Origin of the sequence: Streptomyces shenzhenensis, from assembly GCF_021462265.1 — a bacterium.
GTDB lineage: Bacteria > Actinomycetota > Actinomycetes > Streptomycetales > Streptomycetaceae > Streptomyces > Streptomyces shenzhenensis.
Genome location: NZ_JAJONF010000018.1, coordinates 112,513 through 170,183, shown reverse-complemented (window position 1 = coordinate 170,183; position 57,671 = coordinate 112,513). Strand labels below are relative to the sequence as shown.

At 70.4% G+C, this 57,671-nt stretch carries 50 protein-coding genes, 2 tRNA genes and 1 pseudogene (2 of these 53 only partly in view); 44 read left to right on the top strand and 9 right to left on the bottom strand.

All coding sequences use genetic code 11. The annotated features are described in order from the left end of the window. From LQ326_RS23715 to LQ326_RS23700, 4 genes are all read left to right on the top strand, one after another. Positions 1–386, top strand: the 3' portion of a protein-coding gene (locus LQ326_RS23715) for a TIGR03936 family radical SAM-associated protein (RefSeq protein ID WP_234539504.1). Its footprint begins 379 nt before the window's first position; 386 of the gene's 765 nt are visible here — the last part of the coding sequence; its start codon lies off the left edge, out of view; the stop codon is at positions 384–386. A 276-nt stretch (positions 387–662) separates the two neighbouring features. After that, positions 663–4,763 carry an Rne/Rng family ribonuclease gene (locus tag LQ326_RS23710; protein WP_234539503.1) on the top strand — a complete coding sequence of 1,367 codons (4,101 nt, stop codon included), beginning with the start codon at positions 663–665 and terminating at the stop codon, positions 4,761–4,763. A 373-nt stretch (positions 4,764–5,136) separates the two neighbouring features. Continuing rightward, the gene (locus LQ326_RS23705; RefSeq protein ID WP_234539502.1) at positions 5,137–6,582 is read left to right on the top strand and encodes a hypothetical protein; all 1,446 of its coding nucleotides are present in this window, start codon (positions 5,137–5,139) and stop codon (positions 6,580–6,582) included. Positions 6,583–6,842: 260 nt separating this feature from the next. Beyond that, positions 6,843–7,637 carry a class I SAM-dependent methyltransferase gene (locus LQ326_RS23700; RefSeq protein WP_234539501.1) on the top strand — a complete coding sequence of 265 codons (795 nt, stop codon included), beginning with the start codon at positions 6,843–6,845 and terminating at the stop codon, positions 7,635–7,637. Positions 7,638–7,703: 66 nt separating this feature from the next. Here the strand turns inward: LQ326_RS23700 and rfbC are convergent, their stop codons facing one another. Both rfbC and LQ326_RS23690 read right to left on the bottom strand, forming a co-directional pair. Then, positions 7,704–8,297, bottom strand: coding sequence for a dTDP-4-dehydrorhamnose 3,5-epimerase (rfbC, locus tag LQ326_RS23695; RefSeq protein ID WP_234539499.1), 594 nt, complete (start codon positions 8,295–8,297; stop codon positions 7,704–7,706). A gap of 48 nt (positions 8,298–8,345) precedes the next feature. Further along, positions 8,346–10,379 carry a glycosyltransferase family 2 protein gene (locus tag LQ326_RS23690; RefSeq protein ID WP_234539497.1) on the bottom strand — a complete coding sequence of 678 codons (2,034 nt, stop codon included), beginning with the start codon at positions 10,377–10,379 and terminating at the stop codon, positions 8,346–8,348. A 345-nt stretch (positions 10,380–10,724) separates the two neighbouring features. Between LQ326_RS23690 and rplU the strand changes: the two genes are divergently transcribed. From rplU to LQ326_RS23655, 7 genes are all read left to right on the top strand, one after another. Then, entirely contained in the window at positions 10,725–11,045 is a 321-nt protein-coding gene (rplU, locus tag LQ326_RS23685; RefSeq protein ID WP_004931419.1) for a 50S ribosomal protein L21, read from the top strand. 14 nt (positions 11,046–11,059) lie between these two features. Then, on the top strand, positions 11,060–11,314 hold the full coding sequence (gene rpmA, locus LQ326_RS23680; RefSeq protein WP_010041940.1) for a 50S ribosomal protein L27: 255 nt from the start codon (positions 11,060–11,062) through the stop codon (positions 11,312–11,314). A gap of 137 nt (positions 11,315–11,451) precedes the next feature. Next, on the top strand, positions 11,452–12,891 hold the full coding sequence (gene obgE, locus LQ326_RS23675; RefSeq protein ID WP_234539495.1) for a GTPase ObgE: 1,440 nt from the start codon (positions 11,452–11,454) through the stop codon (positions 12,889–12,891). Between the two features lie 412 nt (positions 12,892–13,303). After that, positions 13,304–14,542, top strand: a complete 1,239-nt coding sequence (locus LQ326_RS23670) for a hypothetical protein (RefSeq protein ID WP_234539493.1) — start codon at positions 13,304–13,306, stop codon at positions 14,540–14,542. A gap of 299 nt (positions 14,543–14,841) precedes the next feature. After that, positions 14,842–16,341, top strand: a complete 1,500-nt coding sequence (locus LQ326_RS23665; protein WP_234539491.1) for a bifunctional cytidylyltransferase/SDR family oxidoreductase — start codon at positions 14,842–14,844, stop codon at positions 16,339–16,341. A gap of 152 nt (positions 16,342–16,493) precedes the next feature. Beyond that, entirely contained in the window at positions 16,494–18,608 is a 2,115-nt protein-coding gene (locus LQ326_RS23660; RefSeq protein ID WP_234539490.1) for a CDP-glycerol glycerophosphotransferase family protein, read from the top strand. A gap of 392 nt (positions 18,609–19,000) precedes the next feature. Then, positions 19,001–20,161, top strand: coding sequence for a glycosyltransferase family 2 protein (locus tag LQ326_RS23655; RefSeq protein WP_234539541.1), 1,161 nt, complete (start codon positions 19,001–19,003; stop codon positions 20,159–20,161). A gap of 13 nt (positions 20,162–20,174) precedes the next feature. On the opposite strand, the gene LQ326_RS23650 is transcribed toward LQ326_RS23655, so the two are convergent. Next, positions 20,175–21,572, bottom strand: coding sequence for a polysaccharide pyruvyl transferase family protein (locus tag LQ326_RS23650; RefSeq protein WP_372496933.1), 1,398 nt, complete (start codon positions 21,570–21,572; stop codon positions 20,175–20,177). A gap of 245 nt (positions 21,573–21,817) precedes the next feature. On the opposite strand from LQ326_RS23650, the gene proB reads away from it, so the two are divergent. The 5 genes from proB to LQ326_RS23625 all read left to right on the top strand — a co-directional run bounded on the left by proB (position 21,818) and on the right by LQ326_RS23625 (position 26,819). Further along, on the top strand, positions 21,818–22,945 hold the full coding sequence (gene proB / locus LQ326_RS23645; protein ID WP_234539489.1) for a glutamate 5-kinase: 1,128 nt from the start codon (positions 21,818–21,820) through the stop codon (positions 22,943–22,945). 123 nt (positions 22,946–23,068) lie between these two features. After that, the gene (locus LQ326_RS23640) at positions 23,069–23,497 is read left to right on the top strand and encodes a DUF8830 family protein (RefSeq protein ID WP_234539487.1); all 429 of its coding nucleotides are present in this window, start codon (positions 23,069–23,071) and stop codon (positions 23,495–23,497) included. Between the two features lie 99 nt (positions 23,498–23,596). After that, positions 23,597–24,883 carry a glutamate-5-semialdehyde dehydrogenase gene (locus LQ326_RS23635; RefSeq protein ID WP_234539486.1) on the top strand — a complete coding sequence of 429 codons (1,287 nt, stop codon included), beginning with the start codon at positions 23,597–23,599 and terminating at the stop codon, positions 24,881–24,883. Between the two features lie 180 nt (positions 24,884–25,063). Then, positions 25,064–25,648, top strand: a complete 585-nt coding sequence (locus tag LQ326_RS23630) for an SCO2584 family spore wall biosynthesis protein (protein ID WP_234539485.1) — start codon at positions 25,064–25,066, stop codon at positions 25,646–25,648. A 100-nt stretch (positions 25,649–25,748) separates the two neighbouring features. Then, positions 25,749–26,819: an SCO2583 family membrane protein gene (locus tag LQ326_RS23625; protein WP_234539484.1), complete on the top strand. Its 1,071-nt coding sequence runs from the start codon at positions 25,749–25,751 to the stop codon at positions 26,817–26,819. 14 nt (positions 26,820–26,833) lie between these two features. Here LQ326_RS23625 and LQ326_RS23620 read toward each other — a convergent pair whose 3' ends face one another. Further along, on the bottom strand, positions 26,834–27,949 hold the full coding sequence (locus LQ326_RS23620; protein WP_234539482.1) for a M48 family metallopeptidase: 1,116 nt from the start codon (positions 27,947–27,949) through the stop codon (positions 26,834–26,836). 99 nt (positions 27,950–28,048) lie between these two features. Here LQ326_RS23620 and LQ326_RS23615 point away from each other — a divergent pair, with 99 nt between their 5' ends. The 7 genes from LQ326_RS23615 to LQ326_RS23585 all read left to right on the top strand — a co-directional run bounded on the left by LQ326_RS23615 (position 28,049) and on the right by LQ326_RS23585 (position 32,386). Then, positions 28,049–28,210, top strand: a complete 162-nt coding sequence (locus tag LQ326_RS23615; RefSeq protein ID WP_234539480.1) for a hypothetical protein — start codon at positions 28,049–28,051, stop codon at positions 28,208–28,210. A 120-nt stretch (positions 28,211–28,330) separates the two neighbouring features. Next, the gene (locus LQ326_RS23610; RefSeq protein ID WP_234539545.1) at positions 28,331–28,486 is read left to right on the top strand and encodes a hypothetical protein; all 156 of its coding nucleotides are present in this window, start codon (positions 28,331–28,333) and stop codon (positions 28,484–28,486) included. A 69-nt stretch (positions 28,487–28,555) separates the two neighbouring features. Continuing rightward, positions 28,556–29,248 (top strand): nicotinate-nucleotide adenylyltransferase, encoded by a 693-nt coding sequence (nadD, locus tag LQ326_RS23605; RefSeq protein ID WP_234539478.1) that lies wholly within the window; start codon positions 28,556–28,558, stop codon positions 29,246–29,248. A gap of 16 nt (positions 29,249–29,264) precedes the next feature. Then, the gene (locus LQ326_RS23600; protein WP_234539476.1) at positions 29,265–30,986 is read left to right on the top strand and encodes an LCP family protein; all 1,722 of its coding nucleotides are present in this window, start codon (positions 29,265–29,267) and stop codon (positions 30,984–30,986) included. 103 nt (positions 30,987–31,089) lie between these two features. Then, a complete protein-coding gene (gene rsfS, locus LQ326_RS23595; RefSeq protein ID WP_234539474.1) occupies positions 31,090–31,533 on the top strand; it encodes a ribosome silencing factor in 444 nt (147 codons plus the stop codon). Further along, a complete protein-coding gene (locus LQ326_RS23590) occupies positions 31,533–32,201 on the top strand; it encodes a histidine phosphatase family protein (RefSeq protein ID WP_234539472.1) in 669 nt (222 codons plus the stop codon). Before rsfS ends, LQ326_RS23590 begins: the two co-directional genes overlap by 1 nt. Before the next feature lie 112 nt (positions 32,202–32,313). After that, positions 32,314–32,386, top strand: a tRNA-Ala gene (locus LQ326_RS23585). A gap of 62 nt (positions 32,387–32,448) precedes the next feature. Here LQ326_RS23585 and LQ326_RS23580 read toward each other — a convergent pair. Beyond that, positions 32,449–33,390: a helix-turn-helix transcriptional regulator gene (locus LQ326_RS23580; RefSeq protein ID WP_234539471.1), complete on the bottom strand. Its 942-nt coding sequence runs from the start codon at positions 33,388–33,390 to the stop codon at positions 32,449–32,451. A 94-nt stretch (positions 33,391–33,484) separates the two neighbouring features. Between LQ326_RS23580 and LQ326_RS23575 the strand changes: the two genes are divergently transcribed. From LQ326_RS23575 to LQ326_RS23565, 3 genes are all read left to right on the top strand, one after another. Then, the gene (locus tag LQ326_RS23575) at positions 33,485–34,954 is read left to right on the top strand and encodes an MFS transporter (protein WP_268207432.1); all 1,470 of its coding nucleotides are present in this window, start codon (positions 33,485–33,487) and stop codon (positions 34,952–34,954) included. A 68-nt stretch (positions 34,955–35,022) separates the two neighbouring features. Continuing rightward, positions 35,023–35,196 (top strand): hypothetical protein, encoded by a 174-nt coding sequence (locus tag LQ326_RS23570; protein WP_107483215.1) that lies wholly within the window; start codon positions 35,023–35,025, stop codon positions 35,194–35,196. Positions 35,197–35,199: 3 nt separating this feature from the next. Next, on the top strand, positions 35,200–35,433 hold the full coding sequence (locus LQ326_RS23565; RefSeq protein WP_006136074.1) for a hypothetical protein: 234 nt from the start codon (positions 35,200–35,202) through the stop codon (positions 35,431–35,433). Here LQ326_RS23565 and LQ326_RS23560 read toward each other — a convergent pair. Then, positions 35,412–36,623: a glycosyltransferase 87 family protein gene (locus LQ326_RS23560; protein WP_372496932.1), complete on the bottom strand. Its 1,212-nt coding sequence runs from the start codon at positions 36,621–36,623 to the stop codon at positions 35,412–35,414. The genes LQ326_RS23565 and LQ326_RS23560 overlap by 22 nt on opposite strands. 113 nt (positions 36,624–36,736) lie before the next feature. On the opposite strand from LQ326_RS23560, the gene LQ326_RS23555 reads away from it, so the two are divergent. Beyond that, positions 36,737–36,809 (top strand) — tRNA-Ala (locus tag LQ326_RS23555). Positions 36,810–36,964: 155 nt separating this feature from the next. Here LQ326_RS23555 and LQ326_RS23550 read toward each other — a convergent pair. After that, the gene (locus tag LQ326_RS23550) at positions 36,965–38,578 is read right to left on the bottom strand and encodes an NADH-quinone oxidoreductase subunit NuoF family protein (protein WP_234539468.1); all 1,614 of its coding nucleotides are present in this window, start codon (positions 38,576–38,578) and stop codon (positions 36,965–36,967) included. Next, positions 38,575–39,855, bottom strand: a complete 1,281-nt coding sequence (locus LQ326_RS23545; protein ID WP_234539466.1) for a ferric reductase-like transmembrane domain-containing protein — start codon at positions 39,853–39,855, stop codon at positions 38,575–38,577. The genes LQ326_RS23550 and LQ326_RS23545 overlap by 4 nt, the downstream gene beginning before the upstream one ends. Positions 39,856–40,281: 426 nt before the next feature. Between LQ326_RS23545 and leuS the strand changes: the two genes are divergently transcribed. The 5 genes from leuS (at position 40,282) to LQ326_RS23520 (ending at position 47,770) form a co-directional block, all read left to right on the top strand. Next, on the top strand, positions 40,282–43,161 hold the full coding sequence (gene leuS / locus LQ326_RS23540; RefSeq protein WP_234539464.1) for a leucine--tRNA ligase: 2,880 nt from the start codon (positions 40,282–40,284) through the stop codon (positions 43,159–43,161). Between the two features lie 153 nt (positions 43,162–43,314). After that, positions 43,315–44,043, top strand: a complete 729-nt coding sequence (locus LQ326_RS23535; RefSeq protein ID WP_234539462.1) for a hypothetical protein — start codon at positions 43,315–43,317, stop codon at positions 44,041–44,043. Positions 44,044–44,115: 72 nt separating this feature from the next. Beyond that, positions 44,116–44,961: a DegV family protein gene (locus LQ326_RS23530; RefSeq protein ID WP_234539461.1), complete on the top strand. Its 846-nt coding sequence runs from the start codon at positions 44,116–44,118 to the stop codon at positions 44,959–44,961. Between the two features lie 130 nt (positions 44,962–45,091). Next, on the top strand, positions 45,092–46,228 hold the full coding sequence (locus tag LQ326_RS23525; protein ID WP_234539459.1) for a ComEA family DNA-binding protein: 1,137 nt from the start codon (positions 45,092–45,094) through the stop codon (positions 46,226–46,228). 9 nt (positions 46,229–46,237) lie between these two features. Next, positions 46,238–47,770 carry a recombinase family protein gene (locus LQ326_RS23520; RefSeq protein WP_234539458.1) on the top strand — a complete coding sequence of 511 codons (1,533 nt, stop codon included), beginning with the start codon at positions 46,238–46,240 and terminating at the stop codon, positions 47,768–47,770. Between the two features lie 60 nt (positions 47,771–47,830). Here the strand turns inward: LQ326_RS23520 and LQ326_RS23515 are convergent, their stop codons facing one another. After that, the gene (locus LQ326_RS23515) at positions 47,831–48,406 is read right to left on the bottom strand and encodes a helix-turn-helix domain-containing protein (protein ID WP_234539457.1); all 576 of its coding nucleotides are present in this window, start codon (positions 48,404–48,406) and stop codon (positions 47,831–47,833) included. A gap of 100 nt (positions 48,407–48,506) precedes the next feature. Between LQ326_RS23515 and LQ326_RS23510 the strand changes: the two genes are divergently transcribed. The 12 genes and pseudogenes from LQ326_RS23510 to LQ326_RS48755 form a co-directional block, all read left to right on the top strand. Then, a complete protein-coding gene (locus LQ326_RS23510; RefSeq protein ID WP_234539455.1) occupies positions 48,507–48,779 on the top strand; it encodes a helix-turn-helix transcriptional regulator in 273 nt (90 codons plus the stop codon). Between the two features lie 285 nt (positions 48,780–49,064). Continuing rightward, positions 49,065–49,532 (top strand): hypothetical protein, encoded by a 468-nt coding sequence (locus LQ326_RS23505; RefSeq protein WP_234539454.1) that lies wholly within the window; start codon positions 49,065–49,067, stop codon positions 49,530–49,532. 139 nt (positions 49,533–49,671) lie between these two features. Beyond that, positions 49,672–52,719, top strand: a complete 3,048-nt coding sequence (locus tag LQ326_RS48360) for a DUF927 domain-containing protein (RefSeq protein ID WP_234539452.1) — start codon at positions 49,672–49,674, stop codon at positions 52,717–52,719. Positions 52,720–53,013: 294 nt separating this feature from the next. Continuing rightward, on the top strand, positions 53,014–54,609 hold the full coding sequence (locus LQ326_RS23495; RefSeq protein ID WP_234539451.1) for a DEAD/DEAH box helicase: 1,596 nt from the start codon (positions 53,014–53,016) through the stop codon (positions 54,607–54,609). An 87-nt stretch (positions 54,610–54,696) separates the two neighbouring features. Beyond that, positions 54,697–54,807, top strand: a pseudogene (locus LQ326_RS48760) (HGGxSTG domain-containing protein); the annotation flags it as partial. Positions 54,808–54,840: 33 nt separating this feature from the next. Then, a complete protein-coding gene (locus LQ326_RS23490) occupies positions 54,841–55,242 on the top strand; it encodes a hypothetical protein (RefSeq protein WP_234539449.1) in 402 nt (133 codons plus the stop codon). A 217-nt stretch (positions 55,243–55,459) separates the two neighbouring features. Next, the gene (locus tag LQ326_RS23485; RefSeq protein ID WP_234539448.1) at positions 55,460–55,624 is read left to right on the top strand and encodes a hypothetical protein; all 165 of its coding nucleotides are present in this window, start codon (positions 55,460–55,462) and stop codon (positions 55,622–55,624) included. Then, positions 55,621–55,887 (top strand): hypothetical protein, encoded by a 267-nt coding sequence (locus tag LQ326_RS23480; protein WP_234539446.1) that lies wholly within the window; start codon positions 55,621–55,623, stop codon positions 55,885–55,887. The genes LQ326_RS23485 and LQ326_RS23480 overlap by 4 nt, the downstream gene beginning before the upstream one ends. Further along, positions 55,881–56,060, top strand: a complete 180-nt coding sequence (locus LQ326_RS49230) for a DUF2742 domain-containing protein (protein WP_308402002.1) — start codon at positions 55,881–55,883, stop codon at positions 56,058–56,060. The genes LQ326_RS23480 and LQ326_RS49230 overlap by 7 nt, the downstream gene beginning before the upstream one ends. Positions 56,061–56,432: 372 nt before the next feature. Then, entirely contained in the window at positions 56,433–57,077 is a 645-nt protein-coding gene (locus tag LQ326_RS23470; protein WP_234539443.1) for a hypothetical protein, read from the top strand. 78 nt (positions 57,078–57,155) lie between these two features. Then, the gene (locus LQ326_RS23465) at positions 57,156–57,365 is read left to right on the top strand and encodes a site-specific integrase (protein ID WP_234539442.1); all 210 of its coding nucleotides are present in this window, start codon (positions 57,156–57,158) and stop codon (positions 57,363–57,365) included. 176 nt (positions 57,366–57,541) lie between these two features. After that, a protein-coding gene (locus tag LQ326_RS48755) for a helix-turn-helix domain-containing protein (RefSeq protein ID WP_372496930.1) crosses the window boundary here: on the top strand, positions 57,542–57,671 show its beginning. The gene runs 158 nt beyond the window's last position; the window shows 130 of its 288 coding nt (coding positions 1–130); the start codon lies at positions 57,542–57,544; its stop codon lies off the right edge, out of view.

The following is a 57,671-nucleotide window of genomic DNA, read 5'->3' as shown; positions in this document are numbered from 1 at the left end:
AGGCCGTCGCGGTGTTCAACGCCGCCGGGTCCGTCGAGGTCCAGCGCACCACCAAGAACGGCGTCCGCACCTTCGACGCCCGCCCCGCCGTCGTACGACTTGAAACACAGAGTGAAACGGCTGATAGGCCGAGCGACCAGCCCTGTGCGATACTGCGGCTGGTTGTTCGGCACGTGACGCCTGCCGTACGACCCGACGACGTCCTGTCCGGTCTCCGCGCCGTGGCCGACCTGGCGCCGCCGGTCCCCGCAGCGGTGACCAGGCTGGCGCAGGGGCTGCTCGATGAAGAGACCGGCACGGTGACCGACCCGCTCGCGCCCGACCGCGAGGCAGCGGAGGCCCTCTCGAAGGCCGAACCGACTGCCGCCGCGACGGCGCCGGCGTAGGGAAGGTCCCGCGAAGGACGTACGCCGTAGCGCAGCCCTCGTACTCGGGAGCCACCTGGGTCGGGCAGCGCATTGACCAGAAGACTTTCGCCAGGCCGTCCGCGACAATGCGTACGGAACCGGCGAGACAGGACACAGAGAGCTCCTGTGCGGCGCCCGCGCCCCACACGGCGGCACCGCGCACCGCGCGAGCCGCGGACGTCACCGGCGGTCGCTCGAACCGATCGACGCCGGACCAGGCGCGGCGCCCGGGAGCCTGACGGGAGAAACGCCCGCATGCTCGAACCGACCGAGCCCATCGAGGGCTCCGAACCGACCACCCCCAGCGACACCCTGCCGCCGCGCAGGCGTCGCCGTGCCGCGTCCCGGCCCGCGGGACCGCCCGCCGGAACCGAGGCCGTGGCCGAGACCACCGCGTCGGCCATACCGGCCGCCGAGACCTTCGATTCCGCCGCCGAAGCGACGGACGAGGCCACCGAGACCCCTGAGACGGCCGAGACCGTCGAAGCGGTCGAGGAGGCCGCGCCCGCTCCGCGTACGCGTCGCCGTGCCACCCGTCGGGCGTCCGCGCCCGCCGGTGCCCCGGCGGCCACCGGGGCCGAGGCCGCCACGACGGCGGTGCCCGCCGCCGACGTCGCCGCACTCGCCGAGACCCCGGCCGCGGCCGAGACCGCCGTCGAGAGCGGCGAGGAGGCCGCCCCGACCCGTACGCGTCGCCGTGCCACGCGCCGCGCCTCCGCGCCCGCCGGTGCCCCGGCCGCCGTGGCCGAGCCGGGCGAGGACGAGACCCGGAAGACCGCCGAGGCCACCGAGGCCCCGGAGGCCGCCGAGGTTTCCGGGACCCCTGAGACGGTCGAGGCCGTCGAGGAGGCCGCGCCCGCGTCCCGTACGCGTCGCCGTGCCACCCGCCGCGTGGCCGCGCCCGCCGGTGTCCCGGCACCGGCCGAGGCCGTCGAGGAGGCCGCGGCCGCCGCGTCCGTGGAGACGACGCCCGAAACGGTCGAGTCCGCCGAGACGGTCGAGGCCGTCGAGGAGGCCGCGCCCGCTTCGCGTACGCGTCGCCGTACCACCCGCCGGGTGTCCGTGCCCGCCGGCACGCCCGATACCGTTGCCGCCGAGACGGCCGTGGCCGAGGCCCCCGCCGCAGAGGAGCCGCAGGCCCAGGCCGTGCAGACCCCGGTCGCCGAAACCGCCGAGGCTCCCGAGGCGCCGCGCCGTAGGCGTCGTGCCGCGCGGCAGGCCGCCATCGGGTTCTCCGAGCCCGCCGCCCCGGCCGTCGCCGCCGAGGAGGAGTCGCAGCGTCGCCCGGCCCGGCCCGCCGTCGCCGTCTTCCAGGCGCCCGTGTTCACCGAGCCGAAGTTCCAGACCCCGCAGCGCGCCGCCGCAGAGGCGGCCGCCGAGGCCGCGGGCGCCGAGGAGCCGGAAGAGTCCGCGGCCGGCACGGCTGCCTCCGCGTCCTCCGCCGCCACGGCGTTCGCCGCGGAACCGGCCGAGCAGGCCGACGCCGGTTCGCGCCGTCGGCGCCGCCGCCGGGGTGCCGTCGAGGAGGCCCCGGTCGCCGAGGCACCCGCCGAGGACGAGGCCGAGGAGCCGGAGGAGTCCGTCGAGGACGCCGCCGACGGCGACGACGAGGCCGAGGAGGCCGGCTCCCGCCGTCGCCGCCGCCGTGGTGGCCGTCGCCGCCGTCGCGGTGACGCCGCTGACGGCGAGGGCGCCGACGACGGCACCGACGAACTCGCCGCCGAGCAGGCCGAGCAGGATGCCGAGGACACCGCAGAGCAGGAGGAAGAGGACGACGAGGAGGCCCACGACGAGGCCGGCCTGTCCTCCTCCAGCAGCCGCCGTCGCCGCCGCCGTCGCAGGCGTGCCGGGGACACCCCCGACACCGAGCCCGGCGAGGGCGACCCGGAGCGCACGGTCGTCAAGGTCCGCGAGCCCCGCAAGCCCTCCGAGCCGTCCGACGAGGTCCAGTCCATCAAGGGCTCGACCCGTCTGGAGGCGAAGAAGCAGCGCCGCCGTGAGGGCCGTGAGCAGGGCCGCCGACGCGTCCCGATCATCACCGAGGCCGAGTTCCTCGCCCGCCGCGAGGCAGTCGAGCGCGTGATGGTCGTACGCCAGCACGGCGACCGCACCCAGATCGGCGTCCTGGAGGACGGCGTGCTCGTCGAGCACTACGTCAACAAGGAGCAGTCGACCTCGTACGTCGGCAACGTCTACCTGGGCAAGGTCCAGAACGTGCTGCCGTCGATGGAGGCCGCCTTCATCGACATCGGCAAGGGCCGCAACGCCGTGCTCTACGCCGGTGAGGTCAACTTCGAGGCGCTGGGCATGGCCAACGGCCCGCGCCGTATCGAGTCCGCCCTGAAGTCCGGCCAGTCCGTCCTCGTCCAGGTGACCAAGGACCCGATCGGCCACAAGGGCGCCCGTCTGACCAGCCAGGTCTCCCTCCCGGGCCGCTACCTCGTGTACGTCCCCGAGGGCTCGATGACCGGCATCAGCCGCAAGCTGCCCGACACCGAGCGCGCGCGTCTGAAGACCATCCTCAAGAAGATCGTCCCCGAGGACGCGGGCGTCATCGTGCGCACCGCCGCCGAGGGCGCGAGCGAGGACGAACTGCGCCGCGACGTCGAGCGGCTCCAGGCGCAGTGGGAGGACATCCAGAAGAAGTCGAAGAACGGCAACGCCCCGACGCTGCTGTACGGCGAGCCGGACATGACCGTCCGGGTCGTCCGCGACATCTTCAACGAGGACTTCTCCAAGGTCACCGTCAGCGGTGACGAGGCCTGGGAGACCGTCCACGGATACGTCTCGCACGTCGCCCCCGACCTCGCCGGCCGGCTGTCGAAGTGGACCTCCGAGGTCGACATCTTCGCCACCTACCGGATCGACGAGCAGCTCGCCAAGGCCCTGGACCGCAAGGTCTGGCTGCCCAGCGGCGGTTCGCTGGTCATCGACCGGACCGAGGCGATGGTCGTCATCGACGTCAACACCGGCAAGTTCACCGGCCAGGGCGGCAACCTCGAAGAAACCGTCACCAGGAACAACCTGGAGGCGGCCGAGGAGATCGTCCGCCAGCTGCGGCTGCGCGACCTCGGCGGCATCATCGTCATCGACTTCATCGACATGGTCCTGGAGTCCAACCGGGACCTGGTGCTGCGGCGCCTGCTCGAATGCCTCGGGCGGGACCGTACGAAGCACCAGGTGGCCGAGGTGACCTCGCTGGGGCTCGTCCAGATGACCCGCAAGCGCGTCGGGCAGGGCCTGCTGGAGTCCTTCTCCGAGACCTGCGTGCACTGCAACGGCCGTGGCGTCATCGTCCACATGGAGCAGCCCAGCTTCGGCGGCGGTGGCGGCGGCAAGCGGAAGAAGCGCGGGCGCGGCGGCGACGGGCACGAGCACGACCACGAGACGCACGAGACCCACGAGGTCCTCCCCGACGGGGCCCTGGAGCACGCCGAGGCCGTCCACGCGGTCGAGACGGCGGCGGAGGTCGCGGCCGAGGCCGCCGAGCCCGTGGCGCTGCCCGCGCCCGACTTCGCGCCGGACGAGGAGCTGTACAGCAGCGTCGCCGAGGCGGAGGCCGCGGCCGGCCGCGGCCGTACCCGCCGCCGGGCGAGCCGCCGGGCCTCGGCTCCGGCCGGCGCGCCCAAGGAGCGTCGCGGGGCACGGCGGGAGGCCGAGGCGGAGGTGGCGGAAGTGCCCGCCGCCGAGGCGCACGCCGAGCCCGTCGCCGCCGAGAACCCGGTGGTCGAGGCTCCGCAGGCCGAGGCTGCCCCGGCTGCCGAAGAGGCCGTGTCCACGGGCCGTACGCGTCGGCGTGCCACCCGTAAGGTGTCGGCACCCGCCGGCTCCCCGGCCGGGGCCGAGGCGACCGTGGTGACGGTCGTCGCCGAGAGCGCCCCGACGGCGGAGACGGCTGCGGAACCGGTGCCGGAGACGGTGGCCGAGACCGCGCCGGAACCGGTCGCGGAGCCCGAGGCGGCCGCGCCCGCCGAGAGCGCCGCTCCGGCCCGCACGCGCCGCCGCGCGGTGCGCAAGGCCACCGCGCCGACCGCGTCCGAGGAAGCGGCCGTCGTGGTCGTCCCGTCGGCGGAGACGCCGGCGGCTGCCGAGGAGGCACCGGCCGAGGCATCCGCCGAAACCGGGCAGGCTGCCGAGGACACCGTCGAGGAGGCCGCCCCGGCCAAGAAGACGGCCCGCAAGACGGCGGCCAAGAAGACCGCTGCCAAGAAGACGGCTGCCAAGAAGACCGCGGCGAAGAAGACTGCCGCGAAGACGACGACGGCCAAGAAGGCGGCCAAGACCGCCAAGACGGCCGCCGCCAAGTCGCCGGCGAAGAAGATCACCACGGTCCCCACCGCCTCCGACGAGGGCTGACGCCCCTCAGCCTGCGCACATATGCGATCGGCTCCCGGTCCCACGACCGGGAGCCGATCGCATGTGCGCAGGTGCGCCGGGACGGGCGAGAGACGTGGGACCTGACCGGACGGACAGAAACACCCCCGGTCGGCGGGCAGGACCCGTGCGCCGGGCGATGCCGGGGCCGCCCATCCGCGAAGAACGGCCCGAGCGCATCCCGCCCCCGCCCCCCGACACGACATACGCGGCGAGCGAACGGGTGTCCGCAACCCTGTGATCGCGGGGTGCGTCTTCCCTTCCGCATGGTGACGGAGAGCGCAATTCTCCGTCTACATGGGCTAGTTGTGCGTCAACCGCCCCGACGGAAGAGGTCGTACCGGAAGTGAGAAGCATGTCCAGACACACCGGCAGGCCCGGGCGCCGACTCGGACGGCACAGGGCGATCGGCATCGCCGTCCTGGCGCTCGCCGCCGCCGCGCTCGTCCCCACGGCCGGCTCCGCGCAGGCCGTCACGGCAGCCGATTCCGCCACGGACCCCGGCAAGGTCACCCGCGCCTCCGCGGCCGCCGCGGACAAGCTGCAGCTGACGGTGCACCGCGTGCCGGACTCCTCGCAGCAGACCATGGACGACATTTTCGCCAACTCCAGCGTCCACAACATCGTCAACACGGTCAACCACCACCTGCACCGCAGTGACGGCGCCTCCTGCACGGCCGACGAACGTGACACCCGCCCCAGCACTCCCGCCGTCCCCACCACGGACGCGTACTGCTGGGACGAGGGAGACGCCACGACCCAGCACTGGTCGCCCCAGGGCCTGACCTCCTCCGGCGACTCCGACGGCGACGGCAAATGGGGCGACGACCGCGTCCTCATATCCGGCTGGGGAAGCGCCAACACGAGCACCAGCATGGGCCGCCTGGCGGTGATCAACGCCAACGCCGACTCGGCCGACTACCTGGGCTACCGCTGGGTCCTGCCCGTCATACCGATCAACGGCGGCACGGACTTCAGGGTGCTGCACTCCCACATGGGCGGCATGGTCTGGTGGGGGGACAAACTCCTCGTCACGGCCTCGCTCGGCAGCAGCGCCGAGGCCGTTCACCACAACGCCGTCTACGTGTTCTCCACCAAGCACATCTACCGGGCCAACACCAGCGCCTCCTGGACGGGCAAGCGCGGCGACCAGGTCTCGGCCGACGGCTACCAGTACTTCTGGCCCGCCATCGGCTCCTACAGCGTCTCCGACACCTGCCAGAACAGCAGTGCCGACACCCGCACACCCTGTTTCGACGGGCTGTCCATGGACCGCTCCAGCGACCCGTACACCCTTGTGGCCAACGAATTCGTCAGCACCAGTGCGGCGAACTACCGCAGCGCCCGCGTCTGGCGTTACAAGCTCGCCCCCACCAGCCGGCTGATGCCCATCGCCGTCGACAGCGCGGGTCATGCCGACCCCGTCGACGTGTACAACACCGGAACCATCGGCATGCAGGGCACCTTCAGCCGTACCGAGAACGGCGAACGCGTCCTCTACACCGCCGAGTCCCTCTGGGGCCCGAAGGTCCGGGGAATCCCCTGGCGGCTGCCCCTTCCCGCCACGGGGCAGAGCACCGCCGCGCACGATCCCACATCGGCGGGCGGCTCCACCACCGGCACCCGCACCTGGGCCCAGCACTCCGAAGGCATGACCTACATGTCCGACCAGCGATGGCTGTGGAACCAGACCGAATGGGCGGCCGACGCAGAGGGCAGCTGGCCCACCAGCGATCCCGTACGCGAACGCATCCTGTTCCACGTGTCCCTGGACACCCTCCAGAACGCGCTCACCCCCTGACGCCGGCGCCGGGACACGAGAGGAGGGGCCGCCGCGGACCGACGGGAACAGCCCTCGCCTCGGCGCGCCTCGCCCCATGGCGGCAGCACAGCGTGACTGAACGGACGAGAGCGGTGGCCGAGACGCCGTCGAGGAAGCACCGCCCACCGACGGCTCACAGGGAACACGTGAGAAATCCACGGGAAAGGTTTCGCGCACGCTTGTCAACGAGTAACTTCGCCGGGAACCCGAACAGCGGAATAACGACGAAAGGCCGTTCAGTGAACCGGCATGAACTGCTGCGTGGACTGCACCGTGTCTACCACCCGCGCAACTATCTGGAGATCGGCGTCAATGACGGTCGCAGTCTGGCGCTTTCGCGTGTGGCGTCCGTGGCGATCGACCCGGCCTTCAAGGTGGTGACGTCGATCAGCTGCGATGTTCACCTGGTCCAGTCGACCAGTGACGACTTCTTCGCCCGCAAGGACCCGCTGGTGCACCTGCGGCGAGGCCGCAACCCCTTCCGCGCCCTCGCCCGCCGCGACCCGCTCGGGGTGCTCGGAGGCGACCCCACGCTGGAACTGTCCTTCATCGACGGCATGCACCTCTTCGAGTACGCGCTGCGCGACTTCATGAACGTCGAACGCCACTCACGGTGGTCGAGCGTGATCGTCCTCGACGACATGCTGCCCCGCGACGTGGACGAGGCGGCGCGCGACCGGCACACCAAATACTGGACGGGCGACGTCTACAAGCTGGTGACCGTCCTGCGGAAGTACCGCCCCGACCTGGTGGTCGTCGAGGTCGACACCGAGCCGACCGGCGTCGCCGTGGTCTTCGGGGCCGATCCGCAGAACACGGTGCTCCAGGAGGCGTACGACGACATCCTCAAGGAGTACGTCACCCCGGATCCGCAGGCGGTTCCCGACGAGGTGCTGGTGCGCAAGCACGCCGCACGGCCGGAGGCGCTGCTGGCGGCAGACTTCTGGCCTGCCCTGATCCGGGCCCGGAACCTGCGCCGTCCGCGCGGGGGCTTCGAGCGGTTGCGGGGGCAGATCGCGGCGCTGGGCGGCTGAGCGGCAGGAGAACCAGGACGAGGGGCCTCGCGGAAGATCCGCGAGGCCCCTCGTCTCATACCGGTCTCAGGCGCGCAGCTGCGCCGTGTAGGCCTGGCACGCGGCGTAGGACGGCAGCAGGCCCGCGGCCTCGGCCTCGGCCAGGGACGGCGCCGCGGCGTCCTTCTCGGACAGCACGGGGGCCAGGCCCGACGGCCACTCGATGCCCAGGTCGGGGTCGAGCGGGTGGATGCCGTGCTCGCGCTGCGGGGCGTACCCCTCAGAGCACAGGTACACCACGGTGGCGTCGTCGGTCAGCGCCATGAAGGCGTGCCCGAGCCCCTCGGAAAGATAGACCGAGTGGTGGTCCACGTCGTCCAGCCGTACGGCTTCCCACTGCTTGTACGTGGGTGAGCCCGTACGGATGTCGACGATCACGTCCAGCACGGCGCCACGCACGCACTTGACGTACTTGGCCTGGCTGGGCGGTACGTCGGCGAAGTGGATGCCGCGCAGGGTGCCGCGGCTGGAGACCGAACAGTTGGCCTGTGCCAGATTCAGGTGATGGCCCGTGGCCTCGGCGAAGTCCGATCCCTTGAACCACTCGTGGAAGCTCCCGCGGGCGTCCGGAAAGACCTTCGGTTCGTGGATCCAGGCGCCGGCGATGCCGAGCTCCCGCATGTCGATCACATCCTTGTCGTCGTGCGTGTCCGTGGTGGGCCTGGCGGATCAGCCGGTCAGCATCGCCGCCAGGCCGCGCAGCTTCTTGCGGGCCGGCGCGGGCAGCCTGCGCACCACCGGACCGCCGACGGCGCGCAGCCGGCGCCGCAGGGTCGCCTTGCGGCGGTTGGACAGTGTCGCGCGCACGAGCTCGGGATCCACCACGGGAAGGCCGTCGTCGAGCCGCAGCCGCCCGTTGCTCCTGACGGTCACGCCGCACAGCGGCAGGGCCGGATCCTTCTCGCCGTCCAGCCGGGCCGCGAGGCTCCAGCTGCCGGCGGGAACCGAGGTCGCGCGCGCGGGAACGGCGATGTGGGCGCGGCCGGCCACGTTGCGGATCTCAGCGGGCAGCACGTGCGTACGGCCGCCGTCCTGCGAGCTGAGCACCAGCTCCGTCCTGCTGGGCGCGGTCTTCGGGCGGGTGAACACGTCCAGGCGCAGCTCCGGACGGTTGCCCGGCATCCGCTGCACGGGGCGGTTCTCCAGGTAGGGCGCCAGCTTCTTGCTGCGGCGGGCGACGTCCAGGGTGAGGTTGCCGTGCGGGTCGGTGAAGTACGGGATGACCGGGCGGGCGGGCGAGCCGAGCAGCGCGGGGCGCAGCTCCTTCTCCACGCCGGCCACGCGGTCGGCGCCGAGCCGGGTCTTGCGGACCAGACCGAGGCCCCGGACGCTGATCCAGACGTCCCAGAAGCCCTTGGAGACCGGGCCGCGGCCCTTCACGCCCTGGGGGCTGACCACGCCGCTGCCGCGCAGGACGACCTCGCAGACACCGTCGCCGAGGTCCTCCACATGCGAGGTGAACTCGGCCGCGCACGGCCACTCGACGGCCGTCTCGCGGTTGCGCAGCGACATCTCGGCCTTGAACTGGTCCATCTCGTCCGTGACGTCGACCAGTTCGCCGGCCCCCAGCACGTCCTCGGTCAGCTCGGGGTGCAGGTAGACGCGGCCGTCGCGGCGCAGCAGGCGGACCGGTTCGGCGTCGTCGCCGTGCACCAGCCGGCCACTGAGGGTGACGGCGAGCTTGCCGTCGGACTGCCACTCGGCCTTCTCCAGCCGGGTCGCCCCCTTGATGGAGCGCCCGAAGCGGGCGAACCGCAGCAGGCCCTCGCCGTCGTCGCGGCGCAGCAGCGTCGAGCGGACGCGGGTGAGGGCGCCGAGCCCCTCGTGCACGCCCTCGCCCATGAACTCCTCGGCCAGCGGCCGCACGGCCGCGAGCATCTCGCCGAGGTAGGCCTCGTCGTAGTTGAGGACGTTGGGCTCGCTGAGCCGTCCGAGCATCTCCACCCGGTAGAAACGGCGTAGCAGGAGGTCGCGGAACTCCCCGGGCTCGGTGTTGGCGACGACGACGTCGAGCACCTCACGGAGATTTCCGTAGTACCCCGCCGGGATGATCCTCGCGGAACCCGCGTTCTTCCCGTCGTCACGCTTCGAGTAGTAATAGCAGGTGTAGCTGCCGAGAATGGAGACGACCTTGGCGGGGAAATACGCCTCCATCATGTACAGCTGGTCCTCCAGGCGCCGCTTGCCCTCGGGATAGGCGATCTTGTTCTCCCGCAGGAACTCCGCGCGGAACATCTTGTGCGGGGTGAGGCTGTCGTACAGCGGCGCGTCATGGATGGTGCACTTCTCGCGGTCCGTCTTGAAGACGCCGTGCGGTACGCCCCGGAAGTTGCTGGCCACCTTGCCGATGACGATGTCCGAACCGTTGCGGTGCCCCATCTCGTACAGCCGGCGCAGGGCGTCGGAGGCGAGGTAGTCGTCCTGGTCGACGAACTGGACGTACTCGCCCTTCGCCTCGCCCACGCCGATGTTCCTCGGCTTCCCGGGCCAGCCTGAGTTCGGTATGTGGATCACCCGGAAATGCGGGTGCTTCTCGGCGAGGGCATCCAGTTCGGCAGGACTCTCGTCGGTCGATCCGTCGTCGACGAACAGGACCTCGAATTCGCTCGACGGAAGTGTCTGCCTCAACAGGGAGTCGATGCAGGGCTGGATGTACTTTCCCGGGTTGTAGACCGGGATGATGACGCTCACCTTGATCGACATCTCTGGTACCTGGCTCCAGGTTTCGGAAGCTGACTGGGACATGAATGATCCGTGTACAGTCGGTGACCAGCTGGCGCGACTGGGCTCACAGAGTAACCGCAGGCGCTTTACAGGGTCGACCGGGCCCGCGGGAGGGTTTGTCGCGGAGATCGGCGCGGGCCCGGTTTGACCCCCTCGGCCACCGACCTGTAACCTTGACCGTCGGCGTGTCCATGGATATGAGGACGCGCCACATCCCCGTAAACCTCTTCCTCCGGAGCACAGGGTGTTCCGGAGAGGCGGCCCGCGTTCGCCGGGCGGCTGGACTGCGGGGGTGCCGTTCCCGAGCGAGAGAGTGAGATCCGCGTGTACGCCATCGTGCGCAGCGGTGGTCGCCAGCACAAGGTTGCTGTCGGCGACATCGTTGAGGTTGACAAGATTTCCACCGCCAAGGTTGGCGACACGGTCGAGCTCTCGACCCTGCTCGTCGTCGACGGCGACGCTGTGACCAGCGACCCGTGGGTGCTGGCCGGCATCAAGGTCCAGGCCGAGGTCGTGGACCACCACAAGGGCCAGAAGATCGACATTCTGCGCTACAAGAACAAGACCGGCTACCGCCGTCGTCAGGGCCACCGCCAGCAGTACACGGCGATCAAGGTCACTGAGATCCCCGCGGCTGCGAAGTAAGGGACTGAGGAGAGATGGCACACAAGAAGGGCGCATCGTCCACCCGTAACGGTCGTGACTCCAACGCTCAGCGCCTCGGCGTGAAGCGCTTCGGCGGTCAGGTCGTCAACGCGGGCGAGATCCTGGTCCGTCAGCGCGGCACCCACTTCCACCCGGGTGCGGGCGTCGGCCGCGGCGGCGACGACACGCTGTTCGCGCTGCAGGCCGGCTCGGTGCAGTTCGGCACCCACCGTGGCCGCAAGGTCGTGAACATCGTTCCGGTCGCCTGAGCTTCGTCCAGGCCTTGATCCTGGGCTTCAGACCGAACGTTTCGCGAGGCGGACCTCACTTCCCGATCGGGAAGGCGGGTCCGCCTTTCGCGTGTTGACATTGGTATTACCCCGTAAGCAAATGGAGGCACTGCACCATGACCACCTTCGTGGACCGCGTCGAGCTGCACATCGCCGCGGGTAACGGAGGCCACGGCTGCGCCTCCGTGCACCGGGAGAAGTTCAAGCCGCTCGGCGGCCCCGACGGCGGCAACGGCGGCCGCGGCGGCGACGTCATCCTGACCGTCGACCAGTCGGTGACGACTCTCCTCGAGTACCACCACTCCCCGCACCGCAAGGCCACCAACGGCAAGCCCGGCGAGGGCGGCAACCGGGCCGGCAAGGACGGCCAGGACCTCGTCCTGCCGGTGCCCGACGGCACGGTGGTGCTGGACAAGGCCGGCAACGTCCTCGCCGACCTCGTCGGCCACGGCACCTCCTACGTCGCCGCCCAGGGCGGCCGCGGCGGACTCGGCAACGCGGCCCTCGCCAGCGCCCGCCGCAAGGCCCCCGGCTTCGCGCTGCTCGGCGAGCCCGGCGACCTCCAGGACATCGTCCTGGAGCTGAAGACCGTCGCCGACGTGGCCCTCGTCGGCTACCCGAGCGCCGGCAAGTCCTCGCTGATCTCCGTGCTGTCCGCCGCCAAGCCGAAGATCGCCGACTACCCGTTCACCACCCTGGTCCCCAACCTCGGCGTGGTGACCGCCGGTTCCACCGTCTACACCATCGCCGACGTGCCCGGGCTGATCCCCGGCGCCAGCCAGGGCAGGGGCCTCGGCCTGGAGTTCCTGCGCCACGTCGAGCGGTGCAGCGTCCTCGTGCACGTCCTGGACACCGCGACCCTGGAGTCCGAGCGCGACCCCGTCTCCGACCTCGACGTCATCGAGGAGGAGCTCAAGCAGTACGGCGGCCTCGGCGACCGGCCCCGGATCGTCGTCCTCAACAAGATCGACGTCCCCGACGGCAAGGACCTCGCCGGGATGGTCCGCCCCGACCTGGAGGCTCGCGGCTACCGCGTCTTCGAGGTGTCCGCGGTCGCCCACCTGGGCCTGCGCGAACTGTCGTTCGCGCTCGGCGAGCTGGTCGGCCAGGCCCGCGCGGCCAAGCCCAAGGAAGAGGCGACCCGGATCGTCATCCGGCCCAAGGCCGTGGACGACGCCGGCTTCACCGTCACCCAGGAGGACGCCGGCCTCTTCCGGGTGCGCGGCGAGAAGCCCGAACGCTGGGTACGCCAGACCGACTTCAACAACGACGAGGCCGTCGGCTACCTCGCCGACCGCCTCAACCGCCTCGGCGTGGAGGAGCAGTTGATGAAGGCGGGCGCCCGGGCCGGCGACGGCGTCGCCATCGGTCCCGAGGACAACGCCGTCGTCTTCGACTGGGAACCGTCCATGATGTCCGGCGCCGAGATGCTCGGCCGCCGCGGCGAGGACCACCGCTTCGAGGAGCAGCGGCCCGCCGTGCAGCGCCGCCGCGACCGGGAGGCGGAACGGGACGAGTCCCTGGGGAAGCACGGCGACTTCGACCCGTTCGAGTAAGGCCGTAAGGCCGTCGGCTTCCCCGGTCCAGGGTCCCCGGGGTTCGCCGATCTGCCGTCACAACGCGTCAGGCCCGTCAGGCCCGTCAGGCCCGTTGCGGCCGGGACTCGCTCCCGGCCGCAACGGGCCTTCTGCTGCCTGGCTGGTTGTCCGCGCACGCATTGCGTTCTGCGGACGGACCGTGCGGCCGTTGGAGCTTCCGGAGTTCCGCAGCGCCCAGGTCACCAGCCAGGCGGCCGGGAGCACCCTCGCCACCCTGCGCGCCGGGACGGATGAACCGGGTGTACAGGTCGTGTGACGTACGAACCGGGCGCGCCGAAGGTCAAGTCTGTGGAACGGGAGCCTGGCACTCATCTGTGCCCCAGGCTCCTCTCAGGTGAACTTAAGGTAAACGTCTTACCTTACGTTAACCATGGAGACGGACTGCACGAGAGGCGAAGCACCGGTGAACCACGACGCCACAGGCCCCACGAGCCCCACCGGTCCGCTTGCCGCCCTACCCGCCCTGCCCGTCGGTACCCGCCTGCTGCACATCGGCCCGCACAAGACGGGCACCACGGCCATCCAGGGTGCCCTGTTCGCCGCCAGGGACAAGCTGCCCGAACATGGCGTGGAGTTCCCGGCGACCACCCGGCACCCTATGGAAGCCGCCCTCGCGGCCTGCGCCCGGCCTGCGATGATGGGCGACACCGCGCCCACCGAGAAGCACTGGACGAACCTGCTCAAGCGGGTCGAGGCAACCGGCCCGCGCACCTCGGTGATCAGCAGCGAGTTCTTCGCCGACGCCCCCGACGACGAGACCGTCGCCCGCATCGTCGAACAGCTCGGCGGCGACCGCGTCCACGTCCTCGTCACCCTCCGCCCGCTCGCCAGGATCATGCCCTCGCAATGGCAGCAGTACGTGCAGAACGGACTGCGCATGGGCTACGAGGACTGGCTGGAGCACATGCTCCGCAAGGCCCCCTACGAGAAGCCCAACCCCAGCTTCTGGCACCGGCACCGGCATGACCGCCTCGTCGAACGCTGGGTCCGCGCGGCCGGCGCCGACCGGGTCACCGTCGTCGTGGTCGACGACCGGGACCGCGACGGCCTCATGCGCACTTTCGAAGCCCTCCTCGGACTCCCCGGAAATCTCCTCCGGCCCGTCCCGGACACGGCGAACCGCTCCCTCACCCTCGCCGAGACCGAAATGCTGCGAAAACTCAACGTCGAATTCCGCGGCAATGGGCTCCCCGACGAGCTGTATTCCAAGCTCGTCCGCAACGGCGCCGTCATGCATATGAAGAACTCGTGCAGCCCCACCACCGCCGACGTGCGGATCTCCACACCCGCCTGGGCCGTCGAGGCCGCGGGTCGGATCGGCGCCGAGATGGCGGAACACATCGGCGCCCTGGGCGTCCGTGTCATCGGGGACCCCGCCCTGCTCCACGCCCTGCCCGCCATCCCCGCGCAGCCGGGACCGCCCGCCGCCGAAGCCCGCATCGCCCCGGAGGTCGCCGCCCAGGCGCTCTACGGCGCGCTCGCCGCGGCGGCCGCGGTACCGGTACGCCACACCGCCGAGGCGAAGGCGCGCACCGTGCACCAGACGTCGTCGAAGGAGCTCGTACGGGTCCTGGGGCGCCGATGTCTGAAGAAGCTGCGCCGGCGGTGAGGTGCCGGGAGGCCGGGCATGGGCGGACGGCTTAGCTCACCTAAGCCGTCCCTGTAGCACGGCGTAGCGCTGCTGAGACGTGTGCTTCGTCACGCACAGCAATCAAAATGTACTGTGCAGTTACTCACAGCAAATTCACGGAACTCTTGCCGTGGCCCGACGGGCGACGCCCATCACCAGCGATGCAAGGTGAATGAAAGGTTGCGGGCACATATGCAGCGGACGGCGCTCACCTTGCACAGCGGTAACCGGAAGTGGGACCATTTCCTGGTTCCCTGATGCCCCAAGGTAGGTCACCTGTGTCCCAGCACATAGCCAAGCCCCGAACCACCGCAGTGATCCTGGCCGGTGGCACCGGCCAGCGGGTGGGTCTGTCGATACCGAAGCAGCTGCTGAAGATCGCAGGCAAGGCCGTCATCGAGCACACCCTGGCCACCTTCGAGAAGGCCGGCTCGATCGACGACATCATCGTGCTGATGGCGCCGGGCTACGTCGCGGACGTCGAGAAGATCGTCGCCAAGGCCGGGCTCACCAAGGTCACGAAGATCATCGAGGGCGGCAACACGCGGAACGAGACCACCGAGCGCGCCATCCGGGCGCTCGGCGAGGGCCTTGCCGAGGGCGAGGACCGCAACGTCCTCTTCCACGACGCCGTACGCCCCCTGCTCTCACAACGCGTCATCGACGACTGCGTGACCGCACTGGAGCGCTACCAGGCCGTCGACGTCGCCATCCCCTCCGCCGACACCATCATCGTCACCCGCACCCACGGCGAGGACGGCGAGTTCATCACCGAGATCCCGGACCGCTCCCGGCTGCGCCGCGGCCAGACCCCCCAGGCGTTCAAGCTGTCCACGATCAGGCGGGCCTACGAGGTCGCCGCCGGCGACCCCAACTTCCAGGCCACCGACGACTGCTCCGTCGTCCTCAAGTACCTGCCCGACGTGCCGATCCATGTCGTCGCCGGCGACGAGTACAACATGAAGGTCACCCAGCCCGTCGACGTCTTCATCGCCGACAAGCTCTTCCAGCTGGCCTCCGCCGCCGCCCCCGAGCAGAACGGCGAGGACGACTACCGCGCACTCCTCACCGGCAAGACCATGGTGATCTTCGGCGGCTCGTACGGCATCGGCAAGGACATCGCCGAACTCGCCGAGTCCTACGGCGCGAACGTCTACGCCCTCGGCCGCTCCACCACCGGCACCCACGTGGAGAACCCGGAGGAGGTCGACGACGCGCTCTCCAAGGCGTACGCCGAGACCGGCCGCATCGACTACGTCGTCAACACCGCGGGCGTGCTGCGCATCGGCAAGCTCGCCGAGACCGACAACGCCACCATCGAGGAGGCGCTGAAGGTCAACTACCTGGCCCCGGTGCAGATCGCCCGCTCCAGCTACAAGTACCTCGCCGAGACCGAGGGCCAGCTGCTGCTCTACACTTCCAGCAGCTACACCCGCGGCCGCGCCGAGTACAGCCTCTACTCCTCCACCAAGGCCGCCATGGTGAACCTCACCCAGGCCCTGTCCGACGAGTGGGCCGGCGACGCCGTCCGCGTCAACTGCATCAACCCCGAGCGGACCGCCACCCCGATGCGCACCAAGGCGTTCGGCCAGGAGCCGGCGGGCTCCCTGCTCTCCTCCGAGGCCGTCGCCCGTACCTCTCTCGACGTACTGCTCTCCGAACTCACCGGCCATGTCATCGACGTCCGCCAGCAGGACCCGACGGCGGCCGCCGGCCAGGCCTCCGGCTTCGAGCAGGCCCTGGCCAGTGTCCTGGACCGACAGGACGGCGTGGCATAATCAACAGTCATTAGACATCTGTAATTCAGGCCTCTGTGGTTGCGCGTTCGCGGATCATTCACAGGGGCCTGAAGCCGTAAAAACCCAGATCGACCACCGCCAGATCGTCCGCAAGGTCAAATTCCGGCCTTTTTGTCAGCAAAAGGTTCTCCGTGATATCCACCGCTATTCGCGTCGCCCGGGTGGGCAGCGCGGCCGAGCTGGCCGCGGCGGCACTCATGATGCTGGGCTTCCCGGTCCTCATGGTCGCCGCACTCGTACCGAGCGTGTACGCCTTCGCGGCCGCGGCCGCCGTCACATACCTCGCGGACCACTACCTGCACCGCAAAGGCAGCTACCTCGTCAACCGCCTGAGCAAGGTCCGGGCCGGTCTGTCGATCCGCTTCCTGATCCGGCAGCTGCTGCTGATCCTGCTGCTGGCCCGGATGGACCTCTCGAACCGCTTGATCTTCTACGGCGCGATCGCCTGCTTCATCGCCTTCTACGGCCTGCAGGCCCCGCACGGCGCACTGGTCACCCTGATCCGCAACCGCCGCCGGATGCCGGTGGCCACCCGCAACGTCGACCTGAAGTCCCGCATCCACATCCCCGACGCCCCGCCGCTCGGTCTGCTCGACCGCTCCGCCGAGAAGATGCTCCACCTCGACCTCGCGGCCGTCGTCGGCCTGCTGGTCTCCGCGATCACCAACAGCGCGGTCGCCGGGTTCGTCGGCGTCGGCATCACCCTCGCCCTGGGCTCCCTGTACGTCCTGGTGCTGATGCCGTACGTGCGCGGCCGCAAGACCCCGCCGGACGCCGACACCGTGCTGGCCGCCGTCGACGACTGGCTGGCCGAGTACCAGCCCGGGACCGTGCTGTACTTCTCCGGTTCCAAGGACTCCGCCTACCAGGTCAACATGTGGCTGGAGACCATGGAACAGCTGGAGTCCCGCCCGCTGATCCTGCTGCGCGAGCGGGTCATCCTGCAGAACCTCGCCCCGACCACCGCCCCCGTCATCTGCGTGCCCGGCGGCGTGCACCTGATGAACATGGATCTCTCCACGGTCCGCGTCGCCCTTTACGCTGCCAACGTCGGCAAGAACATCCACCTGCTGCGCGTCCCCACGATGAAGCACGTCTTCATCGGCCACGGCGACAGCGACAAGCTGGCCAGCGTCAACCCCTTCAGCAAGGCGTACGACGAGGTGTGGACCGCGGGCCGCGCGGGCCGCGACCGCTATGCCATCGCTGACGTCGGCGTCCGCGACGACGACATCGTCGAGGTCGGCCGTCCCCAGCTCGCCCCCATCCAGAGGTGGCAGGGCGTCCCCGACGGCCGTATCCCCACCGTGCTCTACGCGCCCACCTGGGAGGGCTGGGACGGCGACCCCGGCAACACCTCCCTCGTACTCGCCGGCGAGAACATCGTGAAGAAGCTGGTCAAGGCCGACCCGCCGGTCCGTGTCCTGTACAAGCCGCACCCCTTCACCGGCACCGTCAGCGCCGAGGCCGGCGCCGCCCACCGGCGCGTCACCGCCCTCGTGGAGAAGGCCGCCACCGCCCGGGCCGCCGATGCCCGCTTCACGGCCGACACGGCCGCCCAGACGGCGGCGAAGGCCGAGCTGGCCCGTATCGAGGCCCGCCTGACCGAACTGGCAGGCACCGCCGACGACAAGCGCGACGAGGCCGAGGCCAGCCGGGACGACGTCGCCGACCTAAAGAAGTACGAGGAGATCGCCCGGCTGCGCGCCGACTGGAACGACTTCTACTGGCAGGCCCTGCCGTCGTACCAGCACGCCGTCATCACCGGCGCAGAACCCCGGCTGTACGACTGCTTCAACGTCTCCGACGCGATGGTCTCCGACATCTCCAGCGTGGTCTCCGACTTCATCGCGAGCGGCAAGCCGTACGCCGTCACCGACTCCGCCGGCGTCGGCGCGGAGGAGTTCAAGCGGGCGAACACCGCCGTGCGCGCCGCCGTGATCCTCTCCAACAGCGCCAAGGAACTCGGCGGCCTGCTGGACGCCGTACGCGACCCGTCGGCCGATCCGCTGGCGGCGGACCGGGAGGAGCTCAAGCACTACCTGCTCGGGCCGGACGAGCCGACCTCCATCGACCAGTTCAACGGCGCCGTGGCGGCTCTCGCCCGCAAGGCCGAGGCGCGCAACCTCGGCCAGGAGGCCCGGATCGCGGCCGGTGACCCCGAGGCGGCCGAACTCGCCGAGGCGCTGCCCGGCGGAAAGCCCCGGACGACCGCTGGCGAGGCGGAGGGCGCGGCCGCCGGCTGACACCCGCGCCGGACGCTCGCCAAGACCGCGAACGGGCCCGGTCCAGGGGGTTTCCCACCTGGACCGGGCCCGTTCCGGCTTTACGGGGCCTTCTTCTTACCTCTGCTTAGCAATGCGTGGCCTTCTTCTTACCTATGCTTCGCCGTCCGGGTTGAGCGTCTCTTACCGCGCGCCCGTACTGTCCGGTGTAACCCGCTGTACACCACCCGGCTGTCCGTTCGTCATGTGAGCTGGGCCACTGAGTGCGTACTCGAAGGCAACCAGTCGCGTCGATCAGTCATCTAAGACGTTGCGATCGAGGTGACGCAGGGGGAACGCACCATTGACTAGGGGGAAACGTGACCGTCGTTGCGCAGCCTGATGTGACCGTGATCATCGGGGCGTACGAAGCGATGCCGTACCTGGTCGAGTGCCTGGCCTCCGTGGAGCGCCAGACCCTCGACCCGGCACGCGTGGAGGTCATCGCTGTCGACGACGGCTCCACCGACGGCACGGGGGAGTGCCTGGAGGAGTTCGCGGCCCGCGCCGCCATGACGGTGATCGTCATCCGCCAGGCGAACTCCGGCGGCCCCAGCGGCCCGCGCAACGTCGGCCTTGCCAAGGCGGCCGGCCGCTACGTGTTCTTCCTGGACGCCGACGACCGTCTCGGCGACGAGGCCCTGGAACGCATGGTCGCCATGGCCGACACGAACGGCACCGACGTGGTCCTCGGGAAGGTCGAGGGGATCAACCGCAAAGGACCGCAGTCGATGTGGGGCAAGACCCTCGGCCGCACCGACGTCTTCTCCTCCAACATCAAGTTCGCGCTCAGCGCGCAGAAACTCTTCCGCCGCACCCTGCTGGAACGGCACGGCATGCGGTTCGACGAGTCCCTGTGGACCGGCGAGGACGCGCTGTTCACCATGGAGGCCTACCTGCGCGCCGACGGCGTCTCCGTGGTCGCCGACTACCCCTGCTACTACCTCGTCGGCCGCGAGGACGGCAAACACGTCACCAAGAGCGGCAGCTACACCCTCCGCTTCGACTCCGCGCGCGCTCTGATGAACCTGATCGCCGAAATGGTCCCGCCCGGGCCGCGGCGCGACAGCCTCATGGTCCGGCCGTTCAAGGTCACGCTGCTTCCGCAGTTCGGCCCCAAGTTCCTCAAGGACACCGACGAGGTGCGGCAGCACAAACTGGAACTCGCCAGGCCTCTGATGGACGCTTACTGGAACCCCGAGGTGGCCCGCCGCCTCAGGGTCCACGAGCGGCTCCAGCTGCACCTGGTCGCCGTCCGGCGCACCGAACTCCTCCCGGACGTCATCGAGTTCGTACAGGCCAAGAAGGAGCCCACCCCGGTCCTGGAGAAGCGCGGCACCTGCGTCTACCTCGGCTACCCGCACTTCCGTTCCAAGGCGGCCGGCCTCCCCGACTGGGTCTACCTCGCCGAACCCCGCGAGGCCCGCGCTGTCCAGGGCTACCGCGAGGAGGCCGCCAACACCTTCCTGCGGCGCGCGCTGCGCAAACTGCGCCGGTCGCTGCCGACCCGGGACGTGAAGGCAGCGGCCGCCTGAACCGGTCGGGCGGCTATCCGCCCGACCCCAGTGCCCGGCGGATCGGCCTGCCCACGGCTCGCCGGGCCCGCCGGTAGACCGAGGCCGGCGGCGCGGCGGCCGCCTTGCCGGCGCGGGCCCCGGCACGCCCGAGCTCCTTCTCCAGTCGGGCGTTGTCCAGGGACAGTTCGTCGATACGGTTGTGCAGCCAGCCGAACCGCGAGGTGAGCGAGGCGACGTCCGCGTCGTTCCAGGGGCGGATTCCCGGCGGGAACGCCAGTGTCCGCATCCGCTCCTCGAAGGCCGCGCCGCCGTCGCCGTGCGTGAAGGTGTTCTCCAGCCCGTTCTTGTCGAGGAACCCGGTGAACCGTTCGAAACGCTCCCGGTGGCCGCCGACCAGTCCGCCGAAGTCGGCCTCCGCGTACAGCTTCGCCGGATCCGCCGACTCGGGGTGCTTCACCGCCTGGTCCAGCCGCCGGTGCGGGATCTCGAAGTAACGGCACAGTTCCAGCGTCCGCGAGTCACCGCACAGCACGGTGGCCGGCGTGCCGGCCAGCAGCGCCGCGATGTTGCCGTGGATGCGCGAACCGAAGGAGAAGTCGAAGGAGCGCAGATCGTTGATCCAGGTGAACGGGTCGACGTAGACCCGCACCTTGTCCTCGCGGAACATCGGATGGTCCGGGTGCGTCGGCATCCCGGTCACCGCGGAGTTCGGATCCGACAGGTCCCGCCAGTGCAACTGCCGTGCGTCACTGAGGTTCTGGCCGACGAAACGCAGATGCGGATAGCGCTCGTGGGTGCGCGTGATGATCCGGCCCAGGCCCTGCGCGCGTACGGCGCTGTGCGAGCCGTTGATCGCGATCCGCGACTGCGGTGTCAGCTCCAGCGCCTTCTTGTCCACCGTGAGCCGCTCCCCGTACATGAACAGCGAAGGGCAGCCGATGACCTCGACGTCCTTGAAGCCCATGTCCCGCAGGTACTGCTCGGTGAACTCGCCCCGCACGCCGATCGACGCACTGCGCTCCAGCACGGCCGCGCAGAACTCCCGCACGGTCGGCTCCATCCGCTTGAGCCGTTCCGGGTTGTAGCTCACCCCGGTCTGCGCGCCGACGCCCAGCACGACCACCGGGATCCTCAGCTTCGAGATCAGCCGGGTCATCCGTTTCAACGCGCTCTCGAAGGAGGGCCGGAAGGCGTTGGCGAGCGGAACGACGAAGGCGTCGTACTCCTCGTTGATGCGTGCGGCGGCGGAGACGTCGGAGGGTATGCCGTTCGAGACGACCTCGGCGCCCGGCGCCTCAAGGATCTTGTGGGCGGCATCGCTGAAGATCAGGTTGCCCGAGTTGGTGGCGATGACGTCCCGGTGCAGGGCCTCCTCGATGGCGACGACGTCGTAGGGACTCTTTCCCGACCGGAGGAGGATGCGCTTCATGCGGCGATCTTTAGATGACACAAACTTCAAATTAACTTTGAGTTCGTTTCGTTTTCCATAGACAGTCAACACAACCTTTTTGCCAAGTGCGGTAAGTGTGCGAACCGTCACGCACTGTTCTGTCGATCGCCTGCCGATCGCCGGTCCTGCACTGGGCCGGGGCCTGTCCGGAGGCTGGACGGCCGGGCTGCCATCGGTCCCCTTCGCGTAGATTGCTGCCACGCGCAAGGAAGTGGGGACAGGACGTGGCAAGGGCTAGGCAGGCCGTCGGCGAGGCCCGCAGGATCGTCGTCAAGGTGGGCTCCTCCTCACTGACCACCGCCTCCGGGGGCCTGGACGCCGACCGGGTCGACGCGCTCGTCGACGTCCTGGCCAAGAGCCGCGGCGAGGGAGCGAGGGAGATCGTCCTCGTCTCCTCCGGTGCCATCGCCGCCGGACTCGCCCCGCTCGGCCTGCGCCGCCGCCCCCGGGACCTGGCCCGCCAGCAGGCCGCCGCCAGCGTCGGCCAGGGCCTGCTCGTCGCCCGCTACACCGCCTCCTTCGCCCGCTACGCCGTCCGCGTCGGACAGGTCCTGCTCACCTCCGACGACATGAGCCGCCGCGCCCACCACCGCAACGCCTCCCGCACCCTCGACAAACTGCTCGCGATGGGCGCGCTGCCGGTCGTCAACGAGAACGACACCGTCGCCACCGACGAGATCCGCTTCGGCGACAACGACCGACTCGCCGCCCTCGTCGCCCATCTCGTCCACGCCGACCTGCTGGTCCTGCTCTCCGACGTCGACGGCGTCTACGACGGCGACCCCAGCAGGCCCGGCACCTCGCGGATAGCGGAGGTGAAGCGTCCCGAGGACCTTGCGGGCGTCGAGATCGGCAGCGCCGGGAAGGCGGGTGTCGGCACCGGCGGGATGGTCACCAAGGTCGAGGCCGCCAGGATCGCCGCCGCCGCGGGCATCCCGGTGGTCCTCACGAGCGCCGTGCACGCCGCCGACGCGCTCTCCGGTGCTGACACCGGCACCTACTTCCACCCCACCGGCAAACGGTCCGCAGACCGCCTCCTGTGGCTTCAGCACGCCTCCACCCCGCAGGGCTCGCTCACCCTCGACGACGGCGCCGTCCGCGCGATCGTCGAGGGCCGCAAGTCGCTGCTGCCGGCCGGGATCGCCGCCGTGGAGGGCGAGTTCGCCGCCGGTGACCCGGTCGAACTCCGTGACACCGGCGGACACGCGGTGGCCCGCGGGCTCGTCAGTTTCGACGCCAAGGAGATCCCCCAGCTGATCGGGCGCTCGACCAGGGAGCTGGCACGGGAACTGGGCCCCGCGTACGAACGCGAGGTCGTACACAGGGACGACCTGGTGATCCTGCACCCGTAAAACAGGACGTTACGACGGACCCCGGTGGGGGACGTTCCGTAAAACCGCCACACGAACCCTTGCGGCCTGCTCAACTTTGTCTCAGGACCACGTTCCGCACGAGCACAGCTGAAGGAGACCGTCGTGAGACGAGTGCGCCCTGGGGCTGCGGCCTCCCGCGGTGCTCTGACGAGCGTCGCGGCCGGGGACACCTACGAGGAGCCGAAGGACCTGCCACGCCTGTGGCACGTCACCCTCAGCGTGTGCGGTGCCGATGTCCCCCTGCCGGAACTGCGCCGCGGACTCGAACAACTGGCCCACGACCACCCGTTCCTCCTCACCAGCCGCTACGCCTGCGACCACGCCGAGATCCGCTACTGGGAAGAGGCCCGCGACCTCCACGACGCCGCCGCCGTCGCCCTGCGCCTGTGGGGCGAGCACCGCCAGACCGCCGGTCTGCCGGCTTGGGAGATCGTCGGTCTCGAGGTCATCGACCGCGCCACCTACCATCAGCGGATCGCCGAGGGCCACGGCCCGCCGCCCGCCACACCGGTCGGCATCCACCCCTTCTGACACCGCCCCGGCACCGGCCGGTATTCACCCGTTTTGCGCCACGTCTCGCGGTGTGGGATGACGCGTGAACGGCCGGCCGGGGCGCACTACCCTTCCCTCATGACCACGCTCTCGCCGTACGACGCCATGTCCCCGGTCACCCAGGCCGCCTACCGTGCCAAGGCCGCCGCCGCCGACCTCGCGCCGCTGCCGCGTGCCGTGAAGGACGACGCGCTGCTCGCCGTCGCGGACGCCCTGGAGGTCCGTACGAGCGAGATCGTCGAGGCCAACGCCAAGGACATCGCCAAGGCCCGCGAGAACGGCACCAGTGAGGCGATCATCGACCGCCTCACCCTCACGCCCGAGCGGGTCCGCGCCATCGCCTCCGACGTCCGCGACGTGGCGAAGCTGCCCGACCCGGTCGGCGAGGTCGTCCGCGGTTCCACCCTCCCCAACGGCATCGACCTGCGCCAGGTCCGCGTCCCGCTCGGCGTCGTCGGCATCATCTACGAGGCCCGCCCGAACGTCACCGTCGATGCCGCCGCCCTCTGCCTGAAGTCCGGCAACGCGGTCCTGCTGCGCGGCTCCGCCTCCGCCTACGAGTCGAACACGGCGCTGGTGAGGGTCCTGCGCGACGCCGTCGGCGGCGCCGGGCTGCCCGCCGACGCGATCCAGCTGGTGCCCGGCGAGGGCCGCGAGTCCGTCCACGAGCTGATGCGCGCCCGCGGCCTCGTCGACGTCCTCATCCCGCGCGGCGGCGCCTCCCTCATTCAGACCGTCGTCATGGAGTCGAAGGTCCCGGTCATCGAGACCGGCACCGGCAACTGCCACGTCTACGTCGACGCCCACGCCGACATCGACATGGCCGTCGACATCCTCATCAACTCCAAGGCGCAGCGGGTCAGCGTCTGCAACGCCGCCGAGACCCTCCTCGTCCACCAGGACATCGCCCCCGAGTTCCTGCCGCGCGCCCTGGACGCCCTGGCCGAGGCCGGTGTCACCGTGCACGCCGACGAACGCGTCCTCGCCTACGCCAAGGACTCCAAGGCGACCGTCGTCGAGGCGGTCCCGGAGGACTGGGAGACCGAGTACCTGTCGTACGACATCGCCGCCGCCGTCGTCGACTCCCTCGACAAGGCCGTCGAGCACATCCGGCTGTGGACCTCCGGGCACACCGAGGCCATCGTCACCACCTCACAGCAGGCCGCCCGCCGCTTCACCCAACTGGTCGACTCCACCACCGTCGCCGTGAACGCCTCCACCCGGTTCACCGACGGCGGCCAGTTCGGCTTCGGCGCCGAGATCGGCATCTCCACGCAGAAGCTGCACGCCCGCGGCCCCATGGGCCTGCCGGAGCTGACCAGCACCAAGTACATCGTCACCGGCGACGGTCACATCCGCCGCTGACGCCCGTGCACCCGGACGGCGGCGCCCCGTCGCGGCAGGGGGCGCGGAAGGCCGTACGCACGCCGTAGGCGCGCGCGGAAGGGCGTACGGGCCGCGGGACCGGCGTGAGAGGCGTCTCACCCGGCCTATGAATTTCCATACCGTCTGCCCAAATTGACCCCCCAGGTCTACTCTGGACCCGTGCCGGAGGACGTGGGGGGCACGCCGTTTTCCGACGGCTGGGACCCCGACGACGACCATGACCACGGGATGTCGGACGAAGAATTCGACACCGTGGTCTTCGACGAGGCCTTCGTGAAGGCGGCCGTGGTCCACGAGCCGACCGCCGTCGAACGCCTCCTTGCCGCCGCCCAGGCCAGAGCCGAGGCCTCCGAGGCCGAGGCCCGCCGTGCCCACGCCAGAGGCGAGCGCTACGACGACAGCTACGGCTCCGACGGCCCCGAGTTCGGGCACGCCGGCGAACTCGACGACCTGGACGACGCCGACGGACTCGACGACGGATACGGCGCCGCCGGGACGTACGGCAAACACGTCCGCTGGCACCGTCCCGTCGCCTGGATGCTCGCCGTCGTCATGGGTGTCGGCATGGTCGCCCTCGCCTTCGCCGCGGTCTACCGCGGCGCCTCCTCGGGCGGCAGCCGCGACCAGGTGCCCAGGCCCCCCTCCACCGGCCAGGAACAGGGCACCGCGGCGGTGCCCTCGGTGTCCGCCGACTACTCCCAGCCCGCCAAGCCGGCGGCCTCCGCGCTCCCGCGCACCCCCTGACCGGCCGCGACCGCCCTGGTGGCAGTCGTGGTGAGAACCTGTCAGAAGTTGTCGTGTAGCAGGGCGTTTACCTGAGGCTCCCGAGACCTACTCTGAAAGTATGGGCGGGCCAGGAGACCCACCTGAGGGGACACCCGAGGGCGGCCCCGTGGGTGGTGAGGACGAGTACCGATCCGTCGTCTTCGACGAATCGTTCGTCCGGGCTGCCCGCCTCCAGGAGTCCTCCGCGCGCGAACGCATGACCGACCACGCCCCCGCCGTACGCCGTCGCCCGCCCCTGCGCCGGGGCCTCACCCGGCAGGCCCTGATCCTCGTCGTGCTGATCCTGGTCGCCTTCGGCACCGCGATCTACATGGGCGTACGCCACCCCTACGGCACCGACGAAGCCCAGCAGCCCGTCGAACCGCTGCGGATGACCGTCATCCCGCTCTCCCCGCAGGGCACGGTGCCCGGCGCCGCCGACGCCGAGACCCTGTTCGCGCACAGCCCCGCCGCGCAGTACGAGGTCGGCGCCGAGGGGATACCGCTGCCGGCCGCGCGGAGCACCGCGCACTTCTCCGACAGCCAGGTGGTCACCGCACTGACCACGGCCAAGGACTACCTCGTCCGCTCCTCGCTCTACCCCGAGGTCCTCGACAGCAGCGAGGTGCGGCCCACGCGGGCGCTGCTCGACCCCGGTCAGCTCGACCAGTTCGACCAGAGCGTCGACCACCCCACGGCGGACGGCCGGCACGCCCTCACCGGATGGCTGGTCCGCTTCGACCCCACCCGCGCCGAACTCGCCGACCCGAAGATCCGTGTCCAGGGCAACCTGACGGCCGCCGAGACCGACCCGGCCACCCTGGAGGTCACCGCCGACCACACCTTCGTCTACGCGCTGCGGCCCACCGGAGCCCCGGCCGGCGCCCAGGTCTCGCTGTTCACCGTCCGCCGTGAGCTGACCTTCCGCTTCGACCGCGACGACCTGCGCCTGCACCAGACCCAGCTGGTCGTCTCCTACGTCCAGGCGGGCCCGCTGTCCTGCGCGGAGGACGCCGCCGACCACCTGCACCCCCTGCTGGCCGGCCAGACGGCCAAGGCGGGCGGCCCGGCGGGCACGGACCCGTTCGCCACGGACAGCGCCACCGCCCTGTGCGGGACGCTGGCCGCGGCGGCCGAGCCGAAGGTCTGACAGCTCCTCGTCGTCTACTCCTCGTCGCCCCGCGGGGGAGTGTCCTGCGGCGGCGTGTCCTTCGGTGACGCGTCCTTCGGTGACGGCGCGCTCGTGAACCCCTCGAAGCCGCGCCTGACCCGGCCGCCCAGTCCGCCCGCCCCGCCCGCGATGTCCGTGACCAGCTTCATCAGCGGGTCCTTGGAGCTCTTCACGTCGTCGGCGTAGCTCGCCGCGGACTCCTTGAACGAGTCGCCGACCGAGGTGTCCTTGTCCTCGGTGCGCCGCGGGTAGTGACCGTCCATGATCCGCTGGTGGTCACGGGACTCGGCCCACTTCTTCAGCTCGGCCGCGCGGACCGTGGTGAAGGGGTGCGAGCGCGGCAGTACGTTGAGGATCTTCAGCACCGAGTCGCGCAGGTCACCGCCCGCCTCGTACTCCTCGGCCTGCTGCAGGAACGCGTCCACGTTCATCTCGTGCAGGTGGTTGCCGCCCGCGATCTTCATCAGTCCGCGCATCGAGGCCCGCACGTCCTGGCCCACCAGCAGACCGGCCCGGTCCGCGGACAGCTCCGACTTGCGGAACCACTCCCGCAGGGCTGTCACGATCGCCAGGATCGCCAGATTCCCCAGCGGTATCCAGGCGACCTTGAGGGCGAGACTGGTCAGGAACAGCAGGATCGTCCGGTACACCGAGTGCCCGGACAGGGCGTGCCCCACCTCGTGGCCGACGACCGCGCGCATCTCCTCCTCGTCGAGCAGTTCCACCAGTCCCGTGGTCACCACGATGAGCGGCTCGTCCAGGCCGATGCACATCGCGTTCGGCTGCGGGTCCTGCGTCACGTACATCGGCGGGACCTTCTCCAGGTCCAGGATGTAACAGGCGTCCCGCAGCATGTCGTTCAGGTGTGCGAACTGCTGGTCGGACACCCGGACCGAGTCGGACAGGAACAGCAGCCTGAGACTCCGCTCCGGAAGGAGCCCGCTGAGCGCCTTGAACACCGCGTCGAAGCCGCTGAGCTTGCGCAGCGCCACCAGCGCCGAACGGTCCGCCGGATGCTCGTACGCACGCGAGGAGATCCCCGGGAACCGCCTGCGCTGCCTGCTCGGCACGCGCTCGTGCCCGTTCTGCTCGTGGCCGTCGTCGGACATGTCATCCCCCAGGTGCGTGAGTGTCCACTGTGTGCCCCCGAAGCAGGGCCCAGCCTAGGCGGCGATACCGTGGACGGGCAGTACAGCCGAAGGAGTCTCATGGAGCACCACCCCCCGGCCGCCTGGCTCGACCAGGCCGCGAGCGCCGCCCAGCACCAGGGCTCGGGCGATCTGCTCCGGGTCGTCATCGTCGTCATGTTCGTCGGCTGCGCACTGACCGCCTGGTTCCTGCTGCGCGGGTACAAACAGAAGGACGACTGAGCCGCCGGGATCGTTCCGGACGTCGGTCCAACGGAGGAGTCGGGGTGATCGCCGCCGGGCCGCCCGCATACGATGGGCCGACATCTTTATCCCGTCCACACGCGATAGGTCCTGCCGCAGATGATGAATCTTCACAGCGCCGCTGCCCAGATGGTCACCCTCGCCGCCGAGGGCGGCAACCACAACAGCCTCAACCCGGCCGTCACCGGCGGCAGCGCCCTCGTCATCCTGCTGCTCCTGCTGTGGATCACCACCCGCTTCAACCGCGACCGCTGAGCCGGACGCCGAGCCCGGCACCGGTCCTCCGGGCGGGGCCCGCGGGCCGGGCCGGTAGGGTCTGCACGCATGGGAGAGCAGGACATGCCTACCGGTCCGGTGCATGATGAAGCCGACTACGCCGGCCACACGGTGACGACCCCCCGGTACACGCCGGCGGGCCCCGCGCACACCGGCAAACGCCGCCTCGGCGTCATGGGCGGAACGTTCGACCCGATCCACCACGGTCACCTCGTGGCGGCCAGCGAGGTCGCCGCACAGTTCCACCTCGACGAGGTGGTGTTCGTGCCCACCGGGCAGCCGTGGCAGAAGACCGCCCGCGCCGTCTCGCCGGCCGAGGACCGCTACCTGATGACGGTCATCGCGACCGCGGAGAACCCGCAGTTCTCCGTCAGCCGTATCGACATCGACCGCGGCGGCCCCACCTACACCGTCGACACCCTGCGCGATCTGCGGGCGCTCAACCCCGACACCGACCTGTACTTCATCACCGGCGCCGACGCGCTCGGCCAGATCCTCACCTGGCGGGACTCGGAGGAACTCTTCTCCCTGGCCCACTTCATCGGCTGCACCCGGCCCGGTCACCATCTGACCGACCGCGGTCTCCCCGAGGGCGGCGTGTCGCTGGTGGAGGTTCCCGCGCTCGCCATCTCCTCCACAGACTGCCGTGCGAGAGTCGCCAAAGGCGACCCCATCTGGTACATGGTGCCCGACGGAGTCGTGCGCTACATCGACAAGCGCGAGCTGTACCGCGGCGAGTGAGCCGAGAGGGGCACCGGTGAACGACCGATACGACGCGGGCTACGGAAACGACCAGTACGTACTCGTCGGCTACGACGAGTACGGACAGCCGGTGTACCGCCAGATCCCGGCTCAACAGCAGCAGACCTACGACCCCTACGCGGGCCAGCAGCGCCAAGGTCAGGGCCAGGGGCAAGGCCAGGGGCAGGGCTACGGTTACGACCCGTACGCCGGCGCCGCCCAGCAGGCCGCGCCGTCCTACGACACGGGACAGCAGCCCCCCGTCTACGACACCGGGCAGCAGCCGGCCACGCCCGCGTACGACCCGTACGGCACCGGCGGCCACGCCGCCTACGACCCCTACGGGCAGGCGGCCACCAGCGGCCGGCAGCCCCGGGTCGCCGAACAGACCGCGCACATCCCGCAGCAGGCCGGACCCGCCGACCAGTTTGCCGCTCCCCGGCCGGACGACGACGAACGGGACTACCACACCGGCCAGTTCGCGTTCGTCGAACAGCCCGACGGTGACTCCGAGGACGTCATCGACTGGCTGAACTTCACCGAGAACCGCACCGAGCGCCGCGAGGAGGCCAAGCGCCGCGCCCGCAGCCGCGTGATCGCCATGGTCGTCGTCCTCGCCCTGGTGGCCGTCGGCGGTGTCGGCTACCTGTGGTACGCCGGAAAACTCCCCGGTCTGCACTCCTCCGGCACCAAGGCCGGCACGACGACCTCCGCGGCCGCCCAGAAACGCGACGTGATCGTCGTCCACCTGCACAACACCGGCGGTGGCGGCACCTCGACCGTGCTCCTCGTGGACAACACCACCACCAAGCAGGGCAGCACCGTCCTGCTGCCCAACTCCCTCGCCCTCACCGACGACGACGGCACCACCACGACCCTCGCCAAGTCCGTCGACGACGACGGCTCCTCCGGCACCCGCGACCAGCTCGACACCGTCCTCGGCACCAGCATCGAGGGCACCTGGCGACTCGACACCCCCTACCTGCAGAACCTCGTCGAACTCGTCGGCAACATCGACATCGACACCAACGCCGACGTCCCCGACCCGGACGCCAAGAAGAAGGGCGAGGAGCTTCTCGTCCACCAGGGCAAGGACCAGACCCTCGGAGGCAAGGCCGCCGTCGCCTACGCCACCTACCGCGCCCCCGGCGAGGCCCAGAACGCCCAGCTGGAGCGGTTCGGGCAGGTCATGCAGGGCGTGCTGCGTAAGATGTCCTCCGACGCCTCCGCCGCGACGACCACCGTGCAGACCCTCGCCCAGATCCTCGACCCGTCCCTGACCGACAGCGACCTCGGCACGTTCCTCGCCAAGCTCGCCGACCTCGCCAAGGACGGCGACTACAAGACCGCCCTGCTGCCCGTGCAGAGCGACGGCACGCTCAGCGCCGAGACCAGCTCCAGCGTCGTCAAGGACATCCTCGGCGGCACCGCCAAGAGCCCCTCGGCGGGCTCCGCGGTCCGCGTCTCCGTCCAGAACGCCACCGGCGTCAAGGACGACACCGAGAAGGCCCGTGTGGTCCTCGTCAACGGCGGCTACACCTTCCTGGAAGGCGGCACGGCCTCCGGCACCCAGGCCCGCTCCAAGGTGCTGTACTCCGACGCCGCCGACAAGCAGAACGCCACCGAGGTCGCCAAGACCCTCGGCCTCGGCACCGGCGCCGTCCAGAAGGGCACGGTCGGCTCGGGCGCCGACGTCTCGGTCGTCCTCGGCCAGGACTACAAGCCGTCCTCCTCCTGAGCGGCAGGCCGTCGCACCCCACGTGACGCGGTAATCGCGTGGGGTGCGCCCGGCGGTCCGTGAGACCCTTGAGGGCAAACGACCGCCGAGGGAAAGCCACGCAGTGACCGCAACCGACCGTTCCATCGAGCTCATCACCGCCGCCGCCCAGGCGGCCGCCGACAAGCTCGCCCACGACGTCATCGCCTACGACGTCAGCGACGTCCTGTCGATCACGGACGCCTTCCTGCTGGCCTCCGCGCCCAACGACCGCCAGGTCAAGTCGATCGTCGACGAGATCGAGGAACGCCTGCAGAAGGAACTCGGCGCCAAGCCGGTGCGCCGCGAGGGCGACCGTGAGTCCCGCTGGATCCTGCTCGACTACGTCGACATCGTCGTCCACGTCCAGCACAGCGAGGAGCGCGTCTTCTACGCCCTGGAGCGGCTGTGGAAGGACTGCCCCGAGATCGAACTGCCGGCCGACGCCAAGGCCACCCGCGGCAAGGCTGCGGAGCACGCCAGGCTGCAGGCCGCCGAGGACACCGGCGAGCCGGGCGGGGAGTGGTGATGAGTGCCACGGGCGAGGTGACCGACCGCCGGGGCCGCGGTCGCCGCATCATCCTGTGGCGGCACGGCCAGACCGCCTGGAACGTGGAGCGCCGCTTCCAGGGCTCCACCGACGTCGAGCTCACCGAGACCGGCATCGGCCAGGCCCGCCGTGCGGCCCGTCTGCTCGCCTCCCTGGGCCCCGACGCGATCGTCTCCTCCGACCTGCGGCGGGCCGTCGACACGGCCGCCCAGCTCGCCGCCCTCACCTCCCTCGACGTGACCCGCGACGAGGGACTGCGGGAGACCTACGCGGGCGTGTGGCAGGGCCTCACCCACGAGGAGATCATCGCCCGCCACGGCGACGAGTACGCCGCCTGGAAACGTGGCGAGCCGGTCCGCCGCGGCGGCGGCGAACTGGAGACCGAGGTCGCCGACCGGGCCGCCCCCGTCGTGCTCCGGCACGCCGAGAAACTCCCCGAGGACGGCACCCTCGTGATCGTCAGCCACGGCGGCACCATCCGCACCACCATCGGCCGCCTCCTGGGCCTGGAGTCCCGGCACTGGGAGAGCCTCGGCGGCCTCACCAACTGCTGCTGGTCCGTGCTCGGCGAAGGCGCCCGCGGCTGGCGGCTCCTGGAACACAACGCCGGCACCCTCCCGGAGCCCGTCCTCGGCGACGACGACTGAGGGTCCGCCGACCCACCTGACCTCGCCGGGATCCGGATTTCACTTTCCGGCAGGTCGCAGGCTAAAGTTCTTCTTGTTCACCCCGCCGAGCGGAAAGACGGGAAGAACGCAAGGGGCTATAGCTCAGTTGGTAGAGCGCCTGCATGGCATGCAGGAGGTCAGGAGTTCAATTCTCCTTAGCTCCACAGATCGGCACTCAGCACACTGTCGAGTTGTCGAAGATCGGTGAGTGAGAATCCCGTCCTCTTCAGAGGGCGGGATTTCCTGCGTTCCACTCCCGGATGATCTCGGTCGCCTTCTCCTCCGTCACCGGCCACAGCCGCTGCCTGCGCTTGCGCAGCAACGCCGTCCGCTCCCGCGACTCTTCGTCCTCCGGGGTGTAGACCACGATCCGCGCCTCCGGCATCCCGTCGATCGACAGCGACTGAGACCTCATCCGCAGCTCACCCACCGCCTCATGACGGAACGTCTTCACCCTCGGCCCCGGCTGCACCACCGCCCCGTTCGTCCACAACCGGGCGAAGTACCCGCTGGCCTGGGACAGCGCCCGTATGAAGTCCTCCCAGGCCGGCTCACCGACATGCCTGCCGTAGGAGGACCGCAGGGTCGCCACCATCATCGGCAGTTCACACTCCCGCTGCACCACCGGGCAGGCCTCTTCCGGGACCGTGAACAGCGTCCACAGCACGTTCGGCACGCCGATCCGCACCGTCTCCGGCACCAGGAACAGATCCTGGTAGGCGGCGTTGGTGGCCAGCACGTCGTAACGCGAGGTGTACACCACCGCCATCAGCGGGTCGAGCGCGTCGAGGATGCCCTGCACCTCCGCGCCGACCGACCGGGACAGCCCTTCCGGCACCGGGGCGAACGGCACCTCCGCCAGCCGGTACAGATGCTCCCGCTCCGGCGGGTCCAGCCTCAGCGTCCGCGCCACCGCGTCCAGCACCTGCGCCGACGCGTTGATCGGCCGGCCCTGCTCCAGCCACGTGTACCAGGTCACACCCACGCCCGAGAGCTGGGCGACCTCCTCCCGGCGCAGCCCTGGTGTGCGCCGCCGCAGCCCCGGCGGCATCCCGACGTCCGCCGGCTGCACCCGGGCCCGCCTGCTGCGCAGGAACGCGGCCAGCTCCGGCCTGCGGCGGTGTGCTGTCGTCGCCATCGTCACGCCCCCCGTCGTCACGTCTTCCATCGTGGGCGCAGCGCCCGCCCGCTGCCAGGTGCTGCCAGTACCAGCATCGGCGGGCTCTCGGCACCCTTACCGGGCCGCCACCACGCTCGGACGCATGACGACCACATCCCGGACGGGCCCGGGTCCCGCACCCGCTCCGGCCCCTGCCAGAAGTGAAACACCCGGCACTGACAACCGGCCCCGGCTGCTCCTCGCGGCCGTCCTCGCGGCCCTCTTCATGGCCGTGCTGGACGTCTTCATCGTGAACGTCGCGGCCCCCACCATGGGTTCCCAACTCCACGCCTCCGGCGCCGACTTGCAGTTGGTCGTGGCCGGCTACGCCATCACCTACTCGGTGCTGCTGATCACCGGCGCCCGGCTCGGCGACCGGTTCGGCCACGGCCGGGCCCACCTCGCCGGCCTCGCCCTGTTCACCACCGCGTCGCTCGCCTGCGGGCTGGCCCAGGGCGCCACCGAGCTGATCGTGTTCCGGCTGGTGCAGGGCGCCGGATCGGCGGTGATGATCCCGCAGGTCCTCAGCATCATCCAGCGCGCCTTCACCGGCGAGGCCCGCGTCCGGGCGCTCGGCGCCTACTCGGCGGTCCTCGCGGTCGGCGCCGCGGCCGGGCAGGTCGTCGGCGGTTTCCTGGTCAGCGCCGACCTGTTCGGCACCGGCTGGCGGCCGGTCTTCCTCGTCAACGTGCCCGTCGGCGCCGCACTCCTCGTCCTTGGCCGGCGCGTCCTGCCGCTCGGCGCGGGATCCGGTCCCGAGCGGGCCCGCGGCCTGGACCTGCCCGGCCTGGTCCTGCTGGGCGCCGCCGTGTCGCTGCTGACGGTTCCGCTGGTGCTCGGCCAGGAGGAGGACTGGCCGCTGTGGTCCTGGCTGTCCCTGGCCGCCGCCGTGCTCCTGTTCACACTGTTCTGCGGCTACGAGTCGAGGCTGGCCCACCGCGGGGGCGCCCCGATCGTCGCGCCCCGGGTGCTGCGCCATCCCGGGATGGGCCTGGCCGTCCTGCGCATCCTCGCCGCCATGGCCGTCAACGCCGGATTCCTCTTCACCCTCACCCTGCACGTCCAGAGCGGCCTCGGCTACAGCGCGCTGCGCGCCGGCCTCACCTTCGTGCCGACCGCCGTCGCCTTCGGGGCGGTCGCCCTCACCTGGCGCAGGTGGCCGGGCTCCTGGCAGCGGGCGCTGACCCCGGCCGGGTTCGTCCTCACCGCACTGGGCGTGGCCGGTGTCGGGCTGGCCTTCCACGGGGGCGGCGACGGAGGCGCGCAGCTCTATGTGGCGTACGCCGGAGTGGGCGCGGGGCTCGCGCTCGCGTTCAGCCCCACGCTCACCGGCGCGCTCGCAACCGTGCGCCCCGAGGACGCGGCGGACGCCAGCGGACTCCTCGCGACCGTCACCCAGCTGGGCCAGCTCATGGGCGTCGCCGCGTTCGGCACACTGTTCTTGAACCGGCTTGAGTCAGTTGGGGGCCCGCAGGCGTATACCTCTGCGGAGGCGCTGTCAGCCTGTGCATGGGCGCTCGCCGCGACGGCGGCAGCGGGGGCCGTGTCCGGACTGGTACTGAGGCGTCGCTGACCGTATTGGTCCGGCCGTGGCAGAATCAAACGGCCGGAAGGGGGCGCGGCCCGACGGGAGGAGTAGCGATGCCTGCGAGCATCCTTGAGGAGGGCGGCCACCTCCTCGGTGCGGCGTTGATACGGGACACGATCACCCGGCTGCTCTGCCCTTCCTGCGGTTCCGTGCATGTCGCCCAAGTGCTGGGCGACAACGGCGGGATCTCCTACGTGTGCACGGCCTGCGGCCACAGCTGGAGCTGATCGATGGGTGCACACAGGCGGAAATGCGACTGGTGCGGGAGCGGTACCCCGATTGTCCGCGACATGGAGCCGATCAATCCCGACTACCAGTACTGGTGCGAGGAATGCGCGCGGGCGCTGATCATAAAAGGCGACCCGATCGAGACCTACCGTGAGCTGGAGGGCGAGCCGATCTACGGCCGGCTCCTCGAAGAGCACTGCACGCTCAAGCGGTTCTATTCGTTCGTCACGGCCTGAACGGGGCCCGGCTTCGGCAACGATGTCCGGGCGAGCACGAGGAACAGCAGCCCGGTGACGGTGTAGAGGCCCGACAGCGTCAAGGCGACCGCGTCCTGGCGCAGTTCGGGCCGTCCGGGTCCGTGCGGCACCCACCACAGGGCGTACGAGCAGAAGACGAGCACCGTGGCCGCGGCCGCCGTCCGCTGCCCGTGCGTCCACAGCAGCAGCACCACCGGCACGCACCACACCCAGTGGTGCGACCAGGAGACCGGGCTGACCAGCAGCGCGGTCACCGCGCAGACGGCCACCGCCCAGGCCCGCCGGCCCCGCAACTCCGCCGTCACCGCCAGCGCGAGCCCCAGGAGGGCCGTCAGGGCCGCCGCGGCGCCCCAGACGGTTCCCGGCTCGGAAGTGTGCAGCAAACGCGCCAGAACGCCACGCAGGGCCTGATTCGCGGTCTCCTCGGCCCGCCCCACCCGCCCCGTCCGGAACACCATCCCGGTCCAGAACCGCCACGAGTCGTACGGCAGGACTGCCGCCGCCAGCAGGGTCGCCGCCGTGAAGGCGGCCGCCGCCCCGCGCGCGTGCCGCAGCCACGGACCCCCGTCCCGTCCTGTGAGGCGCGCGGTCAGGCCCGTGGCGAGCAGGAACACCGCGAACAGGGCGGGTGTCAGCTTGACCGCGGCCGCGAGCCCCATGCCCACCCCCGCCCAGCGGCCCGGGTGTTCGGGGGGACGACGTGACAGATCCCACAGCACCAGTACGGCCAGCAGCAGATTGACCTGCCCGTAGCGCACGGTCGTCCACACGGGCTCGCACCAGACCGCCGCCGCCGCGACCCACAGGACGCGCTCCACGCGCGCGTGACCGACGAGCCGGGCGGACAGCCCCACGAACACCAGCAGCAGGGCGAGGTTCCCCGCCGTCGCCAGCAAGCGCATGCCCGTGACGTCCAGCAGCGTCAGCGGGGTGAACAGCAGCGCCGCGAACGGGGGGTAGGTGGACGGCAGGTGAGCCGACGTCGTACGCAGCGCGTAGAGATCGCCGCCCGCGCGGACGGTCGCCCCCTCCGCCCGGTAGACCATCAGGTCGATCATCGACACGTGCGCGGCCCGCTGGGCCAGCCAGAACACCGTGAACGACAGGAGACACGCCCCCAGGGCCACCGGCACCCGGCGCCGGGTCTCGGAGAACGCGATCACGGTCACGGAGTCCGACACTAGCGCCCGTATCCGCATAGAACGGAAACGATTTGGTGGTGCACCCCGTCCACCGTGTAATGTTGGCGTCGCCGCCAGGGAAACCGGGCGGAACGAAACACGGGGCTATAGCTCAGTTGGTAGAGCGCCTGCATGGCATGCAGGAGGTCAGGAGTTCAATTCTCCTTAGCTCCACAGAAGTCGAAGGCGGACCGTCCGAACGGATGGTCCGCCTTCGTGTTGTTCCGGAAACATTCGGAAACCCGGTCCGCGGGAACCTGCCTCCCCATGGGGTCGCGCGCGTGGGGCGGGCCACCCCGGCAGGGTGAGCCCGCCCCACGCGCGTGCGGTCAGCGTCCCAGTGCCCGGCGGCCGCGGCCCTGCGAGAGAACCGGCAGGTTCTTGGCCGGCGCCTGCGAGCGCGTGTCCTCCTCCAGGCGCAGGGCGAGCGCCGGGCAGCGGCGCACCGCGCGCAGCGCCTTGGCCTCCGCGAACCGGGGCACCTTCGCCTGCGCGACCGTCGGGAAACCGTCCGCGCCCAGCTCGAAGACCTCCGGAAGGATGTCCGCGCACAGGCCGTGGCCACGGCACAGCGTCCAGTCGACATAGATCTTCTGGCGGCTGCCGCCACCGTTGTCCTCGGGCTCTCCGCCGCCCGGAATGCCCGTAGGCATCTTGCCGTCCTCGAAGAGCGGCAGAACGCCCTCGACGGGCCGTCCGCAGCCGTTTCCGAGAACGTGCGCGGCCAGGTCGTCGGTGAACGCCTTGATCGTCGACTCGAGGAACATCGCGGAACCGTCCGGGTGCGAGCACGCGCCACGCCGCTTCACGTTCTTCGCGACCTGCTTGAGCGCCTCCAGGGCGGCCGGTCCGCCGCCGTTGAGGATGTCCTCCATACCGCGCGCGGCCGCCGGCAGACCCAGGTAGCAGGGACCGCACTGTCCCGCGCTCTCCTCCGCGAGCCACTGGGCGACCCGCAGCGACTCGCCCAGCGGGCAGGTCTCCTGCGTGATCGGCAGGATGGCGCCGGCGCCCAGTGCGCCGCCCACCGCGTCCAGCGAGTTACGGGAGACGATCGCCTCGTTGACCGTGGCCGCGTCGATCCATTTGCCGTGATAACCGCCGGTCAGCACCCCCTGCGGCACCGGCGGGGCACCGGCCAGCTGCAGGACGTAACGCAGCGGCACGCCCGTGGGCACCTCGATCACCATGGGCCGGGCGACCGCGCCGGAGACCGTCAGCATGACGGTGCCCGGCTCGTCGTACAGGCCGGTGTTGCCGTAACGCTCCGGACCGATCCGGGCGGCGATCGCCAGCTGCGCGAACGTCTCCGCGTTCGACAGCAGCGTGGGCGCGCCGCCGACACCGTTCTGTGAGGCACTGGTCTTGCGGCCGGGCGGGATCGCGGGGCCGCCGTCGATCGAGCGGATCAGCGACGCGGCGGCGCCGGTGACCATGCGGATCGGGTTGCGCTGGACGAACGCCTTCAGTGCCGAACGCCGGCCGTTGCTCAGACCGCGCTCGGCGAGCGCCTGCTCCATGGAGCGCTGCGTGGACTCCCGGGTGACCCCCACCACGAGCGTGCGGGCACCCAGCGCCTCGGCGCACAGCAGCGCACCGTCCAGGATCAGATGCGGGGCACGGTTGATCAGCACCGTGTCCTTGCGGCAGGCCGGCTCGTCCTCACTGCCGTTGACGACGACGACCGGCCGTACACCGCGCTTGATCGCCGCCTCGGCGACCGAGCGCAGCTTCTTGTGGAAGGGGAAGCCCGCGCCGCCGCGGCCCTTCAGGTTGATGCGTTCGGAGAGCTGCGCGAGCTGCTCCCCGCCCAAGGGCTCAAGCGGGCCGTGCACCTTGAGGTGCATGGGCAGATCGAGTCTTTCGACAAGGTCGAAGCCTGACGTGAGCTGTGGAAGGCCGACCACGCGGACTTCTGGTACGTCGGGCAGGGCCTCGTTCACCTATAGCCTCCGGAAGGCGTGTTCCAAGGTTCGCCCGAACCCGGGGCGTCGAAGGACGCGCCGGGCGCTGGTTCGTTGGCGGGACCGCTGTTGTATGTGTCATTCGAGTTGTACGTCCCGTACCGGGCGTTCGTCTCACTCGTGTCGTACACATCACGTCCGGTCGTGCCGGCGGCGCCCGGATTGCCATAGGCCGGGATGTTGTATCCGGTGTCCCGGAGCGGGTCGTACGCCGACGGCGGCGCCTCGCCGACCGGGGGCGGAGACGGGATCGGCCAGCTGCCCGAGGTGCTGGACGGGCCGTCCACGCGCTCCATGCGCGCGGTCTGACCTGCCGCGAACGGCGACTGGGGCTGTCCGGGCGTGTTGGTGGCCCGGTAGGCGGCCGCGAAGCCGGAGGCCGGCTCGGGGCCGGGGGCGGCGGAGGGGAACAGCGGGTTCGACTGCGTGGACGCGGTCTCGGCGCGCGACGGCCTGGGCTCGCGCTCGCGCGGGGCCTCGTAGCCGGGCAGCCCGGACTCGCCGACTCGGGCACGGCTCGCGTCGAGATCGTTCAGGCGGGAGCGCTCCGAGTCACCGAGGAGTGTGACGAGCCGGTCGGCGAAGCGGCGCTTGAACGGGCGAGGCGCGGCGCGCAGGGCGAGGGCGGCCATGATTCCGGCCAGGCACAGCTCGTACGACACCATGAAGAACGTCTTCGCCGGCCGGCCCGCGAAGAGGCCGTGAAGCAGGGCGAAGCACAGGGCCGGGTAGGCGAGCATGTGCATCGCACGCCAGCGGGCGGCCACCACGGCGGGGGCGGCGAACTGGTTGCGCAGCGCGCCGGTGATACCCACGAAAATCATGAGGTAGGCGGCCAGGGAGCCCATGCCGACGAGGCTGGCGCTGCCCGGGTTCGCACCGCCGCTTCCAGTGACCAGCCAGCCGAAGGGGATCAGGGCGGCGATCCAGTCGGCGTGGTCCAGTGCGATCTTCACCCCGATGTGCACGAGGAGGAACGCGATCGAGGCCACCGCGGTGACCCGGTGGATGGCCTGGGCCACGATCCGCTGGCGGATGTTGAGGAGGATGCGGTCCTGGGCCACCAGGCCCCAGATGCACGAGCAGGTCAGGCAGACGAGCGCCAGGACGCCCGCACCGAAGTTCAGGAACTGCTGCAGCCAGTCGCCTCCTGCCAGGACGACGATGGGTATCAGCAGCAGGACGACAGCGGACGCCACCCCGTAGGCCGAACGGCCTGGTTTGGGGAGCGAGCTGTTACTACGACGAGGGTTCATGGGGGCAACTCCGAGCAGTTCGGGAAAGCGGTCCCGGTGCCGCAGCCTAAGTGGCGCCATACCGATCAGTACGAGGTTTGAGTTATTGCGTTGTTATCAAAAGGCGGTGCGTCCCTTGTGATGTCCCTTAGCGGACGTTACGCGAAGTAATTTTTGAACCTGGTTCAACTCTCGTCCCGATGGTCGCCTCAGACGCACGTGTCATCCAGTGATACGCAAGCCCGTCGCAGGTTGCTCAAGCCCTGCGGTACTCTGACGCCATGCGTGCCGTACGCCTTCTGCTTAGCGGGCCGCGCTGATCAGTCCCGACCGCCGGACGAAACGGTTGGTCGGCATCGGCGCGGCGTCCCCTCCTGTGTGAGGGGATTTTTCGTTTCTAGAAGTTCGCAGCCGCAGGCAGAGACGACCGATGGAGCTTTGAGGATCATGAGCGAGACGAACCCAGCTGCCGCCGCCACGTCGGCGGAGGCCGCGCCGCACCGCTACACGGCCGCCCTGGCGGCCGAGGTCGAGGCACGCTGGCAGGACTTCTGGGACGCCGACGGCACCTACGCGGCGCCCAACCCCACGGGCGAGCTGGCCGGCGACCCCGAGCTGGTCGCCCGGCCCAAAAAGTTCATCATGGACATGTTCCCGTATCCGTCCGGTGCGGGCCTGCATGTCGGCCACCCTCTGGGCTACATCGCCACCGACGTCTTCGCCCGCTTCCAGCGGATGACCGGCCACAACGTCCTGCACACCCTGGGCTTCGACGCCTTCGGCCTGCCCGCCGAGCAGTACGCCGTGCAGACCGGCACGCACCCGCGCGTGTCCACCGAGGCCAACATCGAGAACATGAAGGTCCAGCTGCGCCGGCTGGGCCTGGGCCACGACAAGCGCCGGTCGTTCGCCACGATCGACCCGGACTACTACAAGTGGACCCAGTGGATCTTCCTGCAGATCTTCAACTCCTGGTACGACGACGAGGCCGGGAAGGCCCGCCCGATCTCCCAGCTGATCGCCCAGTTCGAGTCCGGTGAGCGTGCCGTACCGGGCCACACGCGCGCGTGGAACCAGCTGACCGCCACCGAGCGTGCCGACGTCCTGGGTGAGTTCCGCCTGGCCTACGCCTCCGACGCGCCGGTCAACTGGTGCCCCGGTCTGGGCACCGTTCTGGCCAACGAGGAGGTCACCGCCGACGGCCGTTCCGAGCGCGGCAACTTCCCCGTCTTCAAGGCCAAGCTGCGCCAGTGGAACATGCGCATCACCGCCTACGCCGACCGGCTGCTGGACGATCTGAACGAGCTGGACTGGCCCGAGGCGATCAAGCTGCAGCAGCGCAACTGGATCGGCCGCAGCGAGGGCGCCCGCGTCGACTTCCCCATCGACGGCGAGCAGATCACCGTCTTCACCACCCGCCCCGACACCCTGTTCGGCGCGACCTACATGGTGCTGGCCCCCGAGCACCCGCTGGTCGACCGGTTCGTCCCGGAGGCCTGGCCCGAGGCCACCCACAACGTGTGGACCGGCGGCCACGCAACCCCCGCCGAGGCCGTGGCCGCCTACCGCGCGCAGGCCGGCGCCAAGTCCGACGTGGAGCGGCAGGCCGAGGCCAAGGACAAGACCGGTGTGTTCACCGGCGCCTACGCGACCAACCCGGTCAACGGTGCCAAGATCCCCGTGTTCATCGCCGACTACGTGCTGATGGGCTACGGAACCGGCGCGATCATGGCCGTACCGGCCGGTGACCAGCGCGACTTCGAATTCGCGCGCGCCTTCGAGCTGCCGATCGTCTGCATCGTCGAGCCGACCGACGGCCGCGGCACCGACACGTCGACGTGGGAGGACGCCTTCGCCTCCTTCGACGCGAAGATCATCAACTCCTCCAACGACGACATCAAGCTGGACGGCCTGCCGGTCGCCGAGGCCAAGGCCCGCATCACCGAGTGGCTGGCCCGCAAGGGCATCGGCGAGGGCACTGTCAACTTCCGGCTGCGTGACTGGCTGTTCAGCCGCCAGCGCTACTGGGGCGAGCCCTTCCCCATCGTCTATGACGAGGACGGCGTCGCCCACGCGCTGCCCGAGTCGATGCTGCCGCTGGAACTGCCGGAGGTCGAGGACTACTCGCCGCGCACCTTCGACCCGGAGGACGCCGACACCCAGCCCGAGACGCCGCTGTCGCGCAACGAGGACTGGGTCAACGTGACCCTGGACCTGGGCGACGGGCCGAAGAAGTACCGCCGCGAGACCAACACCATGCCCAACTGGGCCGGTTCCTGCTGGTACGAGCTGCGCTACCTGGACCCGCACAACAGCGAGCAACTGGTCGACCCGCAGATCGAGCAGTACTGGATGGGCCCGCGCGAGGGCATGCCGCACGGCGGTGTCGACCTGTACGTCGGCGGCGCCGAGCACGCCGTGCTGCACCTGCTGTACGCCCGTTTCTGGTCGAAGGTCCTGTACGACCTGGGACACGTCTCGTCCGCCGAGCCGTTCCACAAGCTGTTCAACCAGGGCATGATCCAGGCCTACGTCTACCGCGACGGCCGCGGCTTCCCGGTTCCCGCCGCCGAGGTCGAGGAGCGGGACGGCGCCTACTACCACCAGGGCGAGAAGGTCACCCGCCTGCTGGGCAAGATGGGCAAGTCCCTGAAGAACGCGGTGACTCCGGACGAGATCTGCGCCGAGTACGGTGCCGACACGCTGCGCCTGTACGAGATGGCGATGGGCCCGCTGGACGTCTCCCGGCCGTGGGACACGCGCGCGGTCGTCGGTCAGTTCCGGCTGCTGCAGCGGCTGTGGCGCAACATCGTCGACGAGGCGACCGGTGAGGTCACCGTCACGGACGCCGATGCGGACGACGAGACGCTGCGCGCCCTGCACAAGGCGATCGACGGCGTCCGCCAGGACCTGGAGGGCCTGCGCTTCAACACCGCCATCGCCAAGGTCACCGAGCTGAACAACCACCTGACGAAGGCGGGCGGCGCGGTGCCGCGAGCGGTGGCCGAGCCGCTGGTGCTGATGATCGCACCGCTGGCCCCGCACATCGCCGAGGAGCTGTGGCACAAGCTGGGCCACACCGACTCGGTCGTGCACCGGGACTTCCCGGTCGCCGACCCGAACTACGTCGTTGACGAGACCGTGACCTGCGTCGTCCAGATCAAGGGCAAGGTCAAGGCCCGCCTGGAAGTGCCGCCGGCCATCTCCGAGGAAGAGCTGGAGAAGGCGGCGCTGGCCGATGAAGCGGTCGTCAAGGCGCTGGGCGGCGCCGGGATCCGCAAGGTGATCGTCCGCGCGCCGAAACTGGTGAACATCGTCACGGCGTGACACCGCAGGCCACCTCCGGGTGGTCCCCTACGGGCAGGTTCGGGGTTTTTCTGGAACTCCGGGCCTGCCCTTTGCGTTTACCGTTGAGGGGCACGCTCACCCACGTCGCCGTGCCCGAGACGGCCGGGGTGGTGGGCAGCGAGGAGGAGCACCGTGGAAGCAGTGATCGCCGTATTCGCCGTGCTCTTCCTGCTCTTCGTCGCCGGTGGGGCCTACGTCACCTTGAGGGCGGTCGGCGCCGCCAAACGCGGGGTGGACCGTACGATCAGCCAGGCCCGGCGGACGGTCGAGGAGCACACGCTGCGCGCCAAGTCCATGATCCAGATCGGCCCGGCGGGCGAGATCGCCCAGCTCCGGCTCACCCTGCGCACCTCGATACGGGCGACCCAGGACGCGCTGCACGCGGGCGTCGCCGAGGACGAGTCGCTGAAGGAGTCCCTCGGTCTGTTCCAGCGCCTCAGTGCGCACGGGCACGAACTGGACGGCGAACTCAGGCGCCTGGAGTCAGAACCGGACCGGGCCACGCTCGTCACACGCCTGCCCGAGTTGCGCCGCCGTACCGAGCGCATCACCGAGTCCTCGGACGCGCTGCGCTGGGCTGCACGCGACCGGGCCCGCCGCTTCGCCGACGACGATCTGGACACCCTGAGCACGCAGATCGGCGTCGAGGCGGACGCCCTGCGGCACTGGACCCGACCGGATCCGGCCGCACAGACCCCGCCGTGGCCCGAGGCCGCCGACGGCCTTGGCGACTCCCAGACCTGGCCCGGGCGACCGCACTCCGCCTCGGCCGAGGAGCCGGCGCGGCCCGCCATCACCCCGACCGGCCGGCCTCGGGCGTACCCCTGGCAGAAGAAGCCCCGGCCGGAGAGCACCACTTGACCCGGCCGGTCCCGGTCCGGGCGGCCGGGGGCGGGCTGCCGTGTCCGGGCTACGCCAGGTAACCTCCAGCTCATGTCCTGCCATGTCGCGATCGTCACCGATTCAACGGCCTACCTGCCGCCGCGGACGGTGGAGCGCCACGGCATCACCGCGGTGCCGCTGACCGTGGTCCTCGGCGACCGGGCGCTCGAAGAGGGCACCGAGATCTCGACCCGTTCCCTGGCCCAGGCTTTGCAGAAGCGGCGTCCCGTCACCACGTCCCGGCCCAGCCCGGAGGTGTTCGCCGAGACCTACCGCAGGGTAGCCGGGGCCGGAGCCACCGGCATCGTCTCGCTCCACCTGTCGGCCGAACTGTCGGGCACCTACGACGCGGCGGTCCTCGCCGCCCGTGAGGCACCCGTCCCGGTGCGGGTGGTGGACACCGGGATGGTCGCGATGGCCCTCGGGTTCTGCGCGCTCGCGGCGGCCGAGGCCGCCGAGGCGGGCGGCACGGTCGACGAGGCCGTCGCGGCGGCCGAGAAGCGGGCCGCCGGTACCTCCGCGTACTTCTACGTCGACACCCTCGACTATCTGCGCCGCGGTGGCCGCATCGGCACCGCCCAGGCCCTGCTGGGCTCCGCGCTCGCCGTGAAGCCCCTGCTCCAGCTGGACGGCGGCCGGATCGAACTCCTGGAGAAGGTACGGACGGCGTCCCGGGCCATCGCCCGCCTTGAGGAGCTCACCGCCGAGCGTGCGGGCGGCGCCGAGGTGGACATCGCCGTGCACCATCTCGCCGCCCCCGACCGTGCCGCGGCCCTCGCCGACCGACTGCGGGCGCGGCTGCCCGGACTTCTCGACCTGCATGTGAGCGAGGTCGGCGCGGTCATCGGGGCACACACGGGTCCCGGGCTGCTAGGGGCGGTCGTCTCACTGCGGTGACCTGTGGATCCCGCGGCGCGGGCCTCGGCATATCACCCGTGCGGGTGGCGGAGTTATCCACAACCCGGCCGCGGTCCACGGAAACCGAGCAAGATCATCGCGGATCGGCGCGAAGCCCGATCCTCATCGCATGGCACTTCGATCACGCTCACACGAGACACATGCGACCAGCGGTCCGGGCCGGGGCTTCGCCTCCGACGGCCGCACCCGGCACCGGCGGTCCCCGGTCCGGGCCCGTGTCGGCCCTCGCCGCCGCCCCGCCCCGGCCGACGAACTGCGCCGCCGGGCGGAACTCCTCTTCGGTGAACGAGCCGTCGTCAGGCCGGTGCCCGGGCAAGGGCCGCCCACCGCGGACACGGTGACCGGCACCGGGGCGGCGACCGGCCTGACCGCGGCCACGACCGCGGTGCGCACGGCCACGGCCGGAGTACGCACCGCCGCGGCGGCACTGTCCACGGCGGCGGCCGTGATGTCGTCGGCCCGGGCGCCGGCAGGCGAGGCCACGGCGCGGCGCGAGCCGGCGCTGCCCGGTCTGCGAGCCCGGGTCGGGCTCGCCGTACGGGAACGGATGCCCGTGTGGCTGCAGACACGCTGTGGGCTGGAACGCCGCGGCGCGGTCGCCCTCGGGGTGGTCCTCGTCGTGGCCACGGCGCTGGCCGTGCAGCACTTCTGGACGGGCCGGACCGAGTCCGTGAGCGCACCGGAGGTGGTGCGCGCGCAGCCGCCGTACGAGAAGGGCGGGGAGCGGGCCCCAGCCGCCGGAGCAGCCGGCGGAACCGGTGTCGCCGCGGCGCCCGATGCGTTCGGCGGGACCGGCGTGACCGGGGGGTTCGGTGGCACCGGCCGGTCGGGTGGGGAGATTGTGGTGGATGTCACCGGGAAGGTCCGCGATCCGGGGGTCCACACGCTGCCGGCCGGGTCCCGGGTGACCGACGCGCTGCGGGCGGCGGGCGGGGTACGGCCTGGCACGGACACCGACGGACTGAACCGGGCCCGGTACCTGACGGACGGCGAACAGATCGTCGTCGGGGGCCCCGCCCCGCCGGCCGCACCCGGCCGGGGCGTGGGCGGTGCCGCGACGGGAGCGGGCCCGTCCGCCTCGGTCTCCCTGAACACCGCGACCGTGGAGCAGCTCGACGCCCTGCCCGGCGTCGGCCCGGTACTGGCCCAGCACATCGTCGACTTCCGTACCCAGCACGCCGGGTTCCGTTCGGTCGACGAACTCCGCCAGGTCAAGGGCATCGGTGATCCGAGATGTCAATGCTAATCTATGGACATGACTCCAAGTCGTGCTGTGCTGCTGCTGCGGATCTCCTACCGCAAGCCTGAGGACGAGGCCGAAGAGCCCCAGGACGAGAAGGCGCGTCGGCGCGCCGAGTTCTCCAAGGGCATCGGCCGACAGGAAGAGGACGGCCGTGCGCTCGCCGCGCGCCTCGGCTGGAATGTCGTGGCCGTGATCCCCGAGGACGACACGTCCGCCTTCAAGCGACGCAAGATCAAACTCCCGGACGGGACCACGGCCCTACGTACCGTGCGGCCCGGGTTCCGGCGCGCGCTCGACGGCCTGGCGTCGGGGGAGTTCGACGGCCTGATCGCCGACGACCTCGACCGCGTGGCCCGCGACCCGCGCGACCTTGAAGACCTCATCGACGTGGTGGAGTCCCGCCGGCCGCGGATCCCCGTCGAATCGGTCACCGGCTCGCTGCGCCTGAACAACGACGCGGACGTCACCATGGCCCGCGTCATGGTCGCCGTGGCCAACAAGTCCTCCCGCGACACCTCGCGCCGTGTCGCCCGCAAGCACGAGGAGTTGGCCGCCGAGGGAAAGCGCGGCGGCGGCGGGTTCCGTGGCTACGGCTACACCGTCACCGGCGAACCGATCGAAGCCGAGTGGAAGATCCTGAACGAGATCGGCGACCGGATTATGGGGGAGTGGGACGGCTGGACCGCTGAGCAGCGGGCGAAGATAGACCCCGAGCTGGGCGAGACCGACAACTCCATCGCCGACGACTTGCAGCGCCGGAAGGTACCCACCGTCACCGGCGCTCCGTGGTACGGCCGGACGATCGCGTCGATCATCAGCAAGCCCTCCATCGCAGGCCTGCGCGCCCACAAGGGCGAGATCGTCGGCCCTGCTGTGTGGCCCGCGGCGATCCCGCGTGAACGCTGGGAGCAGATCATGGAGCGCCGTGCGATGCGCACCAGCCGTGACGTGGACCTGAGCCTTCAGCGCTGGCTCACCAGCGTGCTGGTCTGCTCGCTGTGCGGACATCGGCTCAGTGGCAGCCACGGCAACGGCGGACCGCGGTACTGGTGCGACCGCAAGGGTGGCGGCTGCGGAAAGATCGCCGTGAAGGCGTCGTTCGTCGAGGACGAGGTTGAGCGCCAGGTCCTCGATCTCCTGGCCATGCCGCGGATCCTGGAGCAGCTGCGCACCGCAGCCGACACCGAGGTCACCGACGACGCGCGCAGGGAACTCGCCGAGGACGAGGCGCAGCTGAAGGAGCTGGCCGGCGCCTACGCTCGCCGCGAGGTGACGTTCATCGAGTACAAGGAGGCCCGCGGCATCATCGAGGCCCGGGTGAAGGAGTCTCGGGCGCTGCTGCATTCGCGGGCGCCGATGGTGCTCCGGCGTCTGCTGGCCGGTGATGTGGTGGCGGGCTGGAAGGGGCTGGTGCCGACGGACAGGCGGGAGGTCGTGCGCTCGCTGCTGCCCGGGTATGAGGTGCGTCCGCATGACCGGAGCGACGGGAACAAGTTCAACCCGGGCCGCCTGGTGCCGATGGACTGGCCGGAGTCAAAGGCCTGACGGTCATATAGAAAGGGCCCTGCACCAGCACCAGCATGGTGCGGGGCCCTTGCGTGTTGGTCAGGATTCTTTTTCCGGCCCGAAGCGCTGCACTTCTCGCCCATCATCCGCCCGCAGCACAAGCTGTCCATCCTCAACGGAGAACGTGCCCGACTGGCCAGCGAGTGCGTTCCGGTCCGACGTCTCCCGCAGAACTGCGTTGTACATCTTCCGGATCGGGTCGCGGTCCCACTCTGGCCTTGAGTCGAGCCGGAAACGCAGCACCTGGCCGTACTTGTCTCGCTCCGTTGTCGCGTGCGGCTTATCGCCGTCTGCCCACTGCCACGCGTCGGCCGCAGTGAGGGAGACCTGGTCAGTAAGGTCGACCTTCTCTGTGCCGTCACCGTCGGTCGGCAGCAGAAGGGCATTGACGTTGACGCGCAGCGCGAAGGCGAGCGCCACCAGGTCGTCTGCGTCGATGCGGCGGGTGCCGGCCTCAAGGCGGGAGATACCCAGCGGGGGGATGGGCCTACCCAGAGCCGCTACGCGATCGGACAGCTCTTTCTTGCTCATGCCGCGGGCCTCGCGGACACGGGCGATGGCGTGCCGTAGGCGTTCGCCGGTCGGGCCCAATGGGTTCTTCTTGTCCTCGGTCACGGCCACAGGTTCGCATCAAAATGATTCCCTGGCAATCCCGCTTGATCCCTCGATAACTCGGCGCTACTCTTTGATGTGTCGACGTATCAAAATGATGCGCATGGCGATCGAAGGGATAGTCATGTTTCCGAGGCTCACACTCGCTCCGCCCTCACAGGGCGCGCTGAGAGTCGACCCGGCCGACGAACTACTCACTCCGGCGCAGGTCAGCACCTGGGCGAAGCTGACGCTCAAGGCCTTGGCCAACGCGCGGTGCCGCGGAACTGGGCCTGCCTTCGTGAAGCTCGGCGACGGGCCGAGCGCGCCGGTCCGGTACCGCCGCAGCGACGTCGAAGCGTGGATCACCGAGGGCCGCAGCGGGAGCGCCGCGTAATGGCCGGACAGGTGACCACGGCCGGCCGCCCCAGAACCCTCGCAGATCTTTACGCGGAGCGCGGCCTTACGTCGGCGCAGGCCCGTCGCATCGTCGCCCTGCTCGGCCTGGCAATGCCTCGTCCTGCGGAATCCAGCGGCAGCAGCAAGGCCGCATGACAGCGGCCCCCAGCAGGCGCGCCAACGCCGAAGTGCTGAGGGCCGGAAGCCCACACATCCACCCATGAATGCCGAACGGCGGCGCGGGCCCTACACCCATTGCGCCGCCGATCGAAAGGAGCTTCAGATGAAGCGTACGACTATCGCCCGGCACAGCACCAGCAGGCTTGAGACGGCACCCGCCGAGACCAGCCACGAACGCGTCCCGGACACCGACGCCGTCACCTGCCGCGCCGCCGGCCTCTATGCGGCCTGCGTCGGATACGAGACGGCGCTGAAGGCGCCCGGCGCGGCCAACACGCTGGACAGGATGGCTGAGACGGCCGCCGAGATCCTGCCCGACCTCGTCAAGGTCGTGAACGCCAGGGGCGGCGCCGAGTTCGCCGAGGCCCTGCTCGCCGCCACCGTGGCCCCCTTGATGGCGTTCGCCGCGATCGAGCACGCCCGCGCCGAAGCGGCGAGTGCCGATGTCGGCTACCTGTTCGACCTGCTCGCCGACAGGGTGAAGGCCGGGGTCGACCCGCGGATGATCCGCCGGGACGCGCTCGCCGCGCCCGCCCGGATCCGCGAACTCGCCGAGGCCGCACGCGCGTGACCTCCCGTCCCGGCCGCCGCGCGCCCCGACTGACGCTCGTGGTCGGTCGGGGCGCTGCGGCGCGCAGCACCGTTTCGAACTCCCCCAGAACGCCCCGCGACCGCGCCACCACGGCCGCCCACTCCGCGAGGACTTCAGCGTGACCGACAGCACGATCCCCGGCATTCCCGTGACTCACGACGAGCGCGGGGATACCGGCACGCTTGCCGCAGACCCGCAGCTGGTTCGCGCCTGGCTGACCTCCCGGGTCGCCGCGCATGGCCTCACTGCGCTCTGCTCAAAAGACGACTGGACGGGCATCCAGACCAACGACCTGGACGAGGCCGTCGACTGGGCGCTCGGCCAAGACCGGAAGGGCGTCGAGGGCATCTACTGCCGGGTCACCACCGTCAGCGGCCGCTTCCCCAAAGGGGCGCGGGGCAAGGCTGCGGACTCCGCAGCCCTGTTCGGCATGTGGTCCGACATCGACTTCGGCAACGACCTCCACAAGGCGACCGGCCTGCCCGCGAACGCCGACGAGGCCCGCGACGTCCCACGCTTCGCGAAGCTCTCCGAGCCCACCCGTGTTGAGCATTCCGGCGCCGGCTTGTACGTCTGGCACGAGTTCGACAGGCCTGTGATCATCGGTGATGACATCAGCCAGGACGACGCCGTGCGGCTCGCCTCAGACTGGCAGCGCATCCTGCTCGCCGGAGCGAAGAAGATGGGCGTCGGCTACGGCACCGGCGTGAAGGACCTGGCGCGCGTGCTGAGGCTCCCGGGCACAGTCAACCGCAAGCCCAACAGGACCCCGGTTCTGTGCCGGGTCGTCGAGAACAGCGGCCCGCGGTACACGCTGGAGCAGGTGCGGGAACTGGCCGAACGCCTGGCACCCAAGCCGAAGAAGCGCACGCCCCCGAAGCCCGTGGCACCACGAGGCGAGAGGACCACGGCAGCCAGCAGCGGTAATGGCCGTGGCCCGCTGGAGATCCTCGGCGAGCACGAGTGCTGCGGCGAAATCCTCGCGTACGCCGGAGCGACCTACGCGGAGCAGTTCCCCGGCATCTGCTCGTACTGCGGCCCCGACTGCCAGCGCTGGTACCGGCCGGGGTGGCAGGACGGCTGCTCGAAGGACGGCATCGCCGTACACAAGGGCGGAGCCGCCGTCACCGTGCGCACAGACAACTTCCCTCGTTTCCCCGATGAGTTCCTCAACAAGGTGCTCTCGGGTGGTCAGCTCTTTGCCGCGCTCCACCATGGCGGGGATGAGTCGGCCGCTGCGAAGGACATCATGCGTGCCGCGCACGGGCGCCCCGAGGCCACGCCGGCAGCGTGCGCCCTGCCAGGTGAGGTCCTCGCCGAGATCCGCACAGAGACCGCGGACAAGGGCAGTGGCAGGCACCTGCGTGCGGTACCCCCTGGCGCGGGCAAGAACGCGCCTTCGACGGACGGCGCGAACGCCCTCGCGGACGACAGCGCAGAGGGCGACGACCAGCCTCCTGCCCCCGAAGTGGGCTTCGACTTCACCTCGTTCGGGCTCCCCCCAACCATCACCACACCCACCGGCTATCGAGTGAACTCCGGCGGGGTCGCCGTGAAGCGGGTGATCGGCAAGGACAACGAGGTGTGGGTCCGCTTCACCTTCGCCCCCTTCGTCCTGACCGCCTCGTTCGAAGACCCCGACGGCAACCAGTTCGTCGAGCTGTCGTGGTTCGACCACAGCAAGGGCACTCGCCGCATCGTCTCCCGCGTGATCTCCCGTGAGATCTCCAAGCGTGGCCGCGAACTCGTCAAGCAGCTCGGCGGCGCTGGGCTTCCTGCTGTCGAAGGCGACGCCCGCCTCTTGGAGCGGTGGCTCGCGGAGTTCGAGGCCGCCAACGTCGGCCGCATCCCCAGCAAGCAGCTGGCGCGCTGGCTCGGCTGGCAGCCCGACGGCGGGTTCATCTCTTCCCCCGACGACGGCGTGACGGTCGACGTCACGTACGAGGAGATGCGCGGCCCGGCCAAGGCACACACGAAGCGCGGCACCCTCGACGGCTGGAAGGCCGCTGTCGAGGTGCTGGAGAAGTTCGAGGTGCCGCGCGTCGCGGTCGCCGCCGCTTTCGCTGCCCCCCTGCTCCAGCCACTCGGCGCGGACTCCTTCACTCTCGACATCTCCTCCCGCAGCACAGGCGGCAAGACCACCTCGTTGCAGTGCGCGCTCAGCGTGTGGGCCAACCCGAGCGTCCAGTCCGACGCCATGTCGAACTGGCGCACCACCTTGTACGCCATCGAGAAGCGGCTCAACCTCGTCCGCGGCCTGCCCACGGTCTTCGACGAGACCATGGCTGTCACCGACGAGGGCCTGATCGACGAGGTGCTCTACCAGGTCCCCATGAACCACGGCAAAGCCCGCAGCGGAGGCGCCTACGGCAGCATGCTGCCCTGGCAGACGATCCTCCTGTCTTCTGGTGAGCGCGCGATCCAGTCGTTCACCACAAGCCAGGGAGCGGCACCCCGGGTCCTGGGTACCACGGTGCCACCCTTCGGCCGCAACGGCGGCGAGGCCGCGGTCCGCGCCCGTGACGGTGTCCTCGCCAACTTCGGCCACGCCGGGCCAGCGTTCATCGACTACATCCTCGGCCGACTCGACAGCCCGGGGGGAGTCGAGCGGCTGAGGGACTGGCACAAGAACTTGCAGAAGCAGTTCCGGGGCGACAACGACATGACCGCCCGGCGTGCGCCCATGGTCGCCGCTCTCGCCCTCGGAGAGGCACTGGCCGCGAGAGCGGGGCTGCTCCCGTACGAACCGCTGTCGGTGGAGCAGTGGAACAAGCTCTTCACCGCGTTCAGCCCCACCGACAACCGGCCGGAGATGGCGATGGACGTGGTCCGCGAGTACCTGGCGGCGCACGCCTGGGAGCTGTACGGGGCGGTGTACGACGGCGACCGGCCGCCGTTCCGAGGCTGGCTCGGGGCAGCGAAGCATGTCAAAGGTGAGACGAAGATCGCGGTCCTCCCGCAGCGGCTGAAGGGGATCCTCAGCGAGGCCGGCTACTCCCTCGACGCCGTGCTCGGAGGGTGGCTTGAAGCGGGCTACCTGGAGCAGCGAGAGAAGCAGCGCCCCCCGCACCTGATCCCGACCCGAGTCGACGGCCGCGTAGTGAAGTGCTTCGTCTTCGTTCCTCACGCGCTTGCCGACGACGAGGCCGCGGGGGAGGCGCTGTGAGGCCGTGTAACGCATCGCTGAGTTACGCCCTTTCCGCAGGTCACACCCGTTTCTGGGGGCGTAACGCACTCTCCGGAAACACACACCCCAAAACTCACTCACGCGTGTGTGCGCATGCAGGCGTGCGCACATGTGGGTGTCTTCCCTGAGTTACTGAGTTACATCTCAAGATCTTAAAAGAAAACAGCAGGTCAGAGGACCTTTCGGGCGTAACGCAAGCCGTAACGCAGACGTACCGCAGCGAGCGGAAGACGTTACGCCCGCCCTCCCGCACACCGAACCGAGGTGATCCCCATGCCCGAAGCGCTCCCCCTCCGCGACTACCAACGCGCAGCCATCGACGCCCTCCACCACGGATGGCACGCCGGCGGCCTGCGCCTCGCCGTGCTGCTCCCCACCGGCGCCGGTAAGACCGTCGTGTTCTCCCACCTCGCCGCCGAGCAGCACGCCCGCGGCGTCCGCACCCTCGTCATCGCCCACCGCGACGAACTCATCCAGCAGGCCGCAGCCAAGGTCCGCGCGGTCGCACCCCACCTCAACGTCGGCATCGTCAAGGCCGAACGCGACGAGCACCAGGACGCGGACGTCATCGTCGCCAGCGTCCAGACCCTCGCTGGCCACAAGCGTCGGGAGCGCATCGAGGGCGTCGGCCTGGTCATCGTCGACGAAGCCCACCACGCCGCGGCCCCCACCTACATCGAGGTGCTGAAGCACTTCGGGTGCTTCGACCGCACCCCCACCGCCGGATTCACCGCGACCATGCGCCGCGAAGACGGCGGCCTCGCCGACGTCTGGGAACGCATCGTCTACACCCGCGACATCCTGGAGATGATCGCCGACCGGCACCTCGTCAACGTCCGGGGCAAAGCCGTACGCGTGGGAGGCCTCGACCTCGACACCGTCAAGACCCGCGCCGGCGACCTCCAAGACGGCCAGCTCGCCCAAGCCCTCGACGACTCCGGAGCAGCTGCGGTCGTCGCCGACGCGTACGCCGAGTTCGCCGCCGACCGGGCCGGGGTCGTCTTCACCCCCACCGTGGACACCGCGAAGTCCATGACCGACGTCCTCAACGCCCGCGGCATCCGCACGGCCACCGTGTGGGGCGACATGCCGAAGGACGAACGCGCCGACACCCTGCGGGCGTACGCGGCCGGCGACATCCAAGTCCTCGCCAACTGCATGGTGCTCACCGAAGGTTTCGACGCCCCGTGGGCATCCTGCGCCGTCATCGCCCGCCCCACAAAGTCCGCCGCCCTGTACGTGCAGATGGTCGGCCGGGTGCTTCGCCCGTGGGAGGGTAAGCGCGACGCCCTGGTCCTGGACGTCATGGGTGCCTCGACCCGGCACAAGCTGGCCACCCTCGCCGATCTCACCGAGCGCGAGCTGACGGTGGACGACGGGGAGTCCCTCGCGGCGGCCGCTCTCGACGACGACCCCGACGCTCTGCCAGGCCTGCGCGCGGTCGCGGTCGACTGGCAGGACATCAGCCTCTTCGATGAGTCCCCCGTCCGCTGGCTGCGCACCCACGGCGGCACGTGGTTCATCCCCGCCGGAGACACCCTGTACTTCCTCCTGCCGGGCGACGAGCCCGGGGCGTACCGGATCCGCCGCTCTACGCCCGCCGAGGGCGTACGCGCCCCCTCGCCGGATCCCGAGTACCCGCTGGAGTTCGCGATGCGGTGGGCGGAGGTCTACGCCGAGCGGTCTGCTCGGCACCTGGCCCGACGCGGCGCGGGGTGGCGGCACCGGGAGCCGTCGCCGAAGCAGGTCAACTACTGCCGGTTCAAGCGGATCGCGGTACCAGTCGGCGCCACGGCTGGCGAGGTGTCCGACCTCCAGGCCGTGCATGAGGCATCGCTGCGCTTGGACGGGCTGCGGCGGGCAGCCTGATCCCGGTCTTCCGGCCGTCGACCGGCGGCCGGCCAACCCGAAGGAGAACGACATGGTGCATGGGGTCCACGCCCCCGGGCGTAGTGCATGGGGTTCCCGGTGAGCGCCCGCTGCGGTGCGCGGTGCCGGGATGGGTCGGAGTGTTCGAATGCGCCGATGCAGGGTGGGGAGCGGTGCCGGATGCATGGGGGTGCCAGTCCTCAAGCGCGGGCTGCTGCTGAGCGGCGGCAGTTGGAGGCGGATGCATCGCGTCTGCTGGCCGAGCTTGATGTTGCCCCGGTGGGTGATCCGCTTGCGGGGCTGCTGAAGCTCGCGGGGCAGGTGCTCGCGTGGCAGGAGTCGACGGCGGCCCTGGTCAACGCTTTGGATTCGCCGCGGTATCGGGGGGCGAATGGTGCGGAGCAGCTGCGTGCCGAGGTTGCTCTGTATGAGAGGGCGATGGACCGGGCGTGTCAGGTGCTGGCGACGATCGCGAAGCTCGGCATTGAGGAGCGCTTGGTTCGGGTGACCGAGCAGCAGGCGGAAGCGGTGGTGTCTGCGATCAATGCTGCGTTGGAGGCTGTGGGCGTGAGTGGCGAGCAGGCGGAGCAGGCGCGGCGGGCGGCTGCACGACACCTTCGGAGTGTGGGCTGATGGATGCGTTCAGGCAGGCGGCGGATTGGTTGGAGCACGGTCGGCCGGGTGAGCGGAGCGCGGCGGAGGAGGCGGCTCGGTTCGGGGTGCTGCTGTGGGATGTGGGCGGCCGGCGGGCGTACGAGCGGCAGGAGGCTGGCGCCTATCGGCTGAGTCTTGTGGGCGCGGGTTCGGTGCTGACGTACGAGGTGCTTGGCGTGGCCCTTGGGGACTTGCGGTGACGGGCGCGTTCGGGGTGGCGGCCTCGTGGTTGGAGTTGGGGCCGCCGGAGGCGCGGGCGTTGGGTGAGGAGATTTCGGCGCTGTTGGACGTGTTCGACGAGCAGGAGCTCGTCGAGATCGCTGAGGCGCTGGTGACGGATGACTGGAGGGATCGGTGGTGAACGGGTGGGGGTTTGCGGCGGTCGCGGTCGTCTGCGTGACGGCCCTGCTGATCGCGCTCTTGCGGGCTGCGGTGCGCATCGGGCCGCAGGCGCAGCGGGGGCCTGCTCCGGCGACGTCCGAGGAACGGCACCGCGTGGAGTTGTCGGCGGACGAGGAGTTCGCCGCGGTGCTGGAGCACAACCGGGCGGGCCGTGCGGCGTTGGGGCGGCAGATCGCCGAGGCGGCCGAGCGGGCGGAGCGTGAGCGGCGGGGCGAGTGGTGACGGCGGTGGATGAGACGGCGTCGTGGGCCACGGAGGAACTGGCGCACCTGGCGGACATTCCGACGTACGGCAGTGACGCATGGCATGGGCTGGAGCCGGGGGATCCGCGGCGTCAGGCGGCGTTGATCGTTGCGGCCGAGAGGTGGCGCGTGGGGCAGGGGACGGGCCGGTGACGCGCGTTCGGAGAGCTCTCGCTGTGGTTGTGGGCGTGCGGGCGGAGCTCATGGATACGGCTGGGGTCGGGCTGTTGGTGGCGGCGGCGTTCACGTGGTGTGTGACGGCTGGGCTGGTGGCGGCCGGGTTGGCGTTGCTGGGGTTGTCGTGGTGGCTGGATCAGGATCGGGAGCAGAGGTGAGCGGCGGCCGGCCGGGTCTGGTTCGGCTCGGGGGGTCGTGGCGCGGGCCGCCGACGGCCGCGTGTGGTGGGGCCGCTGGCCCTGATGGTGTGGAGCGGCCCGCGCGGCAGTGCGCGGCCGGTGATCGGATTTCGGAATGACGGAGGCAACAGTGATCGCAATGAGTGAAGAGCAGGGAGTGAGGACGGTCATGGTGACGATGACGAGTGGGGACGTCGAGCGGGTGGCGGGCGAGGTCGAGGCTGCTCGCGCGGTGCTGGCGGAGGCTGAGAAGGCCTATGCGGCGACGCCCTCGCCGGGGGCGTGGACGGCGATCGGGGAGGCCCGTGGGGTGTTGGAGCGGGCCGAGACGCGGGAGCGGGTGACCCGCGGGCAGTGGGAGGCGCTGGAGGGGCACAGGCGGGCGCGTACGGCGGCGGGTGAGGCTGCGGTGGCCGAGCTGGGTGTGGAGGCGGCGCGGCTCGTGGAGACGCGTCAGGCGGCGGTGGAGGCGGTGGTGAAGGCTGAGGCGGCGATGCGGCGGGCGCTGGTTGCGCTCAACGGGCACGACCAGGCGGTGAGGGCGGTGGGTGCCGAGTTGCAGGTTCGTGGGTTGCGGGAGGAGCCGGGGCAGGTGACGGCGGCGACCTTGGACGGTTCGCCGATGCTGGACGGTGTGCGGTGGCCGTTGGTGGACGGGGTGGGGGTGCTGCTGGCGGTGCTGAGGGACGAGGTGCTGGGCCTTTACCCGCGTCACCCGTTGTCCCGTGTCTCTGCTCCGGCGTATGGCGGTCTGTCGGCGGCTCAGGGGCGGGACGAGGTGGTTGCGGAGGTGCGGGGCCGCCGGCGCGGCTGACGGGTTCGGGGCGGGCGCCCGGTTTCCTCTCGGGGAGGCCGGGCGTTCGGCGTTTCGGGGCCGGGGTGGGTGCACGCGTTGCGGCACGGGTTCATCACGGACGCGCTGGAGGCGGGCGTGCCGCTGCATGTGGTGCAGGATGCGGCCGGCCACCGGGACCCGCGGACGACGCAGCGCTACAACCGGCGCCGTGGGCGTCTGGACGGGCATCCGGCGTACACGGTGGCGGCGGCGATGGCGGAGCGGCTGGAGGGCCGCGCCGAGGCGGGTGAGGCTCCGCGCCCCTGACCGGTGTGGGAGGGCCTTCGGCGGCGGCTGAGGGCCCTTTGTCGTATTCGGACAATGCATTGTGGTGTACAGATTCCGTCATCCTGCATGCCCGTATGCAGGGAGGTTCCTGGTGTGCACGTCGCAAAGTGGGGAGACTTCCCCTATCTGCGCAGGCTGGGCCGTAAAATCTGCACATGGAAGATGTGACTGTGCACGATGCTGCACCCCTCGATCTGCCCCTGTCTCGTCGGAAGTCGGCGAGAGCGCGGGCCGCGGTCCTGCTCGCTCTTGGTGGGACTTCCACAATCACGGGCCGCGCCCTGG

What these genes read in the sequence shown, in the direction of transcription:
- LQ326_RS23710 (WP_234539503.1), top strand. Translation starts at nt 663, where the DNA reads ATGCTCGAACCGACCGAGCCCATCGAGGGCTCCGAACCGACCACCCCC.
- LQ326_RS23705 (WP_234539502.1), top strand. Translation starts at nt 5,137, where the DNA reads ATGTCCAGACACACCGGCAGGCCCGGGCGCCGACTCGGACGGCACAGG.
- rfbC (WP_234539499.1), bottom strand. Translation starts at nt 8,297, where the DNA reads ATGCGGGAGCTCGGCATCGCCGGCGCCTGGATCCACGAACCGAAGGTC.
- LQ326_RS23690 (WP_234539497.1), bottom strand. Translation starts at nt 10,379, where the DNA reads ATGTCGATCAAGGTGAGCGTCATCATCCCGGTCTACAACCCGGGAAAG.
- rpmA (WP_010041940.1), top strand. Translation starts at nt 11,060, where the DNA reads ATGGCACACAAGAAGGGCGCATCGTCCACCCGTAACGGTCGTGACTCC.
- obgE (WP_234539495.1), top strand. Translation starts at nt 11,452, where the DNA reads ATGACCACCTTCGTGGACCGCGTCGAGCTGCACATCGCCGCGGGTAAC.
- LQ326_RS23670 (WP_234539493.1), top strand. Translation starts at nt 13,304, where the DNA reads ATGGAGACGGACTGCACGAGAGGCGAAGCACCGGTGAACCACGACGCC.
- LQ326_RS23655 (WP_234539541.1), top strand. Translation starts at nt 19,001, where the DNA reads ATGCCGTACCTGGTCGAGTGCCTGGCCTCCGTGGAGCGCCAGACCCTC.
- LQ326_RS23650 (WP_372496933.1), bottom strand. Translation starts at nt 21,572, where the DNA reads ATGAAGCGCATCCTCCTCCGGTCGGGAAAGAGTCCCTACGACGTCGTC.
- LQ326_RS23635 (WP_234539486.1), top strand. Translation starts at nt 23,597, where the DNA reads ATGACCACGCTCTCGCCGTACGACGCCATGTCCCCGGTCACCCAGGCC.
- LQ326_RS23625 (WP_234539484.1), top strand. Translation starts at nt 25,749, where the DNA reads ATGGGCGGGCCAGGAGACCCACCTGAGGGGACACCCGAGGGCGGCCCC.
- LQ326_RS23620 (WP_234539482.1), bottom strand. Translation starts at nt 27,949, where the DNA reads ATGTCCGACGACGGCCACGAGCAGAACGGGCACGAGCGCGTGCCGAGC.
- LQ326_RS23615 (WP_234539480.1), top strand. Translation starts at nt 28,049, where the DNA reads ATGGAGCACCACCCCCCGGCCGCCTGGCTCGACCAGGCCGCGAGCGCC.
- LQ326_RS23610 (WP_234539545.1), top strand. Translation starts at nt 28,331, where the DNA reads ATGATGAATCTTCACAGCGCCGCTGCCCAGATGGTCACCCTCGCCGCC.
- nadD (WP_234539478.1), top strand. Translation starts at nt 28,556, where the DNA reads ATGGGAGAGCAGGACATGCCTACCGGTCCGGTGCATGATGAAGCCGAC.
- LQ326_RS23590 (WP_234539472.1), top strand. Translation starts at nt 31,533, where the DNA reads ATGAGTGCCACGGGCGAGGTGACCGACCGCCGGGGCCGCGGTCGCCGC.
- LQ326_RS23580 (WP_234539471.1), bottom strand. Translation starts at nt 33,390, where the DNA reads ATGGAAGACGTGACGACGGGGGGCGTGACGATGGCGACGACAGCACAC.
- LQ326_RS23575 (WP_268207432.1), top strand. Translation starts at nt 33,485, where the DNA reads ATGACGACCACATCCCGGACGGGCCCGGGTCCCGCACCCGCTCCGGCC.
- LQ326_RS23570 (WP_107483215.1), top strand. Translation starts at nt 35,023, where the DNA reads ATGCCTGCGAGCATCCTTGAGGAGGGCGGCCACCTCCTCGGTGCGGCG.
- LQ326_RS23565 (WP_006136074.1), top strand. Translation starts at nt 35,200, where the DNA reads ATGGGTGCACACAGGCGGAAATGCGACTGGTGCGGGAGCGGTACCCCG.
- LQ326_RS23545 (WP_234539466.1), bottom strand. Translation starts at nt 39,855, where the DNA reads ATGAACCCTCGTCGTAGTAACAGCTCGCTCCCCAAACCAGGCCGTTCG.
- leuS (WP_234539464.1), top strand. Translation starts at nt 40,282, where the DNA reads ATGAGCGAGACGAACCCAGCTGCCGCCGCCACGTCGGCGGAGGCCGCG.
- LQ326_RS23530 (WP_234539461.1), top strand. Translation starts at nt 44,116, where the DNA reads ATGTCCTGCCATGTCGCGATCGTCACCGATTCAACGGCCTACCTGCCG.
- LQ326_RS23525 (WP_234539459.1), top strand. Translation starts at nt 45,092, where the DNA reads ATGGCACTTCGATCACGCTCACACGAGACACATGCGACCAGCGGTCCG.
- LQ326_RS23520 (WP_234539458.1), top strand. Translation starts at nt 46,238, where the DNA reads ATGACTCCAAGTCGTGCTGTGCTGCTGCTGCGGATCTCCTACCGCAAG.
- LQ326_RS23510 (WP_234539455.1), top strand. Translation starts at nt 48,507, where the DNA reads ATGGCGATCGAAGGGATAGTCATGTTTCCGAGGCTCACACTCGCTCCG.
- LQ326_RS23505 (WP_234539454.1), top strand. Translation starts at nt 49,065, where the DNA reads ATGAAGCGTACGACTATCGCCCGGCACAGCACCAGCAGGCTTGAGACG.
- LQ326_RS23495 (WP_234539451.1), top strand. Translation starts at nt 53,014, where the DNA reads ATGCCCGAAGCGCTCCCCCTCCGCGACTACCAACGCGCAGCCATCGAC.
- LQ326_RS23470 (WP_234539443.1), top strand. Translation starts at nt 56,433, where the DNA reads ATGGTGACGATGACGAGTGGGGACGTCGAGCGGGTGGCGGGCGAGGTC.